Here is a 56,939-nt window from a genome sequence, read left to right as displayed (position 1 = left end):
CAACGTTAGTGAACCGAACAAGGTCTGGGTCACCGACATCACCTACATCCGCACCTATGAAGGCTGGCTGTATTTGGCGGTGGTGCTGGATCTGTTTTCACGCCAGGTGATCGGCTGGTCGATGAAGCCACGGATGTGCAGCGACCTGGCTATCGATGCCCTGTTGATGGCGGTGTGGCGGCGCAAGCCCAAGCAGGAAGTGATGATCCACTCCGACCAGGGCAGCCAGTTCAGCAGCTCGGACTGGCAGAGCTTCCTCAAGGCCAACAACCTGATCAGCAGCATGAGTCGACGCGGTAACTGCCACGACAACGCGGTGGCGGAAAGCTTTTTCCAGTTGCTGAAGCGGGAACGCATCCGACGAAAAACCTACGGCACCCGCGAAGAAGCCCGGAGTGATGTGTTCGATTACATCGAGATGTTTTATAACCCCAAACGCCGGCACAGCAGCGCTATGCAGCTATCGCCAGTGGAGTTTGAAAAGCGTTATTTCCAGAGCTTGGAGAGTGTCTAGGAAAGCCGGGGCGATTCACGGAGCACACCGCCAGGGGCATTCATGAATGCTGCTTAGCGCCACGGCTGCTTCAGATCGAATCTTCCCGTATGCACAACGTGTCGCCGTTTTGGATTCTGGCGACCTGTTTAGTTTTCGTGTCGCTGGTGACGATAAGTCAGTGTCCGCTCAGCCCGGGACAGACCACGCCTTGGAAATGGCGGAGCAGACGGAAGTTTGACCATGCAATGCATAGCGACGGCCACCGCCAGTTCGTCGCTAACCGGCCGATTCTGTTGAAAAAGTCGGTGCCGTCTAGGTTCGCTCGTTCGTAGTCGAAAAATGTTCGATTGACGCGTTGCCGCGCGAAATCTGGAGCAGTTCGGCCCCGAGAATTGGCTCAGTTTTCAACGTAAGCCGCCTACTTTCTCGAGTAGAAATTGCAGAGGGACTTTTTCAACAGAATCGGCCAATAGCTGTAGCTCAGAGTTTCTATGGAAGCGGCCTGGGATATTGCAAATTGTTATAGCTGTCATGAGTCAGTGATATTGGCGACCTCGCTGGTCAGCTCATAGAGTCGGGCGCGATTCTTATATCTAACAAGACCAGATCGAGTCCTTTCATGCCCAGCTTCCGCCTCAGCGCCCTCGCCCTGGCGCTCATCGTTTCCTCTGCCCATGCAGAGGCGCCCGTCGCTGGCAAGCCCGCGACCGAGATCACCCGCGAACGCAACCAGGCCTGGTTGCAGCGCCTGCCGTTCAGTGACCGCGCCGACTTCGACAATGCCCGCCGTGGGCTGATCGAGCCGTTCACCGGGGTGGTCGAGAATGCCGAGGGCCAACCGGTGTGGAACCGCATGGCCTACAACTTCCTCGACGGCAACGATGCTCCGGCCAGCGTCAACCCGAGCCTGTGGCGCATGGCGCAGCTGAACAACATCGCTGGGCTGTTCGAGGTGCGCGAGCGCGTGTATCAGGTGCGCGGCCTGGACCTGTCGAACATGACCATCATCGAGGGCGACAGTGGCCTCATCCTCATCGACCCGCTGATCAGCACCGAGACCGCCCGAGCCGGGCTCGAGCTGTACTACAAGCATCGCCCGCGCAAGCCGGTTCTGGCGGTGATCTACAGCCATTCGCATGTCGATCATTTCGGCGGCGTGCGCGGGGTGATCAACGAGGCCGACGTCAAGGCCGGTAAGGTCCAGGTCATCGCCCCGGAGGGCTTCTACGAGCATGCGGTCAGCGAGAACGTGCTGGCCGGCCCGGCGATGATGCGTCGCGCCCAGTACATGTACGGCGCGCTGCTGCCGCGCGATGAGCGCGGTCAGGTCGACTCCGGCCTCGGCAAGGGCACACCGAGCAACGCCACTGTGACCCTGATCGCGCCCACAGTGCTGATCTCCAAGGCGCTAGAGACCCGCAGCATCGATGGCGTGGAGATCGAGTTCCAGCTCACCCCCGGCACCGAGGCTCCGGCCGAGATGAACATGTACTTCCCGCAGTTCAAGACTCTGTGCATGGCCGAGAACGCTACTCACACCCAGCACAACGTGCTGACCCTGCGCGGTGCTCTGGTGCGCGACTCCAAGGTCTGGGCGCACTACCTCGACAAGGCCCTGGTGCGTTATGGCGACAAGGCCGAGGTATTGTTCGCCCAGCACCACTGGCCGACCTGGGGTGGCAGCGAGATCCGCGACTACCTGGCCGACCAGCGTGACATGTACGCCTTCCTCGACAGCCAGACGCTGCGCCTGATCAATCAGGGGCTGACGCCGACCGAGATCGCCGCCCGGCTGGAGTCGCTGCCGCCGCGCTTGGCCAGCAAGTGGTACAGCCGCGACTACTACGGCTCGTTGAGCCACAACGTGCGCGCCGTGTACCAGCGCTACATGGGTTTCTACGATGGCAACCCGGCTAACCTCGACCCGCTGCCGCCAGAGGATGCCGGACGCCGCTACGTGGCAGCCATGGGCGGTGCCGAAGCGGTACTGCTGAACGCACGCCAGGCCTTCTCCGTCGGCGAGTACCGCTGGGCGGCGCAGCTGCTCAACCACCTGGTGTTCGCCGAGCCGAACAACGAGGCGGCACGCGAGCTGCAGGCCGATACCCTGGAACAGCTCGGCTACCAGAGCGAGAGCGCCACCTGGCGCAACGTCTACCTGAGCGGCGCGTTGGAGCTGCGCCAGGGTGTTACCGAGGCCCGTTCGCGCAACGGTGCACCGGACATGATCCGGGCGCTGACGCCGAGCATGTTTTTCGACTACCTGGCGGTACGCATCGATGCGATGAAGGCGGCCGACGAGGACCTGCTGATCAACTGGCGCTTCACCGATCTCGGCGAGGACTATGCCCTGACCCTGCGCAATGGCGTGTTAACCCAGCGCAAAGACTCGCGACATGCCCAGGCAGACATCAATGTGAGCATGACCAAGGCGCTGCTCGACCGCATCGCGCTGAAGGAAACCGGCTTCCTCAAGGAGGCCACCATCGGCGACATCGAGATCGAGGGCGGGCGGCTGAAACTGCTCAAGCTGCTCGGCGGCATGGACGAGCCGAACCCGCAGTTCAACTTGGTCAGCCCCTGAGTTCTGGTAAATCGACGCCCCGCACGACAGTCGACGTGCGGGGCGTTTTTGTTGGAGTGGGTAGCAGTGAGATAGCGACGAACAGATGTGAGCATCCGGCGGTGCATCACCGGGGGTCAGGTCGATATGACTCGCAGCAGGGCGCCGAACATCGCTTGCAGTGCCATGACCAGTAGCGCCAGGCCGGTGCCGAGCACACTGAACAGGCGGGCGTGGCCGCGTTCGACGCGTAGCATTGCCAGGCTGCGCCGATAGCGGCGGCCTTGGCCGAGCCACAGCAGTGCCACGCTGACGAGGGCGACCAGCGTTACCGCGAGGTCCTGCCCGCGCAGCGCCAGGCATGCGATCACCAACAGCGACAGCTGCGTGCGGCGCCAGGCCAGCTCGGTACGTTCGGCCTGCAGGCCAGGATCGCTCGAACCATCAGGCATGCCAGCGTGGCCAGAACAGACCCACCAGGATCAGCGCCGCCAGGCAGCAGCCGAGCGCCAGCAGGGGCACCAGCCCGGGCAGGGGCAGGGCGTGGCGATGGCGCAGGGCGCGCTCTACCGCCAGCCAGCGCAGGCAGGCGCCAACGCTGACCAGGATGCTCAATGCCAGCAGGCTCAGGGTGATACATAGCCGCAGCAGTGGCTCGAAGGCCTGGCCGGCGAAGGTCTCCACGGCAATGCCACCACCAAGCAGGGCCAGGGCCGTGCGCACCCAGGCCAGGAAGGTGCGCTCGTTGGCCAGGGTGAAGCGTGGGTCGGGTTCGTCACCGCCGAGCAGGCGCTGGCTCAGTGGTTTGCGGGGGAGGGGCGTGTGCATGGTGCTCCACAAACAAAAAAAGCGCCGCCGGACTCTGGAGCCGACGGCGCAAAGGGTTGGGGATCAGCGCAGGCCTTTGCTGCGCAGCGCGCCTGGCGAGTAATCGGAGGCACTGGCCTGGTAGGCGAAGTCGAACGGCTGGCGCTGTTCGTTGGTCAGCCCCGAGGCGATGTAGCGGCCGTTGTTGATGTCGTAGGTCACTTCCATGGCGTTGACCGCGGCCTTGCCCTGCGGATGGTAGAAGCTGTGCGCCTCGCCGATGCGCCACAGTTCACCGCGGCTGTCGTAGTGATCGGCCTCGAGGATCGCCCAGGTGTCTTCGTCGATGAAGTAATGACGCTTGCTGTAGATGTGGCGCATACCTGGCTTCAGTGTGGCGACCACTTCCCAGACACGATGCAGCTCGTAGCGGGTTGCGTCGGGGTTGACGTGGCCGGGCTTGATCAGCGTCTCGTAGCTCAGCTCGGGCGAGGCCAGACGGTAGCTGTTGTAGGGCACGTAGAGGGTCTTCTTGCCCACCAGTTGCCACTCGTAGCGGTCCGGCGCGCCGTTGAACATGTCGCGGCTGTCGGCGGTGCGCAGGCCGGCGGTGGTCGGCCCAGCGGTATCGTAGGCAATGCTCGGCGCGCGTCGCACGCGTCGTTGGCCGGCGCTATACAACCAGGACAGGCGCGGCTCGCTTACCTGGTCGACGGTCTCGTGCACCAACACCACTTCACCGACCATGCGCGAGGGTGCGGTGATCTTGTGGCTGTAGAAGTAGAGGATGTTGCGTGCCTCGTCCGCCGCCAGCCCCTTCACCGCGTCGCGCTGGGTGAAGTATTGCTGGGTGGTCATGATGGTGTAGCTGCCGTCCTTCTGCGGCGCTGCGCTGTCGGTGATCAGGCTGGAACTGGCGTTGCGGTTGCGCGTCAGGTGGTTCCATAGCACTTCCAGGCCATTCTTCGGGACGGGGAAGGCGACCACGCCGGCGAAGCCTTCCAGGCCGTTGCCCTCGTTGATCAGGCGGGTGGAACTGGCATTGCGTGCGGCTGCGGCGCCCACCTCGGTAGTCACACTGACTGAGCGATGACTCGGGTACACCGGCAAGCGGAAGCTGTCCGGGAAGCGCTGCAGCAGGGCGATCTGCCCCGGGCTCAGTTGCTCCCGGTACTGCTCGAAGTTGCTCGCGTCGATGTTGAACAGCGGTTGCTCGCCGGCGAATGGATCGAGCGGGGTGCCGTTGGCGGCGAACTTCATCTGGGTTTTCAGGCCGCCATCCCAGGCGGGGATCTTTCCATCGGCGCTGGCGCCGCGCTCGGCGCCGATCGGGGTCAGGCTGTTCTGCAGTTGCGCTGCTTCGTCGGCCGATACGGCCGCCAGGGCATTGCCGGTCAACAGAAGGGCGCAGAACAGGGCGCCGCCACGTACCAGGCTATGGTGCTGTTTCATGAGTGGGCTCCGCTTAGAAGTTGACGCCGAAGCTGATCGACACGTAGTCGCGGTCGCCGCGGGTGCCGTAGTCGCCGTCGATGAAGTCGGTGAACGCCAGGCTGGCGTTGTAGGTGTTGTTCAGCGAGGCATCGAGGCCGACGCTGATGGCCTTGGAGCCCTCGCTGAAGGCTGAACCTTCGCCCGGGCCATTGCCATCCACGTCGTGTTGCCAGGACAGGTTGGGGCGCAGGTCGATGCCGGCGACGGCGTTCGGGTAGCTCAGACTGGCGCGCGCGCGATAGCCCCAGGAGAAGCGGGTAAGGAAACCATCGTCGTTGCAGTATTCGGGTGTGCGCGAGATAGCTGCGCAGTTGCCGCTGGCCAGCACGCCATTGCCGTAGGTGCCGTTGCGCCCATAGCGTGGGCCATAGGTGCCTTCCAGGCCGCCGACCCAGGTGGCCGCTGCCTCACCTATCAGCATCAGTTGATCGGCGCCGAGTACCTGGGCGAACGAGTGGGTCGCGGTGACCTGAGCCTGGGTAACTTCCTTGCGCAGGTAGCCGTTGAACAGCGTGTTGGCCTCTGGCGTACGAATGCCTTCGGCGACCAATGGCGAACGGTTCGGATCATTGAGCAGCGACTGGATGACGTCGGTGCCGTTGAGCTGGATCGGCATGTTCGGCCGATAGCTGATCTCGCCTTGAAGCGCGGTGCCGGTATCCAGGTTGGTGGAGAACGACAGGCCGTACAGGTGGATGTCCTCGGGGTACTGCGCGACGTACTGCGAGGTACCCAGACGCAGGGCATTGTTGAGTGCGTTACCGAATACAGTGCTGTTGTAGTAAGGGCTGCTGATGGTGCCCATGTAGGGCAGGCGGCTGTGGTAGTTGGCAACGTAGGCGCCGAACTCGGTGTCCAGGTCGGCGGCGAACCAGCGCAGCGACACGCCCCACTGGCCGCTGTTGCGGGCGTCCTGATCCTTGCCGCGCGGGATGCGGATGCCTTCGTCGGTGAGGTTGACGCCATAGGGCGTCAGCGCCGCCACTGCCGCCGGCACGCCGGTCAGCACGCTGCCCACGTCGAGGCCGTCACAGCCATCGGCGAGGAAGTCGTTGCTGGAGAAGAAGGTGCCGCAGTTGTCGAGCTGGGTCTGTTCCCAGTCGAGCTGGTAGAAGAAGTCTCCGGAGACTGACTCGCTGAGGTTCTGCGAGACGTAGAACATGTTCACCGGCACCAGGCCTTCCTTCACCTCAGAGCCCGGGCGACGTAGTGCCGACAGGTTGAACGGGTTGACCACGTTGAGGCCGCCCTGGATGAAGGTGCTCTCGCCCCAGTTCACTACCTGTTTGCCGAGGCGTGCCGAACCCGGTTGCTCGGCGATGGCGTAGTTGTAGTAGGCGAAGGCGTCGAGCAGTTCGGTGCCGGTGGATTTTGCCGAACGCTTGCGGTTGTTGTCCTCGACGTTCTTGAAACGCTGGTCCTGGTCGCGCAGTACGTAGTCGTACCAGTAGCTGCCACGCAGGAATAAGCCCATATCGCCGTGGCGCAGCTCCAGGTCGTGGATGCCCTTGAATATGCCGGAGAAGGCATCGCCGGAACGGAAGTTGCGGCGACCGTCGTCGCCGGTAGCGCTGTTCAGTTGTTTCGGATCGGGGTTGGCCGTGGAGATGCTGGTGCCGATGGACAGTGCGGAATCCAGTTGGCCATCAATTGCGCCGAGTTGAAAATCGACCGCCTGGACGCTGCCGACCATGCAACTCAGGGGTAATAGAAAGTAAGGCGGTTTAAATAAGCCGTGCAGTCTTGACCTCATCACTCATTGTCCTCTTTGTTGTCGAGTGAGAATTGAATTTCACGCGCAGAGGACAACAAGTTGCGAAATGCACAGGCAATGGAAGGCCCGTCCCGCCTGGGGCGAGACAATATTCTTCGGCAGAATGGCAATTCGTACGGAGAGGGCTTTTTATTGGCGCTACTTATTGTTCTGCACTGTAATGTCGAGTTACGGATACTCCCTTCGCTCTAGTGTTTGGGGGATACTAGGGACCCTAGAAAAGCCCCACAAATAGTGTCTTCGGATAGATGCCATAACGCTTCGGCATGGCCATAGAGAGAACCGCATGACCCTCAAGCAGCTCCGTTATCTGATCGCCATCGCCGAGGCCGGCAGCTTCTCCGCCGCTGCTCGGCGGGCCTATATCGCCCAGCCGGCACTGAGCCGGCAGATCGGCCTGCTGGAAAGCGAGCTGGAGATGCAGCTGCTGGAACGCCAGCACGACGGCGTGGCGCTGACCGACGCGGGACGCCGGCTCTACGAGGTAGCGCGCTCGGTGGTGCAGAAGCTCGATTCGGTGAAGGATGAGCTGACCTCGACCCGTGGCGACCCCAAGGGCCATGTGTCGATCTCGATTCCGGCCACCGCCTCGGCGCTTCTGCTGCCGGCGATCATCGCGCGGGCTGCGGAGAAATTTCCCAGCATCACCCTGACCATCTGCGATGGCCTGACCCGAGAGGGAGGGCAGGCCATCGAGCTGGGCAAGGTCGATTTCGGCGTGGTGCCGAATGCCGAGGAGCTCGAGCATGTCGCTGCCGAACCGATCTTCATCGAGGATCTGTACTGGGTGGGGATGGGCAGCCAGGGGCTGCACGGCGACCCGATCACCCTGGCCGAGGCTGGTGCCACACGGCTGGTGATGGCGCCGCGGGCGCTGCACCTGCGCCGGCGCATCGAGCAGGCAGCGATGGAGGCGGGGGTGGTGCTCAACGTCGCCTATGAACAACAGTCCGCGCCGGGCATCGCCAGCCTGGTGCGCAGCGGCCTGGCGGCAACCATCAGCAACTGGCCGCCACTGGCTGACCTGCTCGAGCCGACCGAGGCGCGGCAGATCGTCGAGCCGTGCATCACCCGCACGGTGTCGATCGCCTACTCGGTGCACAAGCCTCTGTCGTTCGCCGCCTCATGCATGCGCGACCTGGTGCATGGCCTGCTGGTGGAGGCGGTGCGCGAAGGCCGCTGGCGTGGCAGCCTGATTGAACGCACCGCCGATGAGGATCAGGCCCGCGAGCAGGCCACCGGCACCTCGTCCTGAGCCAGGCGCTCACGTGAGCGCTGCGGGTTCATCGCCACCAGGCCGATCAGCCCTGCCACGATCATCACGCCGCCGCAGACGAAGAAGCCCTGGGCGTAGCCTTGCGGGTGGCCGGCGCCGGCACCATGCACCAGCAGGCCGGTGACCACTGGCGCCGACAATCCGGCCAGCGAGGCTACCGCGTTGCCAATGGCGAGGATGCCGCCGCGCTGGCTGCTCGGGGTGAACTCGGCGAGCATGGCCGGCCCCACCGAATACATCACGAGTGCCAGACCGCCGCTGAGGGTCAGGGCGATGATCCGCGTGGTCACCGACAGCTCGGTGAGCATCAGCGCCGAGGAGAACAGCCCGCCGGCAATCAGGCACAGCGAGACGAAGGCGCCGCGTGCCAGGCGCGAGGGCACGCCGCGGCTCATCAGACGTTGTGACAGCCAGGCCATCAGCAGGCTCAGCGGCGTGGTGACGATGACGAACATGACGAACATGTGCCCGGTCTTCAGCGGGTCGATGCCAAGGCCGATCTCCAGGTAGCTGGGCACCCAGGTCAGGGTCAGTGCCAGCGACCAGTTGGCCGCGAAGTGGCAGGCGTAGTTGCCGAGCACGCTGCTGTCGCTCAGCAGGCGGCGGTAAGGCACGCGCGCCTCGTCCTGTGGGGCGCTCGGTTGGTTGCGGCGCAGTGTATCGAGGGTGCCCTCGCGGCCGAGCAGTAGCCACAACCCGCACCAGACCAGACCGATGGCGGCGAGTACGGCGAAGTTGGTGCGCCAGCCATAATTCAGGCTGATCCACGGGATCATCGCGCCGGCCACCAGCAGGCCCATGGCGCTGCCGGAATGCAACAGAGCCACCGGCAGGCTGCGGCGGTCGTCGGGGAACCACTTGTACAGCGCATGGGTGGCGACCGGCGAGGCCGGGCCTTCACCGATGCCGAGCAGCACACGGCAGGCGACGATCATCCACAGTGAGCTGGCGAACAGCATCGGCAGCTGGATCAGCGCCCAGAACAGGCCCATGCCGAGCAGCAGGGTGCGGGTCGGGCGGCGGTTGGCGAGGAAGCCGCCGACCACTGCTGAGATCGCGAACAGCCAGTGCAGGGCGCCGCCGATCAGGCCGAACTCGGTCGGGCTTAGGTCCAGTTCCTGGGTCATCGGTACGCCGACCAGGCCGATCACCACCTTGTCGAGGAAGTTGACCAGCATCATGAAGGCCAGCAGGACGGCGATCGTCCAGGCCTGGCGCGGACGGAAGGCAGAGTCTTGGTGGGGCATGGGAATTCTCTTTGTTGTTGTGGGACCGGCCAGCTTCCCTGGCGGACGGTCCTGCTAGCGATGCCGCAGCACCCGCTTGGCGATGGGGATGCGGGAAGCATTCAGCTCGGCAGCAGAATGCCCTTGGCGATGGTGTTGCGCTGGATCTCGCTGGTGCCGGTCAGGATGCGCATCATGCGTGTCGCACGGAAGAACCATTCGACTGGATGCCCCTTGATCAGCCCGGCGCCGCCATGGATCTGCACCGCCTTGTCGGCGATGCGGAAGGCGGTTTCCGAGGCGTACAGCTTGCACATTGGTGCCTGCACCTTGATGTCGCCGCCGGCGTCATTGTTCGCTGCAGTTGCGTACATCATGCTGCGCGCAGCGTACAGCTCGGTGGCCATGTCGGCGAGCATGTGGTTGATCGACTGGAACATGGCGATCGGCTGGCCGAACTGCTTGCGGGTGCGGGCATAGTCCAGCGACAGATTCAGCGCCAGTCCGGCCATGCCGAGCATGGTCGGGCAGTGCAACAGACGGTTCAGGGTGATCCGTCCCATCGCCAGCTTGAAGCCCTGACCTTCCTCGCCAATGCGGTTGGTCACTGGCACGCGCACGTCTTCCAGAAGAATGTTGCCGTGGGCGCCACCACCGGACATCACCGAGTAGTCGCTGTCGACGCTGACGCCTTCTGCATGCAGATCGACGAAGAACGCCGAGATGCCCTGCGCACCGCGGCCCGGGCCGGTCACCGCGAGCAGCACGGCGAGGTCGGCGTAGGGCGCGCCGGAGATGTAGCGCTTGGCGCCGCGCAGCACGTAGTGGTCACCCTCCAGGCGCGCCTCGGTGCCCAGCGCGGCGGCGTCGGAGCCGGCCTCGGCCTCGGTGAGGGCGAAGCACACCGCCTTCTCTGCGCGGCAGATCGGCTGCAGGAAGGCCTCGATCTGGTGCTCGTTGGCGACCTTGAACAGGTGGCCGACCCGTGGCGGGCCGGACAGCTCGCCGAGAATGTGCGGCGCCAACGGCGAGCCGGTGAGCACCGCGGCTTCCTTCAGCATGCACAGTTCGGCGACGCTCAGGCCGGCGCCACCGAGGGCTTCCGGCAGCATGGCGTTATAGAAACCCAGCTCGCAGGAGCGTTGCCAGATATCGCGCAGAAACGGCTTGGCGACCGGCTCGCCCCAGCGGATGCCTTCTCGCTGAACCAGTGGTGCGAGTTCGTCGCGGGCGAATGCGTTGATGCCGTCGATCAGGTGGGCGGCTTTTTCACTTGGCTTGATCATCTGCTGTCTCCGCTCAAATCCGACGTTCGCTGTTCTGCCAGTACGCTTCGCGGATCAGGCGGCGTACGACCTTGCCATTGGGGTTCTTCGGCAACTCCTGGACGAAGTCCACCGCGCGCGGCTTCTTGAAGCCGGCCAGCGAGCGCCCGCAGTGCTCGATGATCTCCTCGGCGCTCAGGCTCTGGCCCGGCTTCAGCACCACTACCGCGCGGATCGCCTCGCCCCACTGCTCGTCGGGCACGCCAACAACCGCTGCTTCGAACACCTGCGGCAGGCTGTAGAGCACCTGCTCGACCTCGGTCGGGTAGACGTTGAAGCCGCCGGAAATGATCATTTCCTTCTTGCGGTCGACGATGAACACGTAGCCCTGTTCGTCGACGGTGGCCAGATCGCCGGTCAGGTAGTAGCCGTCGCGCATCACCTCGGCGGTGAGCTCCGGCGCCTGCCAGTAGCCCTGCATGATGTCCGGGCCCTTGACCACGATCTCGCCGATCTCGCCAGGCTGCACGTCCACGAATTGTTCGTTGACCACGCGCAGGTCGGTCTCGAAGTAGCAGCGGCCGCAGGAGGCCAAGCGGCGGGCGTCGTCGCCCTCCACCAGGTGATCCTCTTCGGTCAGCACGGTGACCAGCGAGCAGGTCTCGCCGGCACCGTAGCCCTGTACCAGGATCGGCCCGAACAGCTCGATAGCTCGCTTGACCAGCGCCGGCGCCATGGGCGCCGCGCCGTACATCACCACGCGCAGGCTGGAGAGGTCGAAGCGCTCCACCTCGGGGAAGTTCACCAGGCGGTTTATCATCGCCGGGACCAGGAACAGGCGGGTGACACGCTCGCGCTCGATGGTCTCCAGCAACAGGCGGTCGTCGTAGCGCTCCAGCAGCAGGTTGCAGGCGCCGACGGCGAGCAGCGGCATGATCTGCATGCCGCTGGCATGGGTGATCGGGCCAACGTGGGCCATCACGTCCCCAGGGGCGGAGCGGCGGGTCGGGCTGGCGATGCTCTTGCGTACCAGCGCCTTGCGGTTGCCGAAGCTGAGCATCGCGGCCTTGAGCACGCCGGAGCTGCCGGAGGTGTAGTGCAGTACGGCCAAGTCATTGTCGGCCGGCTCGCTTTGTATTGGTGTCTCGTCACCGCGTAGCAGCACGGATGAATAACTGGCATCTCCGCCGTCGTCATCCAGCGAGAGGATCCAGCGCAGGCGCGGCAGCTCGCTACGGCGAGCATGTAGGGCGGCGGCGAATCGACCATCGGCGATCACCGCCTGGCTGTGCGAGTCGCCCAGCACCTGAATGATTTCTTCCAGCGACAGACGTGCGTTGATCGGCACCTTGACCATGGCGCTCTTGTAGAAAGCGATCTCCGCCTCCACCAGCTCGACGCGGTTGAGGGCGAGGATCGCCACATGGGCGCCCGTTGCCAGGCCAAGCGCCTGCAGGCCGGATGCCAGGCGGTTGGTGCGACGCTCGAGCTGAGCGAAGGTGATGCGTTTCCGGGCGTCGACCAGGGCCTCGTGTTCGGGCCAATACAACGCGCTGCGGCTGATGATCTTTCCTAGGTTCACTTTATTGTTCTCATCGGCAGGACAAGTGCGCCGATGCTATCTGCGGCCTTTCGGGCGGAACTAATACAACAGTACGATGCAGGCCATGCCGTTAAGGAATAGGTCCTTTACGCACTTGTTCACTTCATCTGAAAGCCCAATGTCCGTATATGGACTCCCCCTCATTGCAAGCTTCCTTCGCTTTGGCGCCCGTGCCGACTGCGCACGTATATTCGGCCTCGGACTTCGGCATAGTTTCGATGCGGGGCCATGATGGGCTATTCGCGCGCCGGCTCCCATTCGCTTTTCCGTGCTGGTCGCACCAGGACATTTGAGGAGTTTGCCGCGCCGGTTCGACCGGTTTGCCATCGCTCGGGTTGCATCGCAATCGTGGTGTGGGGCGGTTTCTTCTGGGATGAATGGGGCAGGCCGCTGCTCGCCCGGGTTGGTAATCCGTGTCATGACACAGCATCGCCCACGCCATGCGCGCCGTTTTGTTGGCCGGGGCGATGGCGCCCACATTGGGGTGAGCGCGCTCCGCCAAGCGGACGACCCACTGACTGAGTCGATCGTCTTTGGACTTGGCCGTCCGCAGCGCAGCGTGAACCAGCAGGGTGCGCAGATAGGCGTCGCCACGTTTGCTGATGCCCAAGAGTCGATCCTTGCCGCCAGAGCTGTGTTGCCGCGGCGTGAGCCCCAACGAGGCGGCAAATTGTCGGCCGTTGGCAAACTGGCGAGCATCGCCGAGGGCGACCACCAGCGCGGTGGCGATCATCGGGCCGACACCACGCAGTTGCTGCAAGCGGACGGCGGCGGATTCATTCGCTGCGATCGCCAAGATCTCGTCGTCGAACTCGCGCACGCGCTGATCCAGCGCGCGAAGATCGCCCCACAAGCCAGCCAGCAAACGCCGCAAGCGGTCCGACAAACGGCACCGCCAAGGGCCGCTTCAGACCGGCCAACAAAGCAAGGGTGTTGATCCGGAACGGTCTGGCGCGGCATTGGGGGGGGCTTTTAGGGTTCCCTTTCCTGAATCGAAAATTATTGAGCCGTCCAGCCTCCATCCATGTTCCAGGCGGCGCCACGGACCTGGGCAGCGGCATCGCCGCAAAGGAAGATCGCGAGCTCGCCGAGTTGCTCGGGGGTGACGAACTCTAGCGAGGGCTGCTTTTCCGCCAGCAGGTCGTGGCGCGCCTGCTCCGGACTGGCGCCAGCCTTGATGCGCGCGTCGATCTGTTGCTGGACCAGCGGCGTCAGTACCCAGCCGGGGCAGATGGCGTTGCAGGTGATGCCGGTGGTGGCGGTTTCCAGCGCGATGGTCTTGGTCAGGCCGATGACCCCGTGCTTGGCGGCGACGTACGCGCTCTTGCCCGCCGAGGCCACCAGGCCATGGGTGGAGGCGATGTTGACGATGCGTCCCCAGCCTCGTTTGCGCATGCCCGGCAGGGCCAGGCGCGTGGTATGGAACACCGAGGACAGGTTGATGGCGATGATCGCGTCCCAGCGTTCGACGGGGAATTCCTCCAGCGCGGCGACGTGTTGAATGCCGGCGTTGTTGACCAAGATGTCGAGGGCGCCGAACTCGCGTTCGACGTAGGCGATCATCTCGGCGATCTGGTCCGGCCGGGACATGTCCGCGCCATGGTGACCAATGCGAGTGCCGTGGGCGGCGAGTTCGCCAACCACGGCGTCGATGTCGCCGAAGCCGTTGACCACCACATTGGCACCTGCGGCGGCGAGACGATGGGCGATGCCGAGGCCGATACCGCTGGTGGAGCCGGTGACCAGGGCGGTCTTGCCAGTGAGGTTCATGGGATTCTCCTTTAATCGGTCACGGCAGCCGCGTGCAGGCGGCTGTCGGGTAGGGGGCGGCTCAGACGATGCCGGTCGCGTAGAAGGTGCCGATCACCACGAACACGGCGAGTGTCTTGATCAGGGTGATGGCGAAGATGTCCTTGTAGGCCTCGCGGTGGGTCAGTCCGGTGACCGCGAGCAGGGTGATGACGGCGCCATTGTGCGGCAGCGTGTCCATGCCGCCGCTGGCCATCGAGGCCACCCGGTGCATGACCTCCAGCGGGATGTCGGCCGCATGGGCGGCGGCGATGAACTGCTCGGACATGGCCGCCAGGGCGATGCTCATGCCGCCGGATGCCGAACCGGTGATCCCGGCGAGGGTGGTAACGGTGACGGCCTGGTTGATCAGCGGATCGGGGATGCTCTTGAGCGCGTTCGCCAGTACCAGGAACCCCGGCAGCGAGGCGATCACCGCGCCAAAGCCATATTCCGAGGCGGTGTTCATCGCCGCCAGCAAGGCGCCGGAAACCGCGGTCTTGCTCCCTTCGGCGAGCTTGCTGCGGATCACCCGGTAACTGCTCACCAACACCAGCAGGATGCCCAGCAGCAGGGCCGCCTGCACCGCCCAGATACCAGTCAGCTTGGCCACGTCACTGGTTACCGGCGCGGCCATGCCGGCCAATTGCAGGCTGTGGGCCTTGCCGTAGACCTGCGGAATCCAGTGGGTGAAAAGCAGGTTGGCCGCCCCCACCAGCACCAGCGGCGAGAGCGCCAGCAACGGATTGGGCAGTTTCAGGTCGCTGGCGGTTTCCGGCTCGTTGCGCAGGTCGTTGCCGTACCCCTCACCGGCAACGCGGGCCTTGTTCAGTTGGCGACGCAGGAACAGCATGCCTGCGGCGAAGATGAACAGGCTTCCGATTACGCCCAGCCAGGGGGCGGCCCAGCCAGTGGTGTTGAAGAATGTGGTCGGGATGATGTTCTGGATCTGCGGGGTGCCGGGCAGCGCGTCCATGGTGAAGGTAAAGGCGCCAAGGGCGATGGTGGCCGGGATCAGCCGCTTGGGGATGTTGCTCTGTCGGAACATCTCGGCGGCGAATGGATAGACCGCGAACACCACGACGAACAGCGATACACCACCGTAGGTGAGCAGGGCGCAGACCAGCACGATGACCAGCATCGCCTGGCTGGTGCCGAGCAGGCGGATGGCGGCGGCGACGATGGAGCGCGAGAAGCCCGACAGTTCGATCAGCTTGCCGAACACCGCGCCCAGAAGGAACACGGGGAAGTAGAGTTTGACGAAGCCGACCATCTTCTCCATGAACACCCCGGTGAAGGCTGGGGCCACGGCGGAAGGATCGGTCAGCAGTACCGCGAGTAGCGCGGCGATGGGGGCGAAGAGGATCACGCTGTAGCCGCGGTAGGCAGCCAGCATCAGCAGGGCGAGGGCCGCGAGGGCAATGACCACGCTCATCGAATGAATCTCCATTTAGCGCGCGGCTGGTTACCGCGCGTGGTTCTTGTTGTTTTGGCGAGGGCTTACCAGAGCGGTAGTACGTAGCTGAGGATCAGCCGATTCTCGTCGAGGTCGCTGCCGAAGTTGCTCCGCGCGGTCGCGTTGCGCCATTTGAGGCCAAGGTTCTTCAACGGACCGCTCTGCACTACATAAGCGATGTCGGTGTTGCGTTCCCATTCCTTGCCTTCGCCGGCCGCACCGCGCAGATCGACGTTGTCGCCGGACAAATAGCGGGTCATGAAGGTCAGTCCAGGGACTCCGAGCGCGGCGAAGTTGTAGTCGTAGCGTGCTTGCCAGGAGCGCTCGTCCTCGTTGCCGAAGTCGTTGATCTGCACCAGGTTAACCAGGTAGGCATCGGTGCCGTTGATGTTGGCGAAGCCGGTGTCGCCGCTCATGCGCTGGTAGCCCAGGCCGAACGAGTGGCCGCCAAGGGCATAGGTGAACAGCGCACCGAAGGCATCGTTATTCACATTGCTGCCGCCGTCGTCGGTGCTGTGCGCCCAGCGGATATCGCTCTTCAGTGATTGTCCTTCGGCGATTGGCAGCAGGTGGTTCAGGGTCAGGTAGTGCTGCTTGTACACACCGTCGAGGCCACCGTAGTGGTACGCGGTGCTGAGGGTGGGCGACCACTTGTAGGTCGCGCCGGCGAAGCCGAACTGGTCGCTGGTCTTCGTCCGGCCCAGCACGATGTTGCGGTTGCCGCCGTTGAACACAGCCATCTCTTCGTTATCGGAAGAGTTGCGCAGGTTGATGCGGTCGAAACGGCCGAGGTCGAGGCTGAGGTTGTCCACTTCGGCCGAATTCACCCAGGCGCCACGGAACGTCTGCGGCAGCAGGCGACTGTCGTTGTACAGCGCCACCGGCAGCTTGGGCTGCAGGGTGCCGACCTTGAGGGTGCTATGCGAAGCGCGCAGCTTGGCGGTCAGGCCGAGTTCGCCGTATTCGTCCTGGGCGCGGTTGGGTTTTTCGCGGTCCGATTTCAGCAGGCCCGTGCCGGTGCGGTCCGGGCTGGAGTCCAGCTTCACGCCCAGCAGACCAAGAGCGTCCACGCCCAATCCCACGGGGCCTTCGGTGTAGCCGGATTCATAGCGCAGCAGAAAACCCTGGGCCCATTCCTCCGCCTTGCTCTGGGCGGCTTCGTCCTGGCGGAAGTCGCGGTTGAAGTAGAAGTTGCGGAGCTCGATGCTGGCCTTGCTGTTAGCGAGGAACTCGGCGAAGACCTGGGGCGATAGGCTGAGGCTGGTGCCCAGCGTGGCAATAACGACGGCATGCTTGAGCGTGGAGCGGCTCATCGGAAGATCTCCTGGCGCCAGGCCGAGTGCGAAACAGGACGTGCCGTGGGTCCCGTGGGGTGGAATTCGCGATCGGGCTGCGTTGATTGTTGTTATGTCGGCTATGCGGACAGGGCCGCGACGGACGACATAGCCAGGATCGTGCCAATGATGTAACTATTTGATTTTTAAGTATTATTTTTTGATTCGAAAGTCTTGGGGTGCCAAGTAATTCTCCAAGCTGAGACGATTTGCGCGCTGGCACCTCTAGGAGGCCCGCCATTATATGGAAGTCTTAGCTGTCTCTAGTTTGAGACTTGTCTCTAATTCAAGACGAAAGGCCCAGCGCGGCCATTTTCTTGTACAACGTCGAACGGCCCAGCCCCAGGCGCCGTGCAGCCGCATCGACATTGCCGGCCTGTTCGGCGAGCACGCTGCGGATCAACTGACGTTCGAACTCCTCACGCGCGGCGTAGAAGTCCTGACCGGCCGCAAGGGTGACGGAGGGCGCACTCGTCGCCGCCGGCAGCGGTTGCAGCGTGCCGAGGGCCGAGTGCAGCGCGGCGGCGTCGATTTGCGGGCGGTCGCCGAGCAGCACAGTACGTTCCAGCAGATTACGCAGCTCGCGAACATTGCCGGGCCAGGCGTGCTGGGCCAGCAGGGCCAGACCGTCGGCGTCCAGTTCGTAGAGCGTCTGATGGTCGTCGCGCAGGCCGTCGAGTATGGCTTCGCACAGCGCCGGCAGGTCATCCAGGCGCTTGCGTAGCGGCGGAATCTCGATGGGCAGGACGTTGATGCGGTAGAACAGGTCGGCGCGGAAACGCCCTTCGCGCACGGCGGCATTGAGGTCGATAGAGGTCGCGGCGATCAGGCGGATGTCGCTGCGTAGCACCTCGTTGGACCCCACTGGTTCGAACTCTTTTTCCTGCAGCACGCGCAGCAGCTTGCTCTGCAGGGCGAGCGGCATGTCGCCGATCTCGTCGAGGAACAGGGTTCCGCCCTGGGCGATCTGCAGCTTGCCAGGGCGGCCCTTGCGGTCGGCGCCGGTGAACGCGCCCGGCGCGGTGCCGAAGAACTCCGCCTCCAGCAGGGATTCCGGAATCGCTGCGGCGTTGATGCTGACGAAGGGTTTGTCGGCACGCGGCGACGACGCATGGATGGCGTGGGCCAGCAGTTCCTTGCCGGTACCGGTCTCGCCCAGAAGCAGCACCGGCGCCTCGCTGGCCGCCCCACGCCGGGCGCGGCGTTTGACTTCCAGACTACCCGGGCTGGTGCCGATGAAGTGGCCGAAGCTGTATTTCGCCTGGCGCGCCTGCAGCAGTGAACGAGTCGAAGCCAGCTCCGCCTGCATGCGCTGGTAGCGGGTCAGCAGCGGCGAGAGTGTGCGCAGTTCGTCGAACAGGGCGAAGCCGATGCCGCCGATTACCGCGCCGGCGTCGTCTCGGATCGGCACGCGCATCACCACCAGCGGATCCTTGGCCATGTCTAGGATGTCCAGCAGGATCGGCCGGCCGCTGCTGACCACCTCGCGCATCAGGCTGCCGGGGATTATCTGCTCCACCGGCCGGCCGATGGCCTGCTCGGCGTCATCCAGACCAAAGCGCTGGGCATAGCGCTGATTGATCCAGACGATGCGCGCATCGCGGTCGACAATCACCGTGCCTTCGCTGAACTGCTCGAAGATTTCGAACAGCGAGCGGATCGCCAGTTGGCGAACGCTTTGATAGTCCGAGAGGGAGTGGTTGTCGCTCATAGGGCTTTCGACAGTCTGCTAGGTGAGTCGCGCACCTTAGCGCACCCTCATTCTGTCGGCGAGCATCCTTGTTTCCGCTCAATGGCGTGGCAAGCGCAATAAGGATTCCGCAAGCCGGTACGTGCTTGCGTCGAAAGTGACCTGGGCGGATACCTGATCGAGAGACAGGTATTTGCTGCCCGCTCATCCACGAAGTCTTGTGGAGCACCTGTTCCGCAACCCGAAGTCGGAGTGGATTCCAGCGACCGGCTACCTGGCGGCCCAGGTGCATCAGTCATTGCCTGATACAGCGCTACAACTAAATCAGGCCGAATCAGTACAGCGACGGGCTACCACCTGCAGTGGCCGTATGGACAATTACCTTCCACAAATACAAGGTAGGCGCGTTGAAGGCCTATTCACGCCATCGCTTGAGCAGCATCTCAATGAAGAGTTCTGCTGTGCTCGATAGGGGCTCGCCGTCTCGACGCACCAGCCCGATGGTGCGTTCGATATGAGGGGGAGGTAACTCCCTGGAGCAGAGGTTTTCATGTTCGGCATCAGGCATGGCCATCCGCGGCAAAATCGCTACACCAAGGCCGCATTCGACCAGGCCCAGCGAGGTGGATAGATGCTGCACTTCGTAAAAGCCGTTGAGGCGGATCCCATGGCCTGAGAGGGCGCTGTCCAGCAGCATGCGGTTGCCGCTGTCTCGACTCACAGTGATCAGGCGTACGTTCTGGAGATCTTGCCAGTTCACTTCAGTCAGCGCTGCCAAAGGATGGTCGCTTCGCATCGCCAGTACGAAAGGGTCACGAAGCAGCGGTGTGAAGCTGACGTCAGGGTGTTGGGCGCTGATCATGTTGATGCCGAAGTCCGCGTCTCCGCTCACCACGCGCTCCAGACCTTCATTGGCGCTGACATCAAGTATTCGGATGCGTATGCCCGGGTAGGCCTCGTTGAACACCCGTATCACGCTGGGCAGGAAGTAGAACGCCGCGGTCGGGATGCACGCGATCGTCACGGTACCTTTCTGGTGTGTCTTGAGCTCACGTATGCCCTGTATCGAGGACTCGTAGTCTTCCAGCATCCGTCGAGCCCGGGGCAGGTATTCCTTGCCTATTTCGGTCAGCCAGGTGCGCCGCGTGGTGCGCTCCAGGAGCTTGGCTCCAAGGGTTTCTTCCAGTTTCTGAAGGCGGCGAGACAGCGCCGGCTGGGATAGATGGAGTGCCTGGGCGGCTTCCTGAAAGGACTGTGATTCAGCCACTCGCACAAAAGCTGCGAGGTCGAGGAATTCTATTCTATGCATGAAAGTGCCTCTATGGTTCTGATTTGCACATTAATGCTTGTATCCTATCAATTGCCGTTGATCTTTGCATTTGAAGCATCAAAAGGGCGCTGACAAGCTGTAGCCATCGTTGGAACGGTCACGGATTAAACCAAGATGATGAACAGCATCCCTTGCATGATTATGCGTGGCGGCACTTCGCGCGGCCCCTTCATCCACATGACTGATCTGCCTGATTCGCAGGAAGCGCGTGCCCAGGTCTTACTCGATTTGATGGGCTCCGGCCATCCGCTTCAGGTGGACGGCATTGGCGGCGGTAACTCCCTTACCAGCAAAGTGGCCATCGTTGGACGCTCCAGTCGCCCGGACGCAGATGTGGACTACCTGTTCGCCCAAGTGGACGTGACCGAGCGCCGGGTAGATTTCACGCCCAACTGCGGCAACATGCTCTCGGCCGTTGGCCCATTCGCGATCGAGACCGGCCTTGTGGCGCCCACCTACGGCGAGACGCGAGTGCGAGTGTTCAACGTCAACACTCAGCGCATCATTGAGTGTTTCGTACCTACTCCGCGTGGTCGCGTGGAATACGAAGGCGATACCAGTATCAGTGGCGTTCCAGGTTCTGCAGCGGGTATTCGTCTCAGCTTCCTGGACGTCGCTGGTGCCAAGACCGGGGCCCTGCTTCCTACGGGTCATGCTATCGAGCAGATCGAGGGCGTCGACGTCACCTGCCTGGATGCCGCGACCCCGACGGTGATGATTCGTGCAAGCGACCTGGGTGTGGATGGTCACGCCGATCCGGCTGCACTGGATGCCAACAGCGCAATGCTTGAGCGTCTTGAGCGCATTCGTTGTGAAGCAGGCCGCCGCATGGGCATGGGAGATGTCAGCCAGTCGGTCCTGCCAAAACCCATTCTGCTGTCGCCAGCGGTTGGCGAAGACGGAACGCTGTGTGCGCGCTACTTCGTACCGCAGCGCTGCCATAAGGCGCTTGCCGTAACCGGCGCGATCGCACTTGGCGCCGCAGTGAATGTTCCCGGCAGCGTGGCCCATCGCCTCGCCGTGGAAACCCGTCGCGTAGACGCTGGCAAACCCCTCGCGTCCATACGTATCGAGCACCCGTCAGGTCATCTGGACCTGCGAGTCGAGTTGCGTGATGGCAACCCGATGGATATCGCCCGGGTCTCGCTGATCCGTACCGCCCGCAAGATCATGGATGGACGTCTCTATTACCGCATGCCGGAAGCACTCCACTGACCTGACCGCTGTCTCGCGTCTCGTTGCGCCCCGACAACAATCACAAGACGGGTAAACAAAATGAACATTTCCATTTCGCGTTGCCTGCATCCTTTCCGCACCGCTACCGGTCTTCCACGTTCGTCGTGAGGATGGCCGGGGCGCTTGCGTGCCCTGGCGATTAGCGGCTTCATGTGGGGCGGTCCGCGCGTCTCGCATGGAGCTGGAACCCATAATTACAAGAGTCCAACGCCATGCTTTCTTTGCTCGGTTTGTCCATGGTGGTCGTGTTCACCTACCTGATCATGACCAAACGCCTGTCTCCGGTCGTGGCCCTGACTGTGGTACCCATCGTCTTCGCATTGGTCGGCGGCTTCGCGCCCGAGCTCGGCAAGATGATGCTCGACGGCCTTAAGACGGTGGCGCCTTCGGCAGCGCTATTGCTTTTCGCCATCCTCTTCTTCGGCATCATGATCGACTCCGGGCTGTTCGACCCTCTGATTCGCCGCATCTTGCAGACCGTCAACGGCAACCCAGTGAAGATCGCCATGGGCACCGCTGTGTTGTCGTTGCTGGTGGCGCTGGATGGTGATGGCACCACCACCTACATGATCACCGTGGCCGCCATGCTGCCGCTATACAAGCGCATCGGTATGAACCCGCTGATCCTCGCGTGCATATCCATGCTATCGCTGAGCATCATGAGTGGCATGAGCCCCTGGGGCGGTCCGGCCACTCGAGCCATCGCCGTGCTCGGGCTGGACGCCAGCGAGTACTTCATCCCCATGCTGCCGACCATGGTAGGCGGCGCCCTCTGGGTGGTGTTCACCGGGTACATCCTCGGCCGCAAAGAGCTGAAGCGGATCGGCAACACCCACCTGAAAACCGGAGGCGACGACTGTTACATCAAGGCCATTCTTGCCGATAACCCGAACAAGCGGCCGAAGCTCATCTGGCTCAACCTGCTGCTGGTGATTGCGGTGATGGTGGCATTGGTGATGGGGCTGATGAATGCGGCGGTGCTGTTCATGCTCGGCTTCGTGGTGGCGCTGATGATCAACTACCCGCAGCTGGACCTGCAGAAGGAGCGCATCCTCGCCCACTCGGGCAATGCCATGACCGTGGTGCTGCTGGTGTTCGCCGCCGGGGTATTCGCCGGCATTTTCTCCGGCACCAAGATGGTGGACTCCCTGGCCAACTCCCTGGTGGAGATGATCCCATCCTCCTGGGGCAGCTTCTTCCCGCTGGTGGTGGCCATCACCAGCATGCCGCTGACCTTCGTGCTCTCCAACGACGCGTACTACTTCGGTATGGTGCCCATCCTCGCCCAGGCCGCTGCAGCCTATGGCATCGATCCGGTGGAAATCGCACGCGCGTCCATCCTCGGCCAGCCGGTGCACCTGATGAGTCCGCTGGTGGCTTCGACACTCCTGCTGGTGGGCATGGTCGATACTGACATCGGCGACTTCCAGCGCTTCACCTACAAGTGGGCGATCCTCACCTCGCTCGTCATTACCGTGCTGGCCCTGCTGACGGGTGCCATCACGCTGCTCGCCTGAGTTTCCTCGCCCGGCGAAGTCGGGCAAGCCCCCTGAGATCTGGCCCCGTGGTGTGTTCCTGCGCGCCCGCTGGCCGAGTGCGTCCAGAACAAAAAGGTGAAGACACCATGAATACCAACGCCAAGCCCCTGCCTTCCACCCTGGCGTGCCTAGTCGCCTGCCTGACACCTGCCGCAGGGGCCGCCGGCTTCATCGAAGACAGCAAAGCCAACCTGCAACTGCGCAACATCTACTTCAACGATGACTTCAAGGACGAGACGGGCATGTCCGCCAAGTCCGCCGCCAACGCACAGTCGAAAAAGGAGGAATGGGCCCAGGGTTTCCTGCTGGATGTGCAATCCGGCTATACCCCGGGCCGTCTCGGCTTCGGTCTGGATGCCCTCGGGTTGCTGGGGATGAAGCTGGATTCCGGCGCCGGCCGGGCCGGCACCGGACTGTTGCCCGTGCATGATGACGGCCGGGCCGCGGACGAATTTTCCAGCCTGGGCCTGACCGCCAAGGCACGCTTCGCCGGTACCACGCTCAAGCACGGCACGCATCAGCCCAAGCTGCCGGTGCTGGTGCGCAACGATGCGCGTCTGTTGCCGCAAACCTTCGAGGGCACCCAGGTCACCAGCACCGATATCGCCGACCTAAGCCTCACAGGTGGTTACTTCGACGAGTTCCGCCAGCGCGACTCCAGTGACAACCATTCGATCACTGCCGATGGCTACGCAGGTGATGACGGTGAGGGCTTCTGGTTCGCCGGTGCCGACTACAAGCCCAGCAAGGTCTTGACCCTGAGCTACTACTACGGCGAGCTGGAAGAGTTCTACCAGCAGCACTTCATCGGCCTGGTCCACAGCCTGCCCCTGGGGCCAGGCAGCCTCACCACCGACCTGCGCTACTTCCACAGCCAGGATGCGGGAGAGGCACGCAATGGCGAGCTGGACAACGACATGTACAGCGGCCTGCTGACCTACAACCTGAAGGGCCATGCCTTAAGCGCAGGCTACCAGCAACTGAATGGCGAAGGCGGGCTGCCATTCGTCAACGGCGCCACGGTGTACAGCTTTAGCAATGCCGGGGTCGGCAAGTTCGTCGAGGAAGACGAGAAAACCTGGATGCTCGGTTATGCCTACGACTTTGCGGCCATCGGCGTGCCTGGACTGACTGCGGGCGTTCGCTATTTCAAAGGCCGGGATGGCACGACCGAATTGCGCGGCAGCGAGGTGAACGCCGACGAGTGGGAGCGGGACATTGACCTTGCCTACGTGGTGCAGCAGGGGGCTCTCAAAGGGCTTGGCGTGAAGCTGCGCAACATCGCCTATCGCTCCAGCTACAGCAGGGGCCGCGACAACAATCGCCTGTATTTCACCTACGACATCGCGCTCTGGTAGGTCCCGAATGCGGGCTTACCAGCCCGAAGTGGCGCTTAGAAGAGCGGGCGCCGCGCCCGCGTGCTCACAAGGCGCGCGGGCCCTTAATCCTCAAACCACGCTTTTCCGACCACCCGTCTCGACTACCCGTCGCGCCGGCGGAGGTTCCGGAGCTGGGGGCTTGCCCCCGGCATTTTTTTCGATAGCGGAGATATGGATTTATGGAGTGGCTGAGTGACCCTGTTTTCTGGATGGCACTTATGCAGATTATCGCCATCGACATCCTGTTGGGCGGCGACAACGCAGTGGTCATTGCACTGGCGTGTCGGCATCTTCCTGAGGAACAACGACGCCGTGCCATCGCCGGTGGAGTGGCAGGGGCAATCCTATTGCGCATCGCGCTGTTGTTCTTTGCCATGCAGCTACTGGCCTTGCCGTATCTGAAGTTGGTAGGTGCGGCGCTGTTGCTCTGGATCGGCGTGAAACTGCTGCTGCCCGAAGACGAACAGGCCCACGAAGTCAGGGCAGGTGCGAGCTTCTTCGCCGCAATCAAAACGATCATCATCGCCGACGCTGTCATGAGCCTGGACAACGTGCTCGCGGTGGCCGGGGCTGCCGGCGGCAACCTGGTCCTCGTCAGCCTGGGCGTGCTGATCAGCATCCCGATCATCGTTTGGGGTAGCCAGCTGGTGCTCAAACTGATGGATCGTTACCCGCAGGTTGTACTGGTGGGGGGCGGCTTGCTGGGCTGGATTGCCGGGGGCATGGCTGTAACCGACATCGCGGTGGCGAGCTGGATTCCGAACGAGGCCTGGTCCAAGCACCTGGCTGCAGCCTTTGGCGCTGCCCTGGTGATGGGCACAGGTCTGTTGCTGCGCACGCGTGCATCAGCAGTGGTTGATTAGGTAAACGGCTGATTTCCAGGATCTCGGTGCGCGCCAGGTATGGAGTCGGATCCAGGCTGCGGTAGCGATAGCAATCCGGCTACCCTCCTGCCCCCTACTCATCGCCGAGATCCTGCAGCTTCGACACTGTTGCTGGCGGGGATGCTGGATCGCGATATCGGCGACCTCCAGAGGTTCACCGGAAGTGGGCAATGCTGACTTCAGTGGTGATGACTCTTCTGGCCCTGCCTACTGGCACCATCAATCCAGATGGTTGACGGCGCGTTCATCGAGACAGGCGGATGATCTGTCGCGCCAGGTATGGGCCGATCAGTACGACGCCGAACAGGCGCATGGTCTGCATGGCCAGCACCAGACCGACATCCGCCTGGGTGTCCAGGGCAATGATTGCCATGGAGTCCAACCCTCCCGGACTGGTGGCGAGATAAACGGAGAGGAAGTCCTTGCCCAGCAGATTCGCAATGAAAAGTGCGGACAGGGCGCAAAGAGCAATCAGGGCAAGTGCGCTGAACAGCATGGACGGCAGCCGACGGACGACGAAGTCGAAGGTCGCGCGATCGAATCGTAATCCCACGTAGCAACCAAGGGCTCCGTAGGCCAGGCACAACAGCCACTGTGGTAGGTCGATGATGAATACACCGCCCAATTGCATCGCCGACCCAGCCAGTAGCGGCACGAGCAGCGCACCTGCCGGGAAGCGCGCACCGATCAACACACTGCCGGTCAGAACAAGGATGGTGAGGATGCCATTGGCAGGCACAGTGAAGCCGAGGGGGGCTGTGCCAGTCGGGATTTGGGGGGGAGTAACATCACTACCGAGGGCGTGGCTGACGACTGCACCTATTAGTACTACGCAGACCACTCGCACGTACTGCATCGTGGCGACCACTCGGGAGTCTGCTCCGTGATCCTCGGCCAGGGCCACCATGGCGGACGCCGCCCCGGGAGACAGGCCCCAGGCCGCGGCGCTACCCGGTAGGTCGCCGTAGCGCACGAGGAAAAGCGCGACGAGCAAGCTCATCACCACCGTTATCGCCGTGGCCAGCAGCATGACCGGCCAATCATGAGCAATGCTGGCAAGCGTTTCTGCGCTTAGCGAACGAGCCACCAGCAAGCCGATGCAACCCTGACCGAATTTGAAGGCGAGCGCTGGCACGCGAATGCGCGCACCCCGCACGCCAAGTCCAATGGCTACCAGCATGGAGCCGAGGAAGTCAGCAGCTGGCATTCCGATCAGCCGCAGCACTTGGCCAGCGATTACCGCAAGGACGAGCAGAAGCAGCCACTGCCGCATAAGGGCAATGGAGTCGAGAGAGGGGCGGGTAGGCAAGTCGATTCTCCGTGCGCGCTGTGGGGCAGGGTGTGTCCAACGCGCATCGGCAGTATTCTGGTGCTGATTCATCAAGTCTATTTTCTAATTGTGATGAACCGATAATTCAGAGTTATCGATTATGGATCTGCGAGACCTTGCCTATTTCGAGACCATTGCTGAGCTTGGCCACCTAGGCCGCGCTGCGGAGCGCCTGTGTCGTAGCCAACCTGCTTTAACCAAGAGCATTCAACGCCTGGAGGAATCCCTTGGAGCCAGCTTGTTCCAGCGTGATGGCCGACGCATCAAGCTGACCCCCGCTGGGCATTTGCTCCTGGAGCGAAGCCGTCAGCTACGGCACAGCGTTGATGAGACGCGCCGTGAGGTACGCGACTTCGCCAATGGTTTGGTAGGAAATATTCGACTGGGCTGTGCAGTCTCTATGGCCGAGTACCTGCTGCCACAGCTCACTGCGACACTGCTGAGCCTCGCTCCCAATGTGACACTGACACTTGCGGTTGGGATGGACGATGTGCTTCGCGAGGGGCTGTTGCAGGGAAATCTGGACCTGGTCATTAGCCCCTACGTCGACAAGGTAGAGGGACTGGAAACCCATGCTCTGCTGGAGGATCAAGCCGTAGTTGTGGCACGCCGCGATCATCCGCTTTTCAGCGAGCCTATCAGCCAGCGCGAGCTGTGCCGTTATCGCTGGGTGCTGCCACCTCTCTCAGCCAGTGCGCGCAAGTGGATTGACAATGCCTTCATCAGCCGGCAGCTGCCGACACCCATGGTGCAGGTGGAAAGCACGTCGATCTCCTTGATGCCACGTTTGATTGCCCGTACTGACTTACTCAGTTTCATTGCACGTGAACACCTGTTAGGTGGGAAGGCGGAGGCCAGTCTGCGGGAAATCCCTCTGGCGGAAACCACCATGACGCGGGTAATCGGGGTGAGCTATCGCTCCGAGGGTTACAAGTCGCCGGCGACGGCAACTCTCCTGGATATTCTGCTGACTCATCAGGCCAGCCTGTTTCTACAGCTTGATTCGTGAGGTCCGGCCAACCGTCTCCGGCATGGGAAGTCCACGCGACGGGGCATCAAGCAGGAGTGCTGGCTATTGCTGCGCAAACTGGAATATCTGCGCCACCCCGTTTGTGGGATAAGGCGCACGCTCAAGTTGTCCCTTCAACTGGAGAGTCCCTTAGCCCGGACTTTGCAGACATCTTCGAGCAACTGGAAAGGGCTTCGGCGAGCGACTGCTGTTGGCCGATTCTGTTGGAAAAGGCGGAGCCACCTCGGCTCGCTAGCAAAAAGCCGAAAACGACCGACTGAAGCGTTGCTACTTGAAATCCAAGGCAGTTCTCTGCCCCGCAGATCGCTCAGATTTCAGCGTAAGCAATGCACTTTTGTGGGCAGAAATCTCGAAGGGAGTTTTCATCAGAATCGGCCGAAATCGGACGTTCGCTATATCAAGCCTCTACCCCTGGCGTCGAAGCGGCGCGGCCACTGCTGCTCGCGGGCATGCTCGACCAAATGGTCGACAAAGGCGCGGGTCTTCGCCGGCAGCAGCTTCTGGCTGGCGAAGTACAGCGAAATGGGGCCGGCATCCACATGCCAGTCCGGCAACAGTCGCACCAGAGCGCCGCTCTCGAGATGCTCCAGCACGTCCGGCACAGCCAGCAGCGCCACACCCAGACCGAGTAATGCGCTGCTACAGAGCGCCTGGGGATCGTTGACCAGCATGCGCGGACGCTGCTCCAGTGGCATACGCTCGCCCTTCGGCCCCTGCAACATCCAACTGCGCACCTTGCCGCTCTGAGTCGAACGCATGGCCAACTGATCGAACTCGGCCAACTGTTCCGGCCGCTTCGGCACGGGTCGTCCAACCAGATAACCAGGCGCCGCCACCAGTACCAGATGCGCCGGTGCCAGTTCCCGCGCCACCACCCCCGGCGACAGCTCGATACCGCCGCCGATGGCGGCATCGAAGCCATCGGCAATCAGCTCCACCTGGCGATTGTCGAAGTGCCACTCCGGCGTTACCGCCGGGTAGCGGGCGAGAAAACCGGGCATCAGTGGCAACAGGAAATCGCGGCCGAAGGCCGGGGCCGCCGACAGGCGCAGCACGCCAGCCGGTGCGCCGGCACTGCTGGTGAGATCGGCGATGGCCGCCTGAATGCTTTCCAGCCCGCCGCCGACGTTGCCGAGAAAGCGCTCGCCGGCTTCGGTCAGGGTCAGGCGTCGGGTGCTGCGCTGGAACAGGCGCACGCCGAGATTGGCCTCCAACTGGGCGACGTTGCGGCTGATCGCCGCTGGGGTCAGGCCCAGACGCCGTGCCGCGGCGGAGAAGCTGCCGCACTCGGCACTGCGCACGAAGGATTCCAGATTGGCCAGGGTTTCCATCGCGACACCTTCAATCATGAGTTGAAGGTAATTCTAGTCATTACCCACTACTGCAGGGAAAGTCGAAGGCGTTTCATGAGCACACCCACCACCCACATGAGGTTTGCATCATGAACAACGCCATTCTCCCCCTCAACGGCCAGGTCGCCCTGGTTACCGGCGGATCGCGCAGCATCGGCGCCGCCATTGCCAAGCGCCTGGCTGCCGACGGAGCCAGCGTCGCCATTACCTATCACGCCTCGCCGGACAAGGCCGACGCGCTGGTCGGCGAGATAATTGCGGCCGGCGGCAGGGCCATCGCCATCGCCGCCGATGCCGGCGATCCGCAAGCCGCACGCAGCGCCGTACAACAGGTCGCCAGCACCTTCGGACGGTTGGATATCCTGGTCAACAATGCCGGTATCAGCGTGCTCGGCGCCCCGGAGGAAATCGCTTTCGAGGACTTCCAGCGCATCCTCGCGGTGAATGTCACCGGCGTGTTCGTCGCCACCCAGGAGGCGCTAAAACACATGGGCCGCGGTGGCCGCATCATCCACATCGGTAGCTCCATGGTGCAGTACGCCGCGTTCGCCACCGCCTCGGCCTACACCCTGACCAAGGGCGCCCTGGCCGGCTTCAGCCGTGGCCTGGTGCGCGACCTCGGCCCTCGTGGCATCACGGTCAACACCGTGCATCCCGGCCCGACCGACAGCGACATGAACCCAGCGGACGGCCCGGTGGCTGATTTCGTCCGCCCCAACATCGCTGTCGGCCGCTATGGCGAGGGCCGCGACATCGCCGCCGCCGTGGCCTGGCTGGCCAGCCCCGAGGCGGCCTTCGTCAGCGGTGCCGAGTTGCTGGTAGATGGCGGTTTCACGGCCTGAGGAGAGACAGATATGAAAATTGGAATCATCGGCGCTGGTGCCATAGGCAGTGCCATCGCACGCGCCCTGAGCAAGGCGGGCATTGAGGTCGCAATCGCCAATAGCCGTGGGCCTGAGAGCCTGCAGGCGCTGGCCAATGAACTGGGACCAAGGGTCAGGCCGGTCAGCCGTGAGGAGGCCGCTCGGGCGGATCTCGTTTTCCTCGCGGTGAACTGGTCGAAAATTCCCACCGCCCTAGCGAACCTGCCCCCCTGGAATGGACGCATCGTGGTCGACACCAACAATCCCATCGAGGCGCCGACCTTCCGTCCCTTCGATCTGGGCGGCCAGAGTTCGAGCGAAGTGGTTGCACGGCTGTTACCTGGAGCGCGCCTGGTCAAGGCCTTCAACCATCTGGCGCCGGCACTTCTGGCTGGCGACCCGCAAGCTGAGGGAGGACGCCGAGTGCTGTTCTATTCCGGCGAAGATGCTGAGGCAAAGGCCAAGGTTGGGGCGCTGATCGAGCGTCTGGGCTTTGCTGGCATCGACCTGGGAGGTCTTGCCGAGGGACGCCTTGCGCAGTTTCCCGGAGGGCCGCTGCCGGCTCTCAACTTGGTGAGGTACGGCTAGTCTCCAGTTAGCGGGCGCTCCATGCGTCCGCTTTTGGCTATTGCTGCCTTTCATGACAGGCAGCTAACGGCCGATTGGTCTATCCAATCCATCATCGGCGCCACGGAGAAGCGGCGGGACAGGGCAGGGCGCGTGGTTGCTGGCGTTGAGGCGTGTAGGGCGGTCATTCGGAAACGTCTGATTTGCTGCGGTTAAAGCCCATCTCCAGCCTTTTCTGCGAATCCAGTGCTAATTCTTGGCACTGGATTTTGGTGTTTAGCACTGCGGGTATGGAATGGGCACGATCTCGCGACAGAAGAGCAAGAACGATGACATCAAATACACCGCCCAGCTCAGGCTACGTCGGCAGGGGCGCATGGTTTATCAGGAATCCCGGTCGTTCGATTTCAAGCAGACCGCGCGCGCAGGTTTGGTCGAAGCGACGTGATGGCTTCACCAGCCTGTCTTGTGTCGTTTCAGCTGCACGTAGTAGATCAGCAGCCCGTAGATGCCGGCGACCGCAACAAAGATGAACCAGGCGAACTCATGTACCACGTAGGCAGCGGAAATACAGATCACCGACAGCGCCAGGGAAACCCCCCAGATTGCTTGTCTGCGGACGGCGACATTCCAGAGGCTTTGCAGTAGCGGTACCGCCGCCAGTACGGCAAAAACGCTGGAGAGATTCTCACGCCCGGGCGTGACATATCCCAGGAACACGAAGCACAGAAAAACGCAGACAATCTCCGCCAGATCGAGCAGGAACGGCGAGATTCCGTACCTCTCGGTCGGGGTGACGCTGGTGATGATGTACGAGACGGCGAAGAAGATCAGGATCCATAGGGCAATCAGGGCCTTCATCCATGCTGCTATCGACCAGGGGGAATCAAACTGCAGCAGCCCTGAAACCAGCCAGACCAGGCCCGCGCCATACACGGCCGGGTAGATGAGCGAAAGCATCGCAGTCCGCAGCTGATTCGTTTCCATGAGGCATCCTGCATGAGGGCCGGGTATGGACGAGTGAAGCCAATGCAAACCGGCGCTGCACGACCCTCGCCGGGATTCTCGGATCAAGGGTCGATTTCGCGGTCCATCAGGCGCGCCCCATCAACTTGTCCTGCACCACCAGCGCCTTGCGGTGTCGCGTATCCAGGCACGCCGCCAGGTCCCGTGCATGAACCCCTTCTGGCTCCCCTCCATCCGTAAGATCGGCCTTACGAACTCACCAATGCTGCGGGGGCAGGCGGCGGGTGTGGAAGATGCGCAGGATCTGCAGGCGGTCCCCACGCACACGGTAGGGGATGAGGTAGGGCAGGTTGGGCATGGCCCATTCGCGGGTGCCGGTAACGCGGCCTTCACGGCCCATGCTGGGGAGGCGGGCCAGTTGCTCGATGTCGGCGACTATCGCCTTGACCACGTCGGCGGCGGCCTGGGGGTTGTCCTGGGCGATGTAGGCGGCTTCGTCATCAAGGTTCTGCAGCGCGGTGCGCAGCCACTCAATGCGCATTGCCGGTCCACTTCTCCAGGGTGGCTTGCACCTCTTCGGGGGAGGCGAAGTCGCCGTCGTCGGCTTCGGCCACGGCGCGTTGGATCTCGGCGATCTGCCAGCTCTCGCGGCGGATGTATTCGCTCAGGGCCTCCTGGGCGAGCGCATCGGTGCTGCGGCCAGTGGCCTTGGCCAGGCTGGCCAGGTGGCTGGCGATGTCGTCCGGCAGGTTGAGGGACACAAGGGACATGCTGGACCTCGGGCTGGGGTTGGCAACGCGCCCATGGTACACCTTGGTTGCTTCGAGGTGGGCAAGGCCGCGTTTAGAGGCCGATGGCGCGGCGGTGCTCGGCGAGTTAATGGTGGATGGCCAGGCGCACGTCGCGATCGCGGGTGCGGTGGAGTTCCTTGGCCGGGCTGGGGCAATTCCAATGGCGAAAAGTTGAATCCGGCCCATGCTTTTGATCGGGCAACGCCTGATCTGGGTGCTCCAATGGACTGCATGAGATAACCTTGCGCCAGGCACTAACCATGAAGCTGTGAATTGAACGATGGGTTTTGAACAACTAGTTGAGCTACGTGACCGCCTGCGGGCAGAAGCGGAACAGGCCAAGGCTGCCAACGCGAAGCCCGCCAAGCGGAAGTCCTCCCCGCAAGGCAAACCGCGTGAGAAAGATCCGGCAGTTGATGCGATCTGGCGATTGCAGAAGCACTTTCCATTGGCCTTCCCGGTCAATCCGGCACCCAAGGTTCCGCTCAAGGAAGGCATCTTCAAGGATGCCGAGCAGCACCTGGAGCTCCTGGGAATCACCAGCGAACAGCTCAAGTTGGGCATCGCTACCTGGTGTCGGGGCAGTCGTTACTGGGCGAGCATGGTCGAGAACGCTGCGCGCCTGGATCTGCAGGGCCAGGCAGCTGGCACTGTGACGGCGGGGCAGGCGCTTTATGCGAAGCAGCAGGCTTCCCGGCAGCGCAGCCAGGACCGACGCAGTCGCGCAAAACCGAAGAATCGCGTAGCGGAGGCCAATCCCGCTGCCGATAGCGCTCCAGCACAGCCCCAATAGCGCATTGAATACGCATCAATAGAGGCGTTCAGCCTCTATTGATTGCCTCCCCGTGCCTGTCTCCCACCGCGCACTGCATCAGTGGGCTGTCCCCAGGGAACTTCCAGGGTGTGGGCCGAGTCCGATTTCTCCGCCATTTGGCCCTTCGTGGATACCTGCGATTCCGGGCCATGGTGGAAATCAGCAACCAACCATTGCCCGTCGAACTGCGACTTCGGTCCTGGATCAGGTCAGCCCCTCACGATGAAAACCAAATGCTTCGTGCCGCTTCTGGCGCTGGCGTTCTGCGCGGCCGTCTCATGGCCCGCGTTGGCGGCCCAGCAAGGCAATAGCGCGTCGGCCGCCATGTTGGAGGCTGCTTCGCTGCAGCTGGAGTTTGGTGAGGTGGAGCAGGCGGGCGATACCCTGGAGCGTGCATTGCGCATCGAGCCGAACAACCCCTCGACGCTGCATTACCTGGGACAGGTGAGGTTCCAGCAGGGGCAGTTCGACCAGGCTGTCGCCTTGGCCAGGAGGTCCATTGCGCGCGCTCGCAATGATGCCGACTTGCGTAATCGCAATCTCAGGTTGATCCAGGCTTCCCAGCAGGCGATGGGGCCCGGCGTTTCAGCTGGTTCGGAAATATTGGTCGAGTTTGATGAGCCCGCCGAGATCCGCGTGGGCTTGGATCAGAAAGTGGAGAGCCGGCATCAGGCCGGCATCGCCGCAACGGAACTGGTTGACGACGTGCAGCCCTATGCCTCCACGGCACCGGCAAATGGCGCGGGTGCCTGGCAGGCCGGTGACGACGGTGGCCTGAGAGCCGCGTCCTTCGAGGAGCGGCCAGCGTACGCCGATGTGACCATTGCGCGGGGGATGATGCCGCCGCGTGGCAAGTGCCGGATATGGTTCCCCAATCGCCCGGCAGGGCAACAGCCCGCGTCTGGCAAATGCAGCAAGTTGCAGAAGCGGGTTCCGCACGGTGCCTACCTGGTGCGCGGTTAGGCACTGGTTGCGGTCGGCGCTACCTCCATCCAGCCGGTGCATGGCGTGCGCTCCCCGCCTACCCATCGCGCCGCTCTCCCGCTTGCTCCCCGCTAAACGCCAGCGCCATTCCGCCCTTGATTCCGCAGCGTTGTTATCCGATCGCCCAGTGCGCTTGGCGTTAGACGCATAGCCAAACGTTCTAAGCCTGGCCAGTTGACATCGGTTGACACGAGATCTGACAGGACTAACTTAATGATGTGGGAAAATTTCCCACGCACTAGCGCTAACTGGCTCAGAAGGATCGTGTGGCAATCGCAGTCGCTCGTTCGTCCAGCAGGTAAATGGCCGCGCCGGTTGGCTGGCCGCTCCAATGGGCGGTTGGGAATTCACTGGTCGTTGCGTTCGATACGGAGATGACTACGCAACTCCAGACGGAGGTGCAACATGCTGCTCAAAAAATGTTTGTTGGCTCTGGCAATTGGCGGAGTCCTGTCGGCATCCACTGTCCTGGTGCCCGATTACGTCGGTAGTTTCTCCAGCGTTTACGCCAAAGATGGCGGCGGCGGTGGTGGAAGCGGCGGAGGTGGTGGCGGTGGTGGAGGAAGTGGCGGCGGTGGCGGCGGCCACGGTGGTGGTGGCAGCGGCGGCGGTGGTCACGGTGGTGGCGGCTCCGGTGGTGGTTCCGGCGGCGGAGGTGGTGGCTCCGGCAGTGGTGGCTCCGGAGGTAGTGGTCACGGCGGTGACGGCGGAGGTGGCCACGGTGGTGGTGGCAGCGGCTCCGGTGGACATGGAGAGGGTGGCGATGGTGGCGGTCATGGTGCTTCCGGCCACGCCGGTGAGGGTCACGGAGGCCCGGGGCGCGGCGAGGCTGAGCATGGTGGTGTCGCAGGGAGCAGCGGCCCGGGCAATGCCCATGATAACGACGCCGACAACGATGCGGATGGGGCCAGGGACGCCGCCAGGGATGATGCCGATGCCGCCAGGGACGCCGCCAGAAATGATGCGGATGCAGCCAGAGACGCTGCCAGGGCTGAAGCGGACGCCGCCAGGGACGCTGCCAGAGCGGCTGGCGTAGTGGGCGCGGATGCCACCCGGGATGCCGCCAGGGCGGCGGCGGATGCGGCCCGGGATGCCGCCAAGGATGCCGCGGACGCGGCCCGGGACGCTGCCAAGGCTGAGGCCGATGCAACCCGAGACGCCGCCAAGGCCGCCGCGGATGCAGCCCGGGATGACGCCGATGACGCCGCTGACGCGCCTGATGCGCCCGACGCACCGGATGTCGACGTGGCTGACGTCGAGCACTAGGCCCGCGAGTTCCGCGACGAACACGCAGGCATGCCCTTAGACAACGTCCCGGGAGCCTGAGGGACGAACTCCACTGGGCGTCGCAAACCTTGAAGAGTCGCGGGGTTTGCGGCGTCCTTTCGACATCCTGTGGCTGCTTCGAAATACCGAAATGCCATGGCATCGCGAGTCCGATAGTCGGTCGTTGACACCCGGATCAACAGCGCTAATCTCAGGTGTGGGAAAAATTCCCACAGAATATCCTGGCTGGCCTGCAGGGAGCGTGCGGAAACCACAGCTGCTGGTTCATGCAGCGGATAGATGGCCGCGCCGGTTGGTTGGCCGCTCCAGTGGGCGGTTGTGAAACTTGCTGGTACTTGTGTTTGAAACGGGGATGACCAAGCAACTCCAAGCGGAGGTTCATCATGCTGCTCAAGAAATGTTTGTTGGCTCTGGCAATTGGCGGAGTCTTGTCGGCGTCGACTGTTCTGGTACCCGACCACATCAGTAGCTTCTCCAGCGTGTACGCCAAAGATGGCGGCGGCAGTGGTGGCGGCGGTGGCGGACACGGTGGCGGTGGAAGTGGCGGCGGTGGCAGCGGTGGTGGTGGCGGCGGACACGGTGGTGGCGGAAGTGGTGGTGGTGGTGGTGGCCACGGAGGCGGCGGCAGTGGCGGTGGTGGAGGTGGCAGTGGTGGCGGTGGTCACGGAGGCGGCGGCAGTGGTGGCGGCAGTGGCGGTGGTCACAGTGGCGACGGCGGTGGCCATAGCGGCTCGGGCCACAGTGGCGAAGGTGGTGGTCACGGCAGCAATAGCGGTTCTGGCAGCGCGAGCAGCGGGCTCGGCCGTGGCTCGGATGACGGGGCCGACCATGACGCCGGTGGGCCGCATGGCGTCGGCCACGGTGCGGATGACGGGGCCGACCATGACGCCGGTGGACCGCACGGCGTCGGCCACGGTGCGGATGACGGTGCCGATCATGACGCCGGTGGCCCGCACGGTGTCGGTCACGGTGCGGATGACGGCGCCGAGCATGACGCCGGCGGTCCGCATGGTGTCGGCCATGGCGCGGATGATGCGGCCGATCATGATGTCGGCGACGACCGCTCCGGGGCTTGAACAGCCGAGCCAGGAGCCCACAAGACCCGGAGTCGCTTCGGGTCTTGTGGCGAACAGGTGGCTGTGTTGCTCTAGGCGCTGGAGGCTGGAGAATATCGGCCAAGCGCCGGGCTGACCGCTCAGGCGCATTTTCCCGCTCGCCACTGTTCTTGAGGAATGCCTTGAATGCAATCGCCCACCTTGCCTCCCTCTCTACTACCGGCGCTGCAGCGTGTCATGCGGCCCCTGGTGAGGTTGATGCTGAGGAAGGGGGTCACCTACACGGGCTTTGCAGAGTTGCTCAAGGAGGTATTCGTCGATGTCGCCGAGCGCGAGTTTCGCCTGGACGACAAGCCTTCGAGCGACAGCAGGATCAGTCTGTTGACCGGTGTGCATCGCAAGGATGTGCGGCGCTTGCGTGCCCAAGCGGGTGGGCATGAGGCCAGCCTGCCCAAGGTCATTTCCTTTGGTGCTCATCTGGTCAGTGTCTGGCTGAACAGTTCGCCGTTCTGCGAACAACCTGGCCGGCCGCTGCCCCTGGCGCGGCTGGCCAGCAACGGCGGCGAATGCTCGTTCGACGGGTTGGTCGCCCAGGTCAGCAAGGACATCCGGGCTCGTGTCGTGCTGGATGAGTGGCTGCGCCTGGGCATCGTGCGGATAGACGAGCAGGACCAGGTGCACCTGGAAACCATGGCGTTCATCCCGCAGCGCGGATTCGACGAGAAGGCGGCCTATTTCCGCCACAACCTCCATGACCATGCCTGCGCCGCCGTGTACAACCTGACCGAAGGCGGCGAGCCCTTCTTCGAACGTAGCGTCCACTACGACAGCCTGTCGCCCGCCGCTGTTACCCAACTGCGTGAAGCCGTGAATGCCGACGGCATGCAAGTGCTGATCGGCTTCAACCAGTTGGCCGCCGAGCTGGAGGAACGCGACATTCCCCCGCCCGATGCCAAGCAGCGCATAACCATTGGCCTTTACTTCTATACAGAGCCCACCCCACCCACGGTAGACAACCCGTCCACGGCCAGTTCGTCATGAACATTGCCCCGCGCTTGTTGCTCAGCTTCGCTTTCATTTGTGGCCCCTTGCTGCTGGCTTCACCGTCGCTGAGCGCCGCGCCGGTCTGCCTCGAGCCGGGCGGCATGGGCGGAACGGGCGCCGTGGCAACCGGGGGTGTTGGCGGAACGGGCGCTCCAGCGGACAACGGGGGCATAGGGGGTACCGGTGCGCCCGCCCACGAAGGTGGCATAGGCGGTACCGGTGCTCCCGCCGAGGAAGGTGGAATGGGTGGCACGGGCATTGTCGGCACCATCACCGGTTTCGGTTCCATCTGCGTCAACGGCGTGGAAGTGCACTTCGATAACAAGGCTTCGCTCAGCGAGAACGGCGCACCGGCCAGCAGCGACCAACTGGCCATTGGCCAAGTGGTGGCCGTGGAAGCGCGTAAATCGCCACGCGGCCTTGAGGCGCGGAGCATTGCGATCCTCCATGCCTATGAAGGCCCGATCACTAATCTGGCAACGGGCACCGCGCCACTGCGGGTAATGGGCCAGCCGGTTCGCGCGGCCGCAGGGGCCCGTGTGGCGGACGGCCTGCGCGTCGGTGACCCGGTACGGGTCAGCGGCTTGCGCAATGCCCAGGGTGAAGTGGTCGCCAGCCGGATCGATCGCGCGCCGAACCTGAAACAGGTCAGCGCCATCGGCGCGATCGAGCGGGCCGGCAACCTGCAGGGCCTGGCGCTCAGCAAACCGCTGGCCCCCAGCGCCGAGGTCCTGGTGCGCGGTACCTGGAATGGCCGGCAGCTGAATGTGGTGCAGACCCGTAGCGATCCGGGCATTCCCTTCGCCGGACGGGTGCGTAACGCGCTGGTGGAAGGCCTGGTGCGTGGACAGAAAGGCAATCGCATCGAGTTGGGCGGCTTCACCGCCTATGTGGACAGCGCTACCTCCTACCTCGGTGGGAAGGCCGCTGACCTGGCGGTGGACCAGCGCGTCCGGGTGTCCGGCGTGTTCGGCAAGGGACGGGAGATCCGCGCCGAGCGCATCGAGTTCTCCCGCGAGCAGCCCGCGACCTCCGTCCGCGAGGGTTCCGGCCACCAGGGCTCGTCCTCGGAGGATAACGAAGAGCATGGCAACAGTGGCTCAGGCGGGGACAGCATCGAGTCGCGGGAGCGCAGCGGCGATGTCGAGACGCGGGAAACCATCGAACGCAGCGAGGATGGCGAGACCCGAGAGCGGATCGAGCGGAGGGTGGAATCCGCCAGCGGCGATCTGGAACGTCGCGAGCGGATAGAAACCCGCGACTCCGGCGACCGCCTGGAAACCCGCGAGCGGATCGAGATTTTCGAGAACGGTGTGCGGGTGGAGCGGATCGAGAGAATCGAGCGAATCGAACGCTCGGACCGCGTCGATAAGCCGGAGCGGGTCGAACGGGTGGAGCGGGTCGAACGTGTGGAGAAACCGGAACGAGTCGAGCGACCGGACCATGTTGAGCGACCGGACCACGTTGAACGGGTGGAGCGAGTCGAGAGGGTGGACCACTCGGGGCCCCATTGACGTCCCGTTTCCACTCGGCTGGCGGGGACCAGGCGGGTAGCCGATGGCCGGCTAAGCTAAGCAGGGCCAGCGACCGGGCGGGAGCGGGGGCAGTCGTGCTACATGAGCTTTCCGCCAGGGCAATGGCATTGATCCTTAGGTGAACTTCGATGTCTGGATTGCAACGAGGTAAACATGAGAGCTGCTCGCCTGATCATGCCGGGCCTGTTGGTGTCCCTCACCGTTCCAACCCTTGCCGACGAGCTATCGGTTTCGACAGGGTTCGACTACTCGCGGGGGCGCTATGGGACCCCGGCAACCAGCGAGACCTGGTATGTCCCGGTGGTCGCGAAGTATGAAACCGGTCCCATGATCTACAAACTGACCGTCCCTTACCTGCGCATCACCAATCCCGCCGTGGGACCGGCCGGCGAACCCTTGTCCGGGGACTGCGGCAGCGTCGAAAGCGGCCTGGGCGACACGGTGGCCAGCGCGGATTATCTGCTGCTGGACGGCAGTGCAAGCGCCGGGGTGATGGTGGACCTGATCGGCAAGGTCAAGTTGCCGACGGCCGACGAGGACAACTGCCTCGGCACCGGCAAGACCGACTACTCTGCCCAGATAGACCTGGCGCGGGCCTTTGGCGCCATCACCGGGTTCGCCACCCTTGGCTGGCGGAAGTTCGGCGACCCCTCCGACACCGACTTTCGCGATCCGATCTTCACCTCCGTTGGCCTGCTCACTCGGCTGGCGCCCGCGACCTCCCTGGGGGCGGCCTACGACTGGCGCCAGAAAGTGACCTCCGATGGCGATGAGATCCAGGAGTTCAGCCTGTTCCTGACACAACGGCTCAGCCCATCCTGGAAGGTCCAGCTGTATGCCCTCAAGGGGTTCTCCGATGCCAGCCCCGACTCCGGCGGTGGGTTGATGCTCAGTCACTCGTTCTGATTGCGCGCGCCGATTAGGCCCGGGCGAGGCATAATCGGCGCTTTCCGCCCCGCTGGAGCCTTGTTCATGCAGCTCGATTTCACCCAGATGGCGCCGCTGGACGCCTACCGCTGGCTCGCCTCCACCGTCACGCCGCGTCCCATCGCCTGGGTGTCCACCCTGTCCCGTGACGGCGTCAGCAACCTGGCGCCGTTCAGCTTCTTCCAGGTCATCAGCGACGATCCGGCGACCCTCATGGTGAATATCAGCACCCGTGACGACGGGCAGCTCAAGGACACCCTGCGCAATGTGCAGGACACCGGCGAGCTGGTGATCCAGCTGGTGTCCTTCGAGCAGGCCGAGTCCATGAATGCCAGCGCCGCCTGGCTGCCCCACGGGGTGAGCGAGTTCGAGCAGTGCGGTATCGCCATCGAGCCTTCGCAGCGGGTGCGAGCGCCGAGGGTCCAGGGTGCGCCGGTGGCCTTCGAGTGTCGGTTGGCGGAAGTCCAGCCCTATCCGCGCGCCAAGCCCACCTGCCACCTGGTGTTCGCCGAGGTGTTGCTGGCCCATGTCGATGAGCGCGTGCTGACCGAGGCCGGGCGGATCGACCCACAGCGCCTCGACCTGGTAGGGCGCCTGGGCGGCAGTGCCTACACCCGTACCCGCGACACCTTCACCATGGTGCGCCCGAGCTGAGCCGTCCCGCTTACCAGTAGAGCGTGACCAGGGTGCGGCCGGCGCCGGCATCGCCCCGCTGCTCGAGCTTGTCTGCACCGGTCTGCAGCGGGGCGGCGGGTTCGTGGATCAGGCGATAGCCGCCGTCGCGGGCGCAGGTCTGGGACTGGACCTGGTAACGCCCATCGGCCGGGTCGAAGCGGCTGCTGACCTGGCAGGAGTTGGCGACGGTAAGGCTGATGCCGAGCTCGGCGCTGGCTTGGCCGGCCTGGCTGGGGGACGCGAACGCGGCGCCGATCAGTGCCAGCGCCGGGCCGAGGAAGGTCTTGAATCGGAACATGGTGCCTTGTGCTCAACGAACAGGCTGCCGGCAGATCGGCTCCATTGTTCGATCGGCATCAGGTCAGCGGGTTTGCCCTCCATGAATGAAAGCGGCAGCGCGAACCGGGTGTTCGCGCTGCCGCCATGCGTAATCCATACCCAGGGGTCTTGGCCCGCTATTCTAACCGTCCGGCCTGTCTGCTGGCGATATAGTGGCGCCGCCACTTGTCGACCTCCACGACCGCACAGGTGATCGCTGCCGTCGCCAGGCACCAGCCCCAACCGCCGAGGCCGAGGCTGCTGGTGCCGAACAGCGACTGCAGCGCGGGCACATAGGTGAAGGCCAGTTGCAGCACGATCATCAGGGCCACCATGCTCCAGATCATCGGGTTGTCGCTGAAGGTGAAGCGCGCCGGGCCGTGCAGACGCCGGCTGCTGAACAGGTAGCCGATTTCCCCGAACACCAGCGCGTTGACCGCCAGGGTGCGGCTTTCCTCCATGCTCCAGCCCAACTGCTGGGTGTAGATGAACAGGCCCAGGCTGGCCAGGGTCAGCAGCACCGATACCAGCAGGATCTTCCACATAAGCTCGCCGGACAGCAGCGGCGCCTTCGGGTCCCGTGGCGGGCGTTGCATGAGGTCGTCTTCGGCGGGCTCGAAGGCCAGGGCCAGGGCCAGGGTGACGGCGGTGATCATGTTCACCCAGAGAATCTGCAGCGGCGTGATGGGCAGCGTCAGGCCGAGCACGATGGCGGTCAGCAGGACGATGGCCTGCGCGCCGTTGGTGGGCAGGATGAAGAGGATGGACTTCTTCAGGTTGTCGTAGACGGTGCGGCCTTCTTCCACCGCGTGGGCGATGGTGGCGAAGTTGTCGTCGGCCAACACCATCTGCGCCGCTTCCTTGGCCGCCTCGGTGCCCTTGATGCCCATGGCGATGCCGATGTCGGCGCGCTTCAGGGCGGGGGAGTCGTTGACCCCGTCGCCGGTCATCGCCACCCGTTCGCCGATGGCTTGCAGGCGTTCCACCAGGCGCAGCTTGTTGCTCGGGCTGGTGCGGGCGAACACGCTGGTTTCCGTCAGCAGGACGTCCAGCTCGCTGTCGTTCAAATCGTCCAGGTCGGCGCCCGTGAGCGGGTTGCCGGCCTTGAGGCCGAGGCGCTCGGCAATGGCCGCCGCGGTGGCGGCGTGGTCGCCGGTGATCATCTTCACCTGGATGCCGGCACTGTGGCATTGCGCGATGGCGCGGATGGCTTCTTCCCGGGGCGGGTCCAGCATGCCCACCAGGCCGAGCAGCACGAAGCCGCTGTCGAGGTCGGCGTGGTCCAGTTCGTGCTGGGCGTTGCCGGCATTGCGCCGGGCCAGGCCGATCATGCGCAGGCCCGCGGCGGCACCTTCTCCCAGTACGTCGTCCCAGATGCGCGGGTCCAGCGGTTCGGCGGCGCCGTCGCGCCATTGCTGGTCGCAGACTTCCAGCAGGCGTTCCGGCGCGCCCACCAGGTAGATCACCCCCTGGTCGTTCTGGTCGCGGTGCAGGCTGGCCAGGTAGCGACGCTCCGAGCTGAAGGGAATGGCGTCCATCTTCGGCTGGCGCAGGGATTCGGCGCCCGGGTCGAGCTGCAGCTTGCCGGCGAGGGTGAGCAGCGCGGCTTCGGTGGGGTCGCCGGTGATGCACCACTGGCTGTCCACCTCGCAGAGGCTGGCACTGTTGGCCAACAGGCCGGCACGGGCCAGCTCGTGGAGGTCGTGGGCGAGGTCCTGGGTGGGGCTGACGTCGCCTTCGGGGGCATAGCCCACGCCGGAGACTTCGTAGCGGCGGGCCGCGGTGTAGACGCGCTGGATGGTCATTTCGTTGCGGGTCAGGGTGCCGGTCTTGTCGGAGCAGACCACCGTCACCGCGCCCAGGCTCTCCACCGCCGGGAGCCGGCGGATGATCGACTGGCGGCGGGCCATGCGCTGCACGCCCAGGGCCAGGATGATCGTCAGCACCGCCGGCAGGCCTTCGGGGATGGCCGCTACCGCCAGGCCCACCGCGGCCATCAGCATGTCGCCGGAATCGTAGCCGCGCAGCAGGGTGCCGAAGGCGAAGGTGATCACCGCCAGCACCAGGATGACCAGGGTCAGCCGGCGGGCGAAGCGGGCCATGTCCACCAGCAGCGGGGTCTGCAGCTGTTCCACCGAACCCAGCAGGTGGCTGATGCGCCCCAGTTCGGTGTCGCCGGCGGTGGCCACCACCAGGCCGACGCCGCTGCCCGCGCTGACCAGGGTGCCGGAGTAGGCCATGCTGTGGCGATCGCCAAGGCTGGCGTCGGCGCTGACCGGCTGGCTGGTCTTGTCGGTGGGCACGGACTCGCCGGTGAGCGCCGCCTCCTCGATGCGCAGGTCGCGGGTCTCCAGCAGGCGCAGGTCCGCCGGCACCCGGTCGCCGGCCTCCAGCAGCACCAGGTCGCCCGGCACCAGATCCTCGGCCGGCACCTGGCGCACCTCGCCGCCGCGTTTCACCCGGCTGTCGAGGGTCAGCAGTTTCTGGATCGCGCGCATGGCCTGTTCGGCCTTGCCTTCCTGGATGAAGCCGACCACGGCGTTGATCAGCACCACGCCGAAGATCACCGCGGCGTCCAGCCATTCGCCCAGGGCCAGGGTGACCAGGGTCGAGGCCAGCAGCACATAGAGGAGCAGGTTGTGGAACTGCAGCAGGAAACGCTTCAGCGGCCCGGCGCCAGGGCGCTCGGGCAGGCGATTCGGGCCTACGCTGGCCAGACGGCGCTCGGCTTCGGCCACATCCAGCCCGGCGGGACCGCTGTCCAACTGCTGCAGGCTGGCGTCGACGCTCTGGGCGTGCCACTGGGTGGGTACTGGGGCGGTCATGGCTTCCTCCTTGCCGAGTCGTAGGTCAAGCCTAGTTCCTCTCGTTCTTGCCGCTATTGGCCTGGATCAGTTCTGAATTCGATGTGGGAATCATAGTTAGCTATCCAGAAGCGACCTCCAGTTAGCCAAAAACAGCATGCCCGGGGTGGCGGCAGGATTGTGGCTTGTCGCCAGTATTGCGCTGCTCCTATGGTCGGCCTTTCAGGGAAGCGGATAGCAGATCGCGTCCATGCCGTTGTCACCTTGCGGGGAGGTAGGAGCATGTGGACTGTCGTGCAACGTAGGCTGGCCAGCCTGGGCACCGCCACCAAATTGATACTGGGGTTCGGCACGGTGCTGGCGCTGACCCTGCTGGTCGCCGTCACCGGCCTCGGTGCCTTGCGCGCGGTGGACGAGCGCGCCGTGCTGCTGGAGGAGATGCGCGCCATCAGCAGCGACGTGTCGATGATCCGGCGTACGGAAAAGGACTATGCCCTGACCTCCGACGCCAAGCATGCCGAGGCACTGCGCCAACAGGCCGAGGCCATAGTCGCCCGCAGCGAGGCCCTGGCCCTGCGGCTGTCCGGGCCGGGGCGCGACGCGCTGGGTGAGATCACCCAGGCCATGGCCGAATACCGAGCCGCCTTCGACCGCTATGTGGAACTGTCCGATAACCAGCGCCTGGCCCTGGAAGCGGCCAACTGGCTGGTGGTCAGCGCGTCCAACAGCCTCGACGTATTGCAGAGCGGCCTGAACGAGGATGGCGTCGACCTGCTGAAAAGCTCCCAGGGCGCCGAAGGGGCCGACCAGGTGACCCAGAGCGGGCAGATCAGCCGTGTCTACCAACTGCTCCTGCAGGCGCTCAACCAGGCCCGCCTGCGCCTGGAACAGAGCCGTGGTACCGGCGACGCCGGCGCGCCGCAGATCCAGGAGGCGCTGGACGCGCAGAAGCTCGCCGCCGAGTTGCGCGACGCCATGCAGGACCCGGGCTACGCCGCCGTGCTCACCGAGGTGATCGGCAACGTCGACTCCTTCAACGAACGCCTCAAGGAATACACCACGATCCTCGAACAGCAGCGCCAGGAGTACGCTCACCTGGCCAGCCAGGCCGAGCGCGTGGTGCAGGCCGTGGAGCGCGCCTATGCGCTGCAGAAGACCGAGATGCAGGCCCAGCAGGCGTCCAGCTCGCGGCTGATCGTGATGGCGGCGGCCCTGGCCCTGCTGATCGGCCTGGCCGCCACGGCGCTGATCAGCCTGCTGATCGTGCGGCCGCTGCGCCGGGTCATCGAAGTCGCCCGGCAGATCGCCGGGGGCGACCTCAGCGCCAGCGTCGAGGTGCAGCGCCGCGACGAGATCGGCCAACTGATGGAGGCCATGGCCGGCATGTCCGGCAACCTCCGCGACATGGTCGGCCGCCTGCAGGGCGGGGTGGCGCAGATTTCCGCCTCGGCCCAGGCGCTGTCCAGCGTTACCGAGCAGACCCGCGTCGGCGTCAACGGCCAGAAGGAAGAGACCGACCAGGTGGCCACCGCCATGAGCCAGATGGCCGCCACCGTGCAGGAAGTGGCGCGCAACGCCGAGGCCGCCGCCAACTCCACCGAGGCCGCCGACAACCGCGTCAGCAGCGGCAGCCAGGTGGTGCGCCAGACCCTGGACCGGGTCAACCAGCTGGCCCACGCCATGGAAGAGACCACCGCCAGCATCCAGCGCCTCAGTCAGGACACCCAGAGCATCGGCAGCGTGCTGGACGTGATCAAGAGCGTCGCCGAACAGACCAACCTGCTGGCGCTGAACGCCGCCATCGAAGCCGCCCGGGCCGGCGAGCAGGGCAGGGGCTTCGCCGTGGTCGCCGACGAAGTCCGCGCGCTGGCGCGGCGTACCCAGCACTCCACCGCCGAGATCGAGCGCCTGATCGCCACCCTGCGCGATGGCGTGCGCAACTCGGTGGAGCACATGCAGGAGAGCGGCAGCCTGGTGGGCCTGACGGTGCAGGACGCGCTCCACACCGAGGAGGCCTTGGCCGGCATCGCCGAAGCCGTGACCCTGATCCATCAGATGAACCAGCAGATCGCCGCAGCCGCCGAAGAGCAGAGCGCGGTGGCCGAGGAGATCAATCGCAGCGTCACCAGCATTCGCGACATCGCCGACCAGTCCGCGGTGGCCATGGACGAGACGGCGTCGTCCAGCGTGCAGCTGGCGCGTCTGGGGCAGGAGTTGCAAGGTATGGCCGGCCACTTCCGCCTCTGACTCCGATCCGCTGCGCGTCGGAATAACTGCGTTGGGAGTGGCTTCGGGCTTGCTCATTTACAATTCGTAAACTCCGCGCCCTCAGCCCTTACTCGCTGCGCTCGCCCTTCGGGCCAGCCTGAGGCTGTTACTCCGCTTCGCTGCGTTTCCCGCCTTGTTCTTCTCTAGCTCGCAGGATCGGGACTCGGAGTGCATATCTGGAGGATTCGGCATTCCGTCGCCGCCGGTGGCGCCCTAGAATGGTGCCCCTGTGCAATCGGCCTGGAGTGTCGCGATGCTGAAGATCTGGGGGCGAATCAATTCGTCCAACGTGCGCAAGGCGCTCTGGGCTGCCGAGGAGGCGGGCGTCGCCTACGAGCGGCAGGATGCCGGTGGCGCTTTCGGCCTGGTCAATGATCCGGCCTACCGCGCGCGCAACCCCAATGGCCTGGTGCCGATGATCGAGGACGGCGACCTGGTGCTCTGGGAGTCCAACGCCATCGTCCGCTACCTGGCCGCACGCTATGCCGCCGGCAGCCTCTACCCCGAATCGCCGGTGGTTCGCGCCGAGGGCGACAAGTGGATGGACTGGACCACCTCCAGTTTCGCCACGCCGTTCCGCGACCTGTTCTGGGGCACCCTGCGCACCCCGCCGGCCGAGCGCAACCAGGCGCTGATCGACAGTGCGTTGACCCGTTGCGGCGAGTTGCTGGCCATTCCCGACCGCGCCCTGGCCGAACGTCAGTGGTTGTCCGGCGAGACCTTCGCCATGGGCGACATCCCGCTCGGCTGTTTCGCCTACGCCTGGTTCGAGATGCCCATCCTGCGCCCGGAACTGCCGGCCCTCGAGGCCTGGTACGAGCGCCTGAAGGCGCGTCCGGCCTACCGCAAGGCGGTGATGACGGCGCTCACCTGAGCGGCTCGCCGATTCCGCCCGTAGAACCTAGGCTGATGTGCAGCGAATGACGATTGAAATTGCTGGCATTAAGCCTTATCTAGCCACTTCCTTCTGAAGCAGACGAATCCATCATGAGTTCCGCCCTGTCCATCCGGCAGTTGACCAAGACCTACGGCAACGGCTTCCAGGCCCTCAAGGGCATCGATCTGGAAGTGGCCGAAGGCGATTTCTTCGCGTTGCTCGGGCCCAACGGCGCGGGCAAGTCCACCACCATCGGCATCCTCTCCACCCTGGTGAACAAGACCAGTGGCAGCGTCAGTGTCTTCGGCAATGACCTGGACAAGTCGCCCTATGCGCTCAAGCGCTGCCTCGGCGTGGTGCCCCAGGAGTTCAACTTCAACCAGTTCGAGAAGGTCTTCGACATTGTCGTGACCCAGGCGGGCTACTACGGCATCCCGGCGAAGATCGCCAAGGAGCGCGCCGAGCAGTACCTCAACCAGCTGGGCCTGTGGGAGAAGCGCGACTCCGCCTCCCGCGAGCTGTCCGGCGGCATGAAGCGCCGCCTGATGATCGCCCGCGCGCTGATCCACCAGCCGCGCCTCTTGATCCTCGACGAGCCCACCGCGGGCGTCGACATCGAGCTGCGCCGCTCCATGTGGAGCTTCCTCACCGAGCTCAACGAGCAGGGCATCACCATCATCCTCACGACCCACTACCTGGAAGAGGCCGAGCAGCTGTGCCGCAACATCGGCATCATCGACCACGGCCGCATCGTCGAGAACACCAGCATGAAGGAGCTGCTGAAGAAGCTGCACAAGGAAACCTTCCTGCTCGACCTCAAGGAGCCCATGGAAGTGGTGCCCCAGCTCAACGGCTACCCCGCCGAGCTGGTGGATGACCACACCCTGGAAGTCCAGGTGGAGAAGACCCAGGGCCTGACCGAGCTGTTCCGCCAGCTGGCCGCCCTCAACGTCGACGTGCTGAGCATGCGCAACAAGTCCAATCGCCTCGAGGAGCTGTTCGTGTCCCTGGTGGAGAAAAACCTGGCGAGGGTGGCGGTATGAGTTCGGAACTGCGCGCCAACCTGGTCGCCCTGGAAACCATCGTCTATCGCGAAGTCCGCCGCTTCACCCGCATCTGGCCGCAGACCCTGCTGCCCCCGGCCATCACCATGGCCCTGTACTTCGTCATCTTCGGCAACCTGATCGGCCGGCAGATCGGCGAGATGGGCGGTTTCAGCTACATGGACTACATAGTCCCCGGCCTGATCATGATGTCGGTCATCACCAACTCCTACAGCAACGTGGTGTCGAGCTTCTTCGGCAGCAAGTTCCAGCGCTCGGTGGAGGAACTGCTGGTGTCGCCGGTATCGCCGCACACCATCCTCCTCGGCTACACCATCGGCGGTGTGCTGCGCGGGCTGGCGGTGGGGGTGATCGTCACCTTCCTGTCGCTGTTCTTCACCAAGCTCTCGGTGCACCACATCGGAGTGACCGCGCTGGTGGTGCTGCTGACCGCCACCATCTTCTCCCTCGGTGGCTTCATCAACGCCGTGTACGCGCGCAACTTCGACGATATCTCGATCATCCCGACCTTCGTGCTGACCCCGCTGACCTACCTGGGCGGCGTCTTCTACTCGATCAACCTGCTGCCGCCGTTCTGGCAGACGGTGTCCCTGGGCAACCCGATCCTGCACATGGTCAACGCCTTCCGCTACGGCATCCTCGGCGTTTCCGACATCAATATCGGCGTCGCCATCGCCCTGATGCTATTGACCATGGCGGTCCTCTACGTCGCCTGCATCCACCTGCTGGTGAGCGGGCGCGGCATGCGTCAGTAAGGCGAAACAAAGCGACACAGAGTGGCATTATCTTTGGATGCCACTCACCGAAGTCTGCCGATACAGTCGGCGGACTTCTTTCCTTCCGCATCGTCGTCGAGGCTCCAGATGAAGGTCCGCCGCAGTGTTTGGCTGTTGTTCGGGGCGCTCGCCTCGTTGTCCGCCCTGGCCCAGGAAGCGCCACTGGTGGAAGTGGCCGAACCGCAACGGGCGCTGGTGCGCGACGAACTGGTGACCTTCGGTTCCCTGCGCTCCGACGAGTCGGTGATGATCCGTCCGGAAGTGGAGGGCAGGGTGGCCAGCCTGCATTTCCGCGAGGGGCAGGCGGTCAAGGGCGGCGACCTGCTGGTCAGCCTGGATGACGCCATCGCCCGCGCCGAACTGGCCCAGGCCCGGGCCAACCTCGACCTGGCGGAAAAGAGCTACCAGCGGGCGAAGATGCTCTTCTCCCGCGGGGCCAGCAATGCCCAGGCCCAGGACGAGTCCATGAGCCAGGAGCAGGCCGCCCGCGCCACGTTGGCGCTGGCCCAGGCGCGCCTCGACAAGACCCAGATCCGCGCCCCCTACGACGGCACCCTCGGCCTGCGCCAGGTCAGCGTCGGCGACTACCTCAGCTCCGGCCAGGACATGGTCAACCTGGAGGTGCTCGACCCGCTGAAGCTGGACTTCCGCGTGCCGCAGAAGGCGGTCAGCCAGGTGAGCATCGGCCAGCAGGTGGAGGTCAGCCTGGATGCCTATCCGGGCGAGCGCTTCCGTGGCCAGATCATCGCCCTCAACCCGCGCCTGGACGAAGTGGGCCGCAGCCAGGCGATTCGCGCGCAGATCGGCAACAGCGACCATCGCCTCAAGCCCGGCCAGTTCGTCAAGGTGTCGGTGATCCTCGCCGAGCGCCCGCAAGCCCTGCTGATCCCGGAGGAAGCGGTGATGCCGGTGGGCAAGCAGCTGTTCGTCAACCTGGTGGTGGACGGCAAGGTGGAGCGGCGGCCGATCCGGATCGGCCAGCGCCTGCGCGGCAAGGCCGAGGTTCGCGAAGGCCTGGAGGGTAACGAGCAGGTCATCACCGCCGGCTGGCAGAAGGTCACGCCGGGCCTGGAGGTCCGCACCGTAGCGCGAGGTGGCGCATGACCCTCTCCGATGTGTGCATCCGCAGGCCGGTGTTCGCCACCGTCCTCTCGCTGATCATCGTGCTGCTCGGCCTGCTGGCCTACCAGCGCCTGGCGGTGCGCGAATACCCCAACATCGACGTACCCATAGTCACGGTCAACGTCATCTATCCCGGCGCCAGCCCGGAGATCATGGAATCCCAGGTGGCCCAGCCCATCGAGGACGTGCTCTCGGGCATCGAGGGCCTCGACTTCGTGGCCTCCATCAGCCGCTCGGAAAACACCCAGATCACCGCCCAGTTCCGCCTCGGCACCAACGCCGACGAGGCCGCCAACGACGTGCGCGACCGCCTCGGCCGGGTCCGTGGGCTGCTCCCCGACGAAATCAACGAACCCATAGTGCAGAAGGTCGAGGCCGACGCCCAGCCGGTGATCTGGATCGCCTTCTACAGCGAACAGCACTCGGCGATGGAAATCACCGACGTCCTGGAACGGGTGATCCGCGACCGCGTGCAGACCATTCCCGGCGTGTCCGAGGTGCAGATCCGTGGCGCGCGGCGCTTCGCCATGCGCATCTGGCTGGACCCGGAAAAACTCGCGGCCCATGACCTCACCGTGCAGGACGTGGAGGACGCCCTGCGCCGGCAGAACGTGGAAATCCCCGCCGGGCGCATCGAGTCGGTGCAGCGCGAGTTCAGCGTGCTGTCGGAGACCGACCTGCGCACCCCGGAGGAATTCAACGACCTGATCCTCAACGACCAGCGCGGCTACCTGCTGCGCCTGGCCGACGTCGGCCACGCCGAGATAGGCGCGGCGGACGAGCGCAGCATCGTGCGCTTCAATGGGCGCGCGGCGGTGTCCCTGGGCCTGGTGAAGCAGGCCACCGCCAACCCCCTGGAAATCTCCGACGGCCTCGAGGCCGCCATGCCGGAACTGCGTGGCCTGCTGCCCGAAGGCATGAAGATGACCGTGGCCAACGACAACTCGCTGTTCATCCGCGAGTCCATCGACAACGTCTACACCACCATCTGGGAAGCGGTGGTGCTGGTCATCCTGATCATCTTCCTGTTCCTGCGCTCGCTGCGCGCCACGCTGATTCCCCTGGTGACCATCCCGGTGTCGCTGATCGGCGCCTTCAGTCTCATGGCGCTCTTGGGTTTCTCCATCAACACCCTGACGCTGCTGGCGATGGTGCTGGCCATCGGCCTGGTGGTGGACGACGCCATCGTGGTGCTGGAGAACATCCACCGGCACATCGAAGAGGGCATGTCGCCGCTGCAGGCGGCCTACAAGGGCAGCCGCGAGATCGCCTTCGCGGTGATCGCCATGACCCTGACCCTGGCCGCCGTCTACGCCCCCATCGGCTTCATGCAGGGCACCTCGGGCAAGCTGTTCACCGAATTCTCCTGGACCCTGGCCGGCGCAGTGCTGGTGTCCGGCTTCGTCGCCCTGACCCTGTCGCCGATGATGTGCGGGCACCTGCTCAAGCCCCATGGGGCGCAGCAGCACGGCAGGCTCTACAACCTGGTGGAGTCCTTCCTCCACGGCCTGACCTACAGCTATCGCCACCTGCTGGAGCGGGTGCTGCGCGCCTGGGTGCTGGTCATCGTCCTGCTGGCGGGCATCCTGGTGACTTGTGTGGTGCTGTTCAACGGCCTGCGCAGCGAGCTGGCGCCCACCGAGGACACCGGCACCATTGTCGGCTCGATCAACGGCCCCGACGGCGCCACCATCGAGTACACCAGCCGCTACGCGAGGATGCTGGAAGAGGCCTACCAGTCCATCCCCGAGGCCAACCGCTACATGGTGGTGGTGGGTTTCCCCACCGTGGCCCAGGGCCTGTCCTTCCTCAAGCTGGAGGACTGGGACGAGCGCGGGCGCAGCCAGTTCGAGATCCGCGACGAGCTCCTGCCCAAGTTGCGCGACATCCCCGGTGTGCGGGCCTTCCCCATCAACCGGCCGCCGCTCGGGCAGAGCGCGCGCAACCAGCCGGTGAACTTCGTCATCCGCTCTTCCCTGGAGTACAGCGAGCTGCAGAAGTACGTCGACCAGTTGATGGAACGGGTACGCGATTACCCGGGGCTGGAAAGCCTGGACAGCGACCTCAAGCTCAACGCGCCGCAGCTGAAGGTGTCGGTCAATCGCGAGCAGGCGGTGGCGGTGGGCACCGACGTGGCCGCCATCGGCCGTAGCCTGGAAAGCCTGTTCGGCAGCCGCCAGGTGACCCGCTTCAAGCAGAACGGCGAGCAATACGACGTGCTGGTGCAACTGGCCAACGTCGACCGCAGCAACCCGGACGACCTCAACCGCGTGTACGTGCGCGGGCGCAACGACAGCATGGTGCAGCTGGCCAACCTGATCGAGGTGGAGGAAACCGTGGCGCCGCGGGAGCTCAACCACTTCAACCAGCTGCGGGCGGTGACCGTGACCGCCAACGTCGGCTCCGGCTACACCCTGGGCGAAGCCCTGGACTACCTGGAGGCGGCCGCCCGCGAGGTCTTCCCGTCGGACACCCAGTTCGACTACACCGGCACCTCGCGGGACTTCAAGGACTCCAGCGCCGGCGTGGCGCTGATCTTCGCCCTGGCCCTGGTGTTCATCTACCTGGTGCTGGCGGCCCAGTTCGAGAGCTTCATCGATCCTTTGATCATCCTCTTCAGCGTGCCGCTGTCCATGGCGGGCGCGCTGCTGGCGCTGACGCTCTTCGGCGGCACCCTGAACATCTATTCCCAGGTGGGGATGGTCACCCTCATCGGGTTGATCACCAAGCACGGCATCCTCATCGTCGAGTTCGCCAACCAGTTGCTGCGCCAGGGCGTGGACCTGCACGAGGCGGTGATGGAGGCCTCGGTGAAGCGCCTGCGGCCGATCCTCATGACCACCGGTGCCATGGTGCTGGGTTCGCTACCCCTGGCGATCGCCACCGGCGCCGGCGCCGAAAGCCGCCAGCAGATCGGCATGGTGATTGTCGGTGGCTTGCTGGTGGGGACCTTCTTCACCCTCTTCGTGGTGCCGACGCTGTACCAGCAGCTACGCCGCTGGAAACCGATTCACAAGCTGGAGCCGACTCCGGCGTGATCCCTGTGGGGCTCTCTTGTGGGGGCGATTTCAATCGCCAAGGGACGCGTAGCGCCCCCTATCGGCCCTGAAGGCCGGACCTTCGGCCCGGTCGGCGAATGAATTCGCCCCTACAAATGGTTCCCCACGCCCCGGATCACAGGCGCTGGAAGAACGATGGATAGCGGTTCACCAGGCCATCCTCGTCCAGGGTCAGGACCGCCTCGAAACCACTGCCATCGAGGTTCTGGTAGAGATAGCGGGTCTGGTCGAGGCGCGTGTAGGCCTGGCGCATGCGGCGGACCGTCAGTTGCGGTGCCTCGATGAACACCACCTCTATTTCGCGGCGCTCGCCGGGGTTGAGGAACAGCCGCCAGATGCTCGGGCTGTTGGTGAAAGGGGTGGGCCAGAGGTCCAGGTCGAGGCTGCCGGACAGCTCCGGGAGCTTCTGGCCGTTGCCGTCGAACCAGTGCAGGCCGTCCCGGCGCAGGGCCAGGCTGCGACTGCCGCGCGCGTCCCGCACCGTGGCGCTAAAGGCACGCGGCTCCCAGCCTTTCTCGTACTCCAGGTTGTAGCTCAGGCGGTAGGGCTTGCCGTCGTCGTCGAAGGCGAGCATGCCGCTGTCCGCGCGCCGTCCCTCCAGGCGGAAGTCCTCCAGGCCCTGGGTGGGCGCTCGAACGTTCCAGAGGTGACTCCAGAGGGCGGTGGTTCTCATCGGTTCAAGCCTCGTCGCGCTTGGGTTTGCGTAGGGCCAGATAGAGCAGCGGCCCGATGGAGGCGAACACTGCGGTCAGCAGGTAGAAGGGTAGCAAGTAGGCCAGGTCACGGCCCTGGCGGCGATTGTCCTGGTACATCCAGATACCGATCAGGGCGCAGGCCAGGTAGAGGTCCAGCACCACCTGGGCGGTGTCGGGCCGGCTCATCAGCTGGGCGCCGAACTCCAGCAGCGGTTGCTCGCTGATGGCCATGACGTAGAGGGTGTAACCGCCGAACAGGATGAGGGCGAGGCGGGCGAAGGTGCGAATCGACATGTAACGTCCTTGTTGGGGGAAATCAGTCCAGTAGCAGGCCCACCTGGCGGATCTTCGGCAGGCGCGCCACCACCAGTTGGTGGGAGCGGGTGAGCAGATCGCGCAGCTCCGCGTCACCCATGGGGTAGGGGAGCTGCATGTCGATCCAGTGGGCGCGGGCGAGGTAAGGCGCGGGTCGGATGCCGGGGCGGTCGACGTAACCGAGGAAGAGGTCGCGGTCGACCTTGAACGCCAGGCCGTCGCCGAGGAAATCGAGGATGGCGAACATCTTGTTGCCCGCCACCGAGAACACCCGGTTGCTGCCCCACTTGAGGTCTTCCCGGGCGCCGGGCAATTGCAGGCAGAAGCTGGCGACTTGCTCGGGGGTCATGGGTACTCCTGTTCCGTCAGGTTGCTGTCTCGCTGCGCAGTAGCCAGAGGCTCAGCAGCATGCCGGCCAACGCCATCAGGGCCGCCACCAGGAAGATGGCGGCAAAGCCCGCGCCACTGGCGATGGCGCCCATCAGCGGTCCGGCGATGCCCAGGGCCAGGTCGAAGAATACCGCGTAGGCGCCCAGGGCAGAACTGCGGCTGGCGGCCGGGATGCGCGTCACGGCCTCGACGCCGAGGGCGGGGTAGACCAGCGACAGGCCGAAGCCGGTGAGGGCCGCGCCGGCCAGGGCCAGCGTGGGTGTCGGCGCCGCCCAGAGCAGGAACAGGCCGAGGCTTTCCACCGCCAGGCAGATGATGGCCACCCGGTAGCCGCCCAGGCGCTTGATGCTGTTCACGAACAGCAACCGGGCACCGATGAAGGCGACGCCGAAGGCGGTCAGGCAGTAGGCCGCGCCTTCCCAGCCACGGCTGGCGTAATAGAGCGTGACGAAGGTGGCCAGGGTGCCGAAGCCGATGGAGCCCAGGGCCAGCGCCACGCCGTTGGGGGCGATGCGCATGAACACGTTGCTGAACGGCAGTCGTTCGCCATGGACGATGGGGGCCGGGCGCTTGGGCAGGGCCAGTACCAGGGCGACGGCGCAGAGCAGGGCGATCAGGCCGCCGATGCTCCACAGGCCCAGGCGGTCCACCATCACCACGCCGAGCGGCGCACCGATGGCCACCGCGCCGTAGGAGGCGATGCCGTTGTAGGAGATCACCCGCGCCATGTTCTCCGCGCCCACCAGCCCCACGCCCCAGGCGATCGAGCCCGTGCCCACCAGGCCCTGGCCGATGCCCAGCAGCACGCGCCCGGCCAGCAGCAGGCCAAGGCTGGCCATGGGCGACTGCGCCAGGGACGTGGAAAGCAGCGTCAGCACCCCGGACAGGCCGCAGCAGGCCAGGCCGTAGAGCACCGCGCGCTTGGGCCCCTGGCGATCGGCCAGGGCGCCGGACATGGGCCGGGAAAGCAGGGTGGAGAGGTACTGGGTACTGATCACGATCCCCGCCATGACCGAGCCGTAGCCCATACCGTCATGGACGTAGCCGGGCAGCACGGCGATCGGCAGGCCGACGCAGAGGAAGCTGACAAAGGTGAACAAGACGATGGAGATGATTTGCAGGGTGTGGGAGGACGCGGACAGCTGCGGCGTGCTCATGTCAGAACCTGGGGTGGGGACGGGCGGGGGAATGCCGCCCATCATCTCCGACCCGCGGCAACAAAGGAAGGTGGCTAATGGTTGTCTTGCTGACGATGCTTCAGATGATGGTCTGCGGGTGGCGCTGAAACGCCGCCGCCAGGTGCTCGATCCAGGCCCGCACCGCCGGCAGCATGCCACGCCTGTGGGTGTAGACCGCCTGCAGGTAGCCGCCTGGAAGGGTCCACTCCGGCAGCAGGCGCACCAGGCTGCCGTCGCGCAGCTCCGCCTCGCAGTTCATTTGCGGCAGCATGCTGAAACCCAGCCCCGCCAGTACCGCATGCTTGCGCACATCGAAGTCCTCGATGCCCAGGCGTGCTTCCAGCACCACCTCGCGGCGGTTGCCGTCGCTATCGCGCAGGTGGTGGTGGATGCGCCGATCCGCTTCCACGCCGCCGAGGGCGGGCAGATGCTGGAGATCATCCGGGGTGCGGATGCTGGTGCCCTCCAGCAGGCCGGGGGCGGCCACCAGGAAGGCCTGGGCCGGGCTCAGCACGCGGGCGATCAGGGTCGGGTCCTCGTCGCCCTGCTCGCGAACCCGCAGGGCCACGTCCACGCCTTCCTCGCGCAGGTCCACCCGGCGGTTGGTGAGGAACATGTCCAGCTGCACCTGGGGATACTGCTGGAGAAACTCGATGATCAGGTCCTTCAGGACCGCGTGGGCCAGCTCCACCGGGCAGGACACCCGCAGCCGACCCCTGGGCTCGGCGGTCAGGCTGGCCACGGTTTCCTCCGCCTGCTCGGCTTCCAGCAGCATGGCCTGGCAATGGCGCAGGAAGCGCTCGCCGATATCGGTCAGCGCCAGCTTGCGCGTGGTGCGTTGCAGCAGGCGAGCATCGAGGCGGGTCTCCAGCTCGGCGATGCGCCGCGACAGCCGGGATTTCGGCACGCCGAGGATGCGCCCGGCGGCCGAGAAGCCGCCGTGTTCCACCACCTTGGCGAAGTAGAAGAGGTCGTTGAGATCCTGCATGGTTCGATTGTCCTGTGTGAGGTACGAACTATGGCACCGCAGCCAGAAGGGTCGCCATCGTTTTCATCGGCGGGACGATCCGCCTGGCGCCCGGCAACCAGTCGACCGGCATCTGGGCCGTGCCTATGCTGTGGGTCCGTCCAGGTTTGTCCGATAGCGGTTTTGCGAACGGAAGGTGAGCACCATGCTGGTTCGTCTTTCAGCCATCCTGGCCCTGATGGCGCTACTCGCGCCGGTGGCGGCCTTGAGCGCCCCGGCGGTGGGCATGCACTGGCTGGCGTTGGCCGATCCCCTGGTCGAGAGCCAGCCGCTGAACGCGGTGGCTTTCTACCCCGCACAGGGTCGGCCGCGCAGCAGCGAGGTCGACGTCTATCGCGTGGATGCGGCGCAGGACGCGCCCCTGGCCGCCGGGCGTTTCCCGCTGGTGGTGATTTCCCACGGCAACAATGGCTCGCCGTTCGCCCATCACGACCTGGCCACCGCCCTGGCGAAGGCCGGCTTCATCGTGGTGGCGGTGCTGCATACCGGCGACAACTACCAGGATCGGAGCCGTGCCGGCACCTTCAGCAACCTCTATGGCCGTCCGCTGCAATTGTCCGCCGCCATCGACTCCGTCCAGTCCGACCCCCTGTTGATGGCGGGGCTGGATAGCCGGCGGGTCGGCGTGATCGGCTACTCCGCGGGTGGCGAGTCCGCCTTGATCCTGGCCGGCGCCCAGCCCGAACC

The 56,939-nt window shown here is 64.4% G+C and carries 48 protein-coding genes and 2 pseudogenes (2 of these 50 only partly in view); 24 read left to right on the top strand and 26 right to left on the bottom strand.

Annotation, left to right across the window (positions count from 1 at the left end; genetic code table 11):
* Positions 1-514, top strand: a protein-coding gene (locus PCA10_RS17565) for an IS3 family transposase (protein ID WP_144276949.1); it begins 637 nt to the left of the window's first position. Within the gene, positions 1-514 belong to an annotated coding region that runs on past the window's edge; the region does not span the whole gene.
* Between the two features lie 601 nt (positions 515-1,115).
* Positions 1,116-3,080, top strand: a complete 1,965-nt coding sequence (locus PCA10_RS17560; protein WP_016493416.1) for an alkyl/aryl-sulfatase — start codon at positions 1,116-1,118, stop codon at positions 3,078-3,080.
* A gap of 116 nt (positions 3,081-3,196) precedes the next feature.
* On the opposite strand, the gene PCA10_RS17555 is transcribed toward PCA10_RS17560, so the two are convergent.
* From PCA10_RS17555 to PCA10_RS17540, 4 genes are all read right to left on the bottom strand, one after another.
* Positions 3,197-3,511 carry a DUF202 domain-containing protein gene (locus PCA10_RS17555; RefSeq protein ID WP_016493415.1) on the bottom strand — a complete coding sequence of 105 codons (315 nt, stop codon included), beginning with the start codon at positions 3,509-3,511 and terminating at the stop codon, positions 3,197-3,199.
* Positions 3,504-3,887 (bottom strand): YidH family protein, encoded by a 384-nt coding sequence (locus tag PCA10_RS17550; RefSeq protein WP_016493414.1) that lies wholly within the window; start codon positions 3,885-3,887, stop codon positions 3,504-3,506. The genes PCA10_RS17555 and PCA10_RS17550 overlap by 8 nt, the downstream gene beginning before the upstream one ends.
* 63 nt (positions 3,888-3,950) lie before the next feature.
* Positions 3,951-5,318 (bottom strand): DUF1329 domain-containing protein, encoded by a 1,368-nt coding sequence (locus PCA10_RS17545; protein WP_016493413.1) that lies wholly within the window; start codon positions 5,316-5,318, stop codon positions 3,951-3,953.
* Between the two features lie 13 nt (positions 5,319-5,331).
* Positions 5,332-7,053 (bottom strand): DUF1302 domain-containing protein, encoded by a 1,722-nt coding sequence (locus PCA10_RS17540; RefSeq protein ID WP_016493412.1) that lies wholly within the window; start codon positions 7,051-7,053, stop codon positions 5,332-5,334.
* Positions 7,054-7,420: 367 nt separating this feature from the next.
* Here PCA10_RS17540 and PCA10_RS17535 point away from each other — a divergent pair, with 367 nt between their 5' ends.
* On the top strand, positions 7,421-8,389 hold the full coding sequence (locus tag PCA10_RS17535) for a LysR family transcriptional regulator (protein WP_016493411.1): 969 nt from the start codon (positions 7,421-7,423) through the stop codon (positions 8,387-8,389).
* On the opposite strand, the gene PCA10_RS17530 is transcribed toward PCA10_RS17535, so the two are convergent.
* The 9 genes and pseudogenes from PCA10_RS17530 to PCA10_RS17490 form a co-directional block, all read right to left on the bottom strand.
* The gene (locus tag PCA10_RS17530) at positions 8,353-9,657 is read right to left on the bottom strand and encodes an MFS transporter (RefSeq protein WP_016493410.1); all 1,305 of its coding nucleotides are present in this window, start codon (positions 9,655-9,657) and stop codon (positions 8,353-8,355) included. The genes PCA10_RS17535 and PCA10_RS17530 overlap by 37 nt on opposite strands.
* A 101-nt stretch (positions 9,658-9,758) precedes the next feature.
* A complete protein-coding gene (locus tag PCA10_RS17525) occupies positions 9,759-10,922 on the bottom strand; it encodes an acyl-CoA dehydrogenase family protein (RefSeq protein WP_016493409.1) in 1,164 nt (387 codons plus the stop codon).
* Positions 10,923-10,935: 13 nt separating this feature from the next.
* Positions 10,936-12,483, bottom strand: coding sequence for an AMP-binding protein (locus PCA10_RS17520; RefSeq protein WP_016493408.1), 1,548 nt, complete (start codon positions 12,481-12,483; stop codon positions 10,936-10,938).
* 406 nt (positions 12,484-12,889) lie between these two features.
* A pseudogene (locus PCA10_RS29690) lies at positions 12,890-13,390 on the bottom strand (IS110 family RNA-guided transposase); the annotation flags it as partial.
* A 113-nt stretch (positions 13,391-13,503) separates the two neighbouring features.
* A complete protein-coding gene (locus tag PCA10_RS17510) occupies positions 13,504-14,274 on the bottom strand; it encodes a 3-hydroxybutyrate dehydrogenase (RefSeq protein WP_016493406.1) in 771 nt (256 codons plus the stop codon).
* 61 nt (positions 14,275-14,335) lie between these two features.
* A complete protein-coding gene (locus tag PCA10_RS17505; RefSeq protein WP_016493405.1) occupies positions 14,336-15,727 on the bottom strand; it encodes a GntP family permease in 1,392 nt (463 codons plus the stop codon).
* A 65-nt stretch (positions 15,728-15,792) separates the two neighbouring features.
* Complete coding sequence (locus tag PCA10_RS17500) at positions 15,793-17,061, bottom strand: OprD family porin (RefSeq protein ID WP_016493404.1); 1,269 nt, start codon at positions 17,059-17,061, stop codon at positions 15,793-15,795.
* A 261-nt stretch (positions 17,062-17,322) separates the two neighbouring features.
* Positions 17,323-18,793: pseudogene (locus tag PCA10_RS17495) on the bottom strand (sigma-54 interaction domain-containing protein).
* Between the two features lie 394 nt (positions 18,794-19,187).
* A complete protein-coding gene (locus tag PCA10_RS17490) occupies positions 19,188-20,081 on the bottom strand; it encodes a LysR family transcriptional regulator (RefSeq protein ID WP_016493402.1) in 894 nt (297 codons plus the stop codon).
* 138 nt (positions 20,082-20,219) lie between these two features.
* Here PCA10_RS17490 and PCA10_RS17485 point away from each other — a divergent pair, with 138 nt between their 5' ends.
* From PCA10_RS17485 to PCA10_RS17470, 4 genes are all read left to right on the top strand, one after another.
* A complete protein-coding gene (locus tag PCA10_RS17485) occupies positions 20,220-21,317 on the top strand; it encodes a 4-oxalomesaconate tautomerase (protein WP_197539884.1) in 1,098 nt (365 codons plus the stop codon).
* Between the two features lie 233 nt (positions 21,318-21,550).
* A complete protein-coding gene (locus PCA10_RS17480) occupies positions 21,551-22,855 on the top strand; it encodes a CitMHS family transporter (RefSeq protein WP_016493400.1) in 1,305 nt (434 codons plus the stop codon).
* Between the two features lie 107 nt (positions 22,856-22,962).
* On the top strand, positions 22,963-24,234 hold the full coding sequence (locus tag PCA10_RS17475; RefSeq protein WP_016493399.1) for an OprD family porin: 1,272 nt from the start codon (positions 22,963-22,965) through the stop codon (positions 24,232-24,234).
* Positions 24,235-24,434: 200 nt separating this feature from the next.
* Entirely contained in the window at positions 24,435-25,118 is a 684-nt protein-coding gene (locus tag PCA10_RS17470) for a TerC family protein (protein WP_016493398.1), read from the top strand.
* Positions 25,119-25,383: 265 nt separating this feature from the next.
* Here the strand turns inward: PCA10_RS17470 and PCA10_RS17465 are convergent, their stop codons facing one another.
* On the bottom strand, positions 25,384-26,454 hold the full coding sequence (locus PCA10_RS17465; RefSeq protein WP_394296629.1) for an AbrB family transcriptional regulator: 1,071 nt from the start codon (positions 26,452-26,454) through the stop codon (positions 25,384-25,386).
* A 115-nt stretch (positions 26,455-26,569) separates the two neighbouring features.
* Here PCA10_RS17465 and PCA10_RS17460 point away from each other — a divergent pair, with 115 nt between their 5' ends.
* Positions 26,570-27,478: a LysR family transcriptional regulator gene (locus PCA10_RS17460; protein WP_016493396.1), complete on the top strand. Its 909-nt coding sequence runs from the start codon at positions 26,570-26,572 to the stop codon at positions 27,476-27,478.
* Positions 27,479-27,891: 413 nt separating this feature from the next.
* On the opposite strand, the gene PCA10_RS17455 is transcribed toward PCA10_RS17460, so the two are convergent.
* Positions 27,892-28,830 carry a LysR family transcriptional regulator gene (locus tag PCA10_RS17455; protein WP_016493395.1) on the bottom strand — a complete coding sequence of 313 codons (939 nt, stop codon included), beginning with the start codon at positions 28,828-28,830 and terminating at the stop codon, positions 27,892-27,894.
* A 110-nt stretch (positions 28,831-28,940) separates the two neighbouring features.
* On the opposite strand from PCA10_RS17455, the gene PCA10_RS17450 reads away from it, so the two are divergent.
* Positions 28,941-29,693 carry an SDR family oxidoreductase gene (locus tag PCA10_RS17450; RefSeq protein WP_016493394.1) on the top strand — a complete coding sequence of 251 codons (753 nt, stop codon included), beginning with the start codon at positions 28,941-28,943 and terminating at the stop codon, positions 29,691-29,693.
* A gap of 12 nt (positions 29,694-29,705) precedes the next feature.
* Positions 29,706-30,302 (top strand): NADPH-dependent F420 reductase, encoded by a 597-nt coding sequence (locus PCA10_RS17445; protein WP_016493393.1) that lies wholly within the window; start codon positions 29,706-29,708, stop codon positions 30,300-30,302.
* Positions 30,303-30,734: 432 nt separating this feature from the next.
* Here the strand turns inward: PCA10_RS17445 and PCA10_RS17440 are convergent, their stop codons facing one another.
* The 3 genes from PCA10_RS17440 to PCA10_RS17430 all read right to left on the bottom strand — a co-directional run bounded on the left by PCA10_RS17440 (position 30,735) and on the right by PCA10_RS17430 (position 32,017).
* On the bottom strand, positions 30,735-31,268 hold the full coding sequence (locus tag PCA10_RS17440) for a hypothetical protein (RefSeq protein ID WP_016493392.1): 534 nt from the start codon (positions 31,266-31,268) through the stop codon (positions 30,735-30,737).
* Positions 31,269-31,503: 235 nt separating this feature from the next.
* On the bottom strand, positions 31,504-31,788 hold the full coding sequence (locus PCA10_RS17435; protein WP_016493391.1) for a type II toxin-antitoxin system RelE/ParE family toxin: 285 nt from the start codon (positions 31,786-31,788) through the stop codon (positions 31,504-31,506).
* A complete protein-coding gene (locus PCA10_RS17430; RefSeq protein ID WP_016493390.1) occupies positions 31,778-32,017 on the bottom strand; it encodes a CopG family ribbon-helix-helix protein in 240 nt (79 codons plus the stop codon). The genes PCA10_RS17435 and PCA10_RS17430 overlap by 11 nt, the downstream gene beginning before the upstream one ends.
* 301 nt (positions 32,018-32,318) lie before the next feature.
* On the opposite strand from PCA10_RS17430, the gene PCA10_RS17420 reads away from it, so the two are divergent.
* A complete protein-coding gene (locus PCA10_RS17420; RefSeq protein ID WP_016493389.1) occupies positions 32,319-32,831 on the top strand; it encodes a ProQ/FinO family protein in 513 nt (170 codons plus the stop codon).
* Between the two features lie 243 nt (positions 32,832-33,074).
* Positions 33,075-33,815: a tetratricopeptide repeat protein gene (locus PCA10_RS17415; protein WP_016493388.1), complete on the top strand. Its 741-nt coding sequence runs from the start codon at positions 33,075-33,077 to the stop codon at positions 33,813-33,815.
* 399 nt (positions 33,816-34,214) lie between these two features.
* On the opposite strand, the gene PCA10_RS30695 is transcribed toward PCA10_RS17415, so the two are convergent.
* Positions 34,215-35,126, bottom strand: coding sequence for a hypothetical protein (locus PCA10_RS30695; protein ID WP_016493387.1), 912 nt, complete (start codon positions 35,124-35,126; stop codon positions 34,215-34,217).
* 489 nt (positions 35,127-35,615) lie between these two features.
* On the opposite strand from PCA10_RS30695, the gene PCA10_RS31305 reads away from it, so the two are divergent.
* The 5 genes from PCA10_RS31305 to PCA10_RS17385 all read left to right on the top strand — a co-directional run bounded on the left by PCA10_RS31305 (position 35,616) and on the right by PCA10_RS17385 (position 40,338).
* Positions 35,616-36,314, top strand: coding sequence for a hypothetical protein (locus tag PCA10_RS31305; protein ID WP_197539853.1), 699 nt, complete (start codon positions 35,616-35,618; stop codon positions 36,312-36,314).
* Between the two features lie 50 nt (positions 36,315-36,364).
* Positions 36,365-37,219 carry a DUF6502 family protein gene (locus tag PCA10_RS17400; protein ID WP_041770324.1) on the top strand — a complete coding sequence of 285 codons (855 nt, stop codon included), beginning with the start codon at positions 36,365-36,367 and terminating at the stop codon, positions 37,217-37,219.
* A gap of 245 nt (positions 37,220-37,464) precedes the next feature.
* Positions 37,465-38,736, top strand: a complete 1,272-nt coding sequence (locus tag PCA10_RS17395; protein WP_016493383.1) for a DUF5666 domain-containing protein — start codon at positions 37,465-37,467, stop codon at positions 38,734-38,736.
* Positions 38,737-38,910: 174 nt separating this feature from the next.
* Complete coding sequence (locus tag PCA10_RS17390) at positions 38,911-39,663, top strand: hypothetical protein (RefSeq protein WP_016493382.1); 753 nt, start codon at positions 38,911-38,913, stop codon at positions 39,661-39,663.
* Positions 39,664-39,729: 66 nt separating this feature from the next.
* Positions 39,730-40,338 (top strand): flavin reductase family protein, encoded by a 609-nt coding sequence (locus PCA10_RS17385; RefSeq protein ID WP_016493381.1) that lies wholly within the window; start codon positions 39,730-39,732, stop codon positions 40,336-40,338.
* Positions 40,339-40,348: 10 nt separating this feature from the next.
* Here the strand turns inward: PCA10_RS17385 and PCA10_RS17380 are convergent, their stop codons facing one another.
* On the bottom strand, positions 40,349-40,657 hold the full coding sequence (locus PCA10_RS17380) for a Csu type fimbrial protein (protein WP_016493380.1): 309 nt from the start codon (positions 40,655-40,657) through the stop codon (positions 40,349-40,351).
* A gap of 157 nt (positions 40,658-40,814) precedes the next feature.
* Entirely contained in the window at positions 40,815-43,502 is a 2,688-nt protein-coding gene (locus tag PCA10_RS17375; protein WP_016493379.1) for a cation-transporting P-type ATPase, read from the bottom strand.
* A gap of 261 nt (positions 43,503-43,763) precedes the next feature.
* Between PCA10_RS17375 and PCA10_RS17370 the strand changes: the two genes are divergently transcribed.
* The 6 genes from PCA10_RS17370 to PCA10_RS17345 all read left to right on the top strand — a co-directional run bounded on the left by PCA10_RS17370 (position 43,764) and on the right by PCA10_RS17345 (position 52,626).
* The gene (locus tag PCA10_RS17370; protein ID WP_016493378.1) at positions 43,764-45,728 is read left to right on the top strand and encodes a HAMP domain-containing methyl-accepting chemotaxis protein; all 1,965 of its coding nucleotides are present in this window, start codon (positions 43,764-43,766) and stop codon (positions 45,726-45,728) included.
* 274 nt (positions 45,729-46,002) lie between these two features.
* Complete coding sequence (locus tag PCA10_RS17365) at positions 46,003-46,623, top strand: glutathione S-transferase family protein (protein ID WP_016493377.1); 621 nt, start codon at positions 46,003-46,005, stop codon at positions 46,621-46,623.
* A 113-nt stretch (positions 46,624-46,736) separates the two neighbouring features.
* Entirely contained in the window at positions 46,737-47,669 is a 933-nt protein-coding gene (locus PCA10_RS17360; RefSeq protein ID WP_016493376.1) for an ABC transporter ATP-binding protein, read from the top strand.
* Positions 47,666-48,445: an ABC transporter permease gene (locus PCA10_RS17355; RefSeq protein WP_016493375.1), complete on the top strand. Its 780-nt coding sequence runs from the start codon at positions 47,666-47,668 to the stop codon at positions 48,443-48,445. The genes PCA10_RS17360 and PCA10_RS17355 overlap by 4 nt, the downstream gene beginning before the upstream one ends.
* Before the next feature lie 108 nt (positions 48,446-48,553).
* The gene (locus PCA10_RS17350; protein WP_016493374.1) at positions 48,554-49,570 is read left to right on the top strand and encodes an efflux RND transporter periplasmic adaptor subunit; all 1,017 of its coding nucleotides are present in this window, start codon (positions 48,554-48,556) and stop codon (positions 49,568-49,570) included.
* Complete coding sequence (locus PCA10_RS17345) at positions 49,567-52,626, top strand: efflux RND transporter permease subunit (protein ID WP_016493373.1); 3,060 nt, start codon at positions 49,567-49,569, stop codon at positions 52,624-52,626. Before PCA10_RS17350 ends, PCA10_RS17345 begins: the two co-directional genes overlap by 4 nt.
* Before the next feature lie 136 nt (positions 52,627-52,762).
* Here the strand turns inward: PCA10_RS17345 and PCA10_RS17340 are convergent, their stop codons facing one another.
* From PCA10_RS17340 to PCA10_RS17320, 5 genes are all read right to left on the bottom strand, one after another.
* On the bottom strand, positions 52,763-53,320 hold the full coding sequence (locus PCA10_RS17340) for a putative glycolipid-binding domain-containing protein (protein ID WP_016493372.1): 558 nt from the start codon (positions 53,318-53,320) through the stop codon (positions 52,763-52,765).
* A 4-nt stretch (positions 53,321-53,324) separates the two neighbouring features.
* Positions 53,325-53,636 (bottom strand): DUF2834 domain-containing protein, encoded by a 312-nt coding sequence (locus PCA10_RS17335; protein WP_016493371.1) that lies wholly within the window; start codon positions 53,634-53,636, stop codon positions 53,325-53,327.
* A 22-nt stretch (positions 53,637-53,658) separates the two neighbouring features.
* A complete protein-coding gene (locus PCA10_RS17330; RefSeq protein WP_016493370.1) occupies positions 53,659-54,006 on the bottom strand; it encodes an MmcQ/YjbR family DNA-binding protein in 348 nt (115 codons plus the stop codon).
* A gap of 16 nt (positions 54,007-54,022) precedes the next feature.
* Positions 54,023-55,204 carry an MFS transporter gene (locus PCA10_RS17325; protein WP_041770322.1) on the bottom strand — a complete coding sequence of 394 codons (1,182 nt, stop codon included), beginning with the start codon at positions 55,202-55,204 and terminating at the stop codon, positions 54,023-54,025.
* 100 nt (positions 55,205-55,304) lie between these two features.
* Positions 55,305-56,213, bottom strand: coding sequence for a LysR substrate-binding domain-containing protein (locus tag PCA10_RS17320; RefSeq protein ID WP_016493368.1), 909 nt, complete (start codon positions 56,211-56,213; stop codon positions 55,305-55,307).
* Between the two features lie 187 nt (positions 56,214-56,400).
* On the opposite strand from PCA10_RS17320, the gene PCA10_RS17315 reads away from it, so the two are divergent.
* Positions 56,401-56,939, top strand: partial view of an alpha/beta hydrolase family protein gene (locus PCA10_RS17315; RefSeq protein ID WP_041770823.1) — the 5' portion only. It continues 478 nt past the right edge of the window; the window shows 539 of its 1,017 coding nt (coding positions 1-539); it begins with the start codon at positions 56,401-56,403; its stop codon lies beyond the right edge, outside the window.

Origin of the sequence: Pseudomonas resinovorans NBRC 106553 (assembly GCF_000412695.1) — a bacterium.
Lineage (GTDB): Bacteria > Pseudomonadota > Gammaproteobacteria > Pseudomonadales > Pseudomonadaceae > Metapseudomonas > Metapseudomonas resinovorans_A.
The sequence above is the reverse complement of the archived record's forward strand: the minus strand, read 5'-3'. Positions and strand labels throughout refer to the sequence as shown.

What these genes read in the sequence shown, in the direction of transcription:
- PCA10_RS17435 (WP_016493391.1), bottom strand. Translation starts at nt 31,788, where the DNA reads ATGCGCATTGAGTGGCTGCGCACCGCGCTGCAGAACCTTGATGACGAA.
- PCA10_RS17490 (WP_016493402.1), bottom strand. Translation starts at nt 20,081, where the DNA reads ATGCATAGAATAGAATTCCTCGACCTCGCAGCTTTTGTGCGAGTGGCT.
- PCA10_RS17330 (WP_016493370.1), bottom strand. Translation starts at nt 54,006, where the DNA reads ATGACCCCCGAGCAAGTCGCCAGCTTCTGCCTGCAATTGCCCGGCGCC.
- PCA10_RS17370 (WP_016493378.1), top strand. Translation starts at nt 43,764, where the DNA reads ATGTGGACTGTCGTGCAACGTAGGCTGGCCAGCCTGGGCACCGCCACC.
- PCA10_RS17545 (WP_016493413.1), bottom strand. Translation starts at nt 5,318, where the DNA reads ATGAAACAGCACCATAGCCTGGTACGTGGCGGCGCCCTGTTCTGCGCC.
- PCA10_RS17375 (WP_016493379.1), bottom strand. Translation starts at nt 43,502, where the DNA reads ATGACCGCCCCAGTACCCACCCAGTGGCACGCCCAGAGCGTCGACGCC.
- PCA10_RS17470 (WP_016493398.1), top strand. Translation starts at nt 24,435, where the DNA reads ATGGAGTGGCTGAGTGACCCTGTTTTCTGGATGGCACTTATGCAGATT.
- PCA10_RS17395 (WP_016493383.1), top strand. Translation starts at nt 37,465, where the DNA reads ATGGGTGGCACGGGCATTGTCGGCACCATCACCGGTTTCGGTTCCATC.
- PCA10_RS17345 (WP_016493373.1), top strand. Translation starts at nt 49,567, where the DNA reads ATGACCCTCTCCGATGTGTGCATCCGCAGGCCGGTGTTCGCCACCGTC.
- PCA10_RS17380 (WP_016493380.1), bottom strand. Translation starts at nt 40,657, where the DNA reads ATGTTCCGATTCAAGACCTTCCTCGGCCCGGCGCTGGCACTGATCGGC.
- PCA10_RS17550 (WP_016493414.1), bottom strand. Translation starts at nt 3,887, where the DNA reads ATGCACACGCCCCTCCCCCGCAAACCACTGAGCCAGCGCCTGCTCGGC.
- PCA10_RS17455 (WP_016493395.1), bottom strand. Translation starts at nt 28,830, where the DNA reads ATGGAAACCCTGGCCAATCTGGAATCCTTCGTGCGCAGTGCCGAGTGC.
- PCA10_RS17340 (WP_016493372.1), bottom strand. Translation starts at nt 53,320, where the DNA reads ATGAGAACCACCGCCCTCTGGAGTCACCTCTGGAACGTTCGAGCGCCC.
- PCA10_RS17485 (WP_197539884.1), top strand. Translation starts at nt 20,220, where the DNA reads ATGAACAGCATCCCTTGCATGATTATGCGTGGCGGCACTTCGCGCGGC.
- PCA10_RS17505 (WP_016493405.1), bottom strand. Translation starts at nt 15,727, where the DNA reads ATGAGCGTGGTCATTGCCCTCGCGGCCCTCGCCCTGCTGATGCTGGCT.
- PCA10_RS17320 (WP_016493368.1), bottom strand. Translation starts at nt 56,213, where the DNA reads ATGCAGGATCTCAACGACCTCTTCTACTTCGCCAAGGTGGTGGAACAC.
- PCA10_RS17390 (WP_016493382.1), top strand. Translation starts at nt 38,911, where the DNA reads ATGAGAGCTGCTCGCCTGATCATGCCGGGCCTGTTGGTGTCCCTCACC.
- PCA10_RS17525 (WP_016493409.1), bottom strand. Translation starts at nt 10,922, where the DNA reads ATGATCAAGCCAAGTGAAAAAGCCGCCCACCTGATCGACGGCATCAAC.
- PCA10_RS17530 (WP_016493410.1), bottom strand. Translation starts at nt 9,657, where the DNA reads ATGCCCCACCAAGACTCTGCCTTCCGTCCGCGCCAGGCCTGGACGATC.
- PCA10_RS17500 (WP_016493404.1), bottom strand. Translation starts at nt 17,061, where the DNA reads ATGAGCCGCTCCACGCTCAAGCATGCCGTCGTTATTGCCACGCTGGGC.
- PCA10_RS17335 (WP_016493371.1), bottom strand. Translation starts at nt 53,636, where the DNA reads ATGTCGATTCGCACCTTCGCCCGCCTCGCCCTCATCCTGTTCGGCGGT.
- PCA10_RS17560 (WP_016493416.1), top strand. Translation starts at nt 1,116, where the DNA reads ATGCCCAGCTTCCGCCTCAGCGCCCTCGCCCTGGCGCTCATCGTTTCC.
- PCA10_RS17440 (WP_016493392.1), bottom strand. Translation starts at nt 31,268, where the DNA reads ATGGAAACGAATCAGCTGCGGACTGCGATGCTTTCGCTCATCTACCCG.
- PCA10_RS17535 (WP_016493411.1), top strand. Translation starts at nt 7,421, where the DNA reads ATGACCCTCAAGCAGCTCCGTTATCTGATCGCCATCGCCGAGGCCGGC.
- PCA10_RS17360 (WP_016493376.1), top strand. Translation starts at nt 46,737, where the DNA reads ATGAGTTCCGCCCTGTCCATCCGGCAGTTGACCAAGACCTACGGCAAC.
- PCA10_RS17355 (WP_016493375.1), top strand. Translation starts at nt 47,666, where the DNA reads ATGAGTTCGGAACTGCGCGCCAACCTGGTCGCCCTGGAAACCATCGTC.
- PCA10_RS17430 (WP_016493390.1), bottom strand. Translation starts at nt 32,017, where the DNA reads ATGTCCCTTGTGTCCCTCAACCTGCCGGACGACATCGCCAGCCACCTG.
- PCA10_RS17385 (WP_016493381.1), top strand. Translation starts at nt 39,730, where the DNA reads ATGCAGCTCGATTTCACCCAGATGGCGCCGCTGGACGCCTACCGCTGG.
- PCA10_RS17480 (WP_016493400.1), top strand. Translation starts at nt 21,551, where the DNA reads ATGCTTTCTTTGCTCGGTTTGTCCATGGTGGTCGTGTTCACCTACCTG.
- PCA10_RS17415 (WP_016493388.1), top strand. Translation starts at nt 33,075, where the DNA reads ATGAAAACCAAATGCTTCGTGCCGCTTCTGGCGCTGGCGTTCTGCGCG.
- PCA10_RS31305 (WP_197539853.1), top strand. Translation starts at nt 35,616, where the DNA reads ATGGCGGCGGCAGTGGTGGCGGCGGTGGCGGACACGGTGGCGGTGGAA.
- PCA10_RS17445 (WP_016493393.1), top strand. Translation starts at nt 29,706, where the DNA reads ATGAAAATTGGAATCATCGGCGCTGGTGCCATAGGCAGTGCCATCGCA.
- PCA10_RS17510 (WP_016493406.1), bottom strand. Translation starts at nt 14,274, where the DNA reads ATGAACCTCACTGGCAAGACCGCCCTGGTCACCGGCTCCACCAGCGGT.
- PCA10_RS17450 (WP_016493394.1), top strand. Translation starts at nt 28,941, where the DNA reads ATGAACAACGCCATTCTCCCCCTCAACGGCCAGGTCGCCCTGGTTACC.
- PCA10_RS17555 (WP_016493415.1), bottom strand. Translation starts at nt 3,511, where the DNA reads ATGCCTGATGGTTCGAGCGATCCTGGCCTGCAGGCCGAACGTACCGAG.
- PCA10_RS17460 (WP_016493396.1), top strand. Translation starts at nt 26,570, where the DNA reads ATGGATCTGCGAGACCTTGCCTATTTCGAGACCATTGCTGAGCTTGGC.
- PCA10_RS17400 (WP_041770324.1), top strand. Translation starts at nt 36,365, where the DNA reads ATGCAATCGCCCACCTTGCCTCCCTCTCTACTACCGGCGCTGCAGCGT.
- PCA10_RS17540 (WP_016493412.1), bottom strand. Translation starts at nt 7,053, where the DNA reads ATGGTCGGCAGCGTCCAGGCGGTCGATTTTCAACTCGGCGCAATTGAT.
- PCA10_RS17350 (WP_016493374.1), top strand. Translation starts at nt 48,554, where the DNA reads ATGAAGGTCCGCCGCAGTGTTTGGCTGTTGTTCGGGGCGCTCGCCTCG.
- PCA10_RS17420 (WP_016493389.1), top strand. Translation starts at nt 32,319, where the DNA reads ATGGGTTTTGAACAACTAGTTGAGCTACGTGACCGCCTGCGGGCAGAA.
- PCA10_RS17325 (WP_041770322.1), bottom strand. Translation starts at nt 55,204, where the DNA reads ATGAGCACGCCGCAGCTGTCCGCGTCCTCCCACACCCTGCAAATCATC.
- PCA10_RS17365 (WP_016493377.1), top strand. Translation starts at nt 46,003, where the DNA reads ATGCTGAAGATCTGGGGGCGAATCAATTCGTCCAACGTGCGCAAGGCG.
- PCA10_RS17475 (WP_016493399.1), top strand. Translation starts at nt 22,963, where the DNA reads ATGAATACCAACGCCAAGCCCCTGCCTTCCACCCTGGCGTGCCTAGTC.